Origin of the sequence: Actinomadura chokoriensis, assembly GCF_041463665.1 — a bacterium.
Classification (GTDB): Bacteria; Actinomycetota; Actinomycetes; order Streptosporangiales; family Streptosporangiaceae; genus Spirillospora; species Spirillospora chokoriensis_A.
The window spans coordinates 1-56,852 of the sequence record NZ_JAXCEJ010000038.1; the positions used below are offsets into that span (position 1 = coordinate 1).

Genomic DNA, 56,852 nt, shown 5'->3' on the forward strand with positions numbered 1-56,852 from the left:
GTCGCGCTCGGCCTGGTCGCCGATCTCCTCGACGAGGGCGGCGGCCTGGGCGACGAGAGCCCGGAGCGTGTCCGACGTGTCGGTTACGCTGGTCGCGCTGATACCGGTCCTGGTGGGGGCCGAATCTTGTGGGCGGGTCTCCGTGGGCGGGGGCCCGCTCCGCTGCGTCTGGGGCATCAGGCAGCCTCGCCCCCCGGCTGCAGTTCGCGGCTCGTGAGCCACGCTTCAACAGCGGAACGGCGATAGCGGACGCGTCCCGATCGTCCGTCGCTCAGCTTCCGGTAGGGCGGTCCGTAGCCACGAGAACGCCAGTTCGCAAGCGTCTGCTCCGACACCTTCACGAGGGCTGCGACCTCGGGAGGCTTGAGCTCTTCCTCTTCGATCTTCGACACGAGGTCGAACCTCCTTGACGTGATCACTTCGAACTAAGAAGCGATCCGAACGATGATGGAAGCTTCCCCGCTTCTACTTGCTTCTGTCAAGTCGGCATGGTTCACTGCCAACATGGCAGTGGACGAACAGCGGCATCGGCCCGGAGCGCTTGGCCCCACAGGGCGCTTTGTGGCCGGCAACCTTGCTCGGATGCGAGGGACTCAGGGGCTCTCGACTACCGAGCTTTCCCGACGACTCAAGGCTGCAGGACGGCCCATCAGCCCAACGAGCATTACCAAGATCGAGAAGGGAACGCGCCGCGTCGACGTTGACGACCTGGTCGCCCTGTCAGTCGTTCTAGGCGTGAACCCGAATGCGCTGTTGTTCCCCGATGCCGCTGACGCTTCACCCATTGAGGTCACCGCTGCCGAGAGGCTGAACACGGCATACGAGGTGTGGCAGTGGGCGGACGGGCGTGAGCCGCTGCGCGACGATGACGACCCGGATGAGTTCCATGTGCGGGTTCGTCCGAGGGGGCGCCGGCGACTAGTCCGTCACGGTGAAAGGTCCCCGGAAGAGTTGCAGCACCGGAGGAAGACCGTCGAGACGATGGCAGCCCACCTATTCGCCGAGCGAGGTCCCGCAGAGCGTGAGGCGTTCCTCGCCCGGCAAAAGCGCTGGGACCCGGAGCCGTGGGAGTCCGACAATGAGTCGCGTTAAAGACCTCTGGTTCACAGACAAGGCGAAGACCAAGAAGTCCACCCGGCACCCTGACCGCGGCGGCTCCAAGGACGCTAAGCGATGGCTTGCCGTGTGGATCGGGCCGGATGGCAAGGAATGCACCAAGGCGTTCCGGATCCAAGACGCAGCTAAAAAGTACGCGCGCAAGCAGGAAGAGGACATCGAACGCGGCGAGTACATCGACCCGGCCGCCGGCAAGGAGCTCTTGCAGCCGCTCGGCCGCAAGTGGCTCCGGCTGCAGTCCGTGGGCCTGACCAGCCGCGAGCGGTACGAGGGCGTCCTGCGGCTGCACATCGAACCGACGTTCGGGCACCGCAAGGTGAAGTCGGTCAAGCCGTCCGAGGTTGCCGAGTGGCTTCGCGCCCTGTCCAAGACGCACGGGCACTCGATCCAGTCAATGGCGTTCCACATCCTGAGCGGCATGTTCGCCCTGGCGGTCGCGGACGGAGTCCGCAGGGACAACCCGGCACAGTCGGACATCATCACTAAGCCCGCTCCCACAGATGACGAACCACGTGAGGCATGGACGGGGGATCGCGTCTGGGCAGTGATCAGCGCGCACCCTGCGGAGTACGAGCTCATTCCGGTGCTGCAGGCCGGCTGCGGACTGCGCGAGAGCGAAGCGTTCGCCATAGGTGAAGAAGACCTCGACTTGGACGCCGGGAAGGTCGTCATCCGGCGGCAGGTTGCCCGCGTCCGCACCGGCAAGCGCTATGTGTTCAAGCTGCCCAAGGGCGGAAAGACGCGCGTGGTGCCGCTCTCGCCAGGAGTCGTGCGGGCCGTTAGGGCGTACATCGAGACCTACCCGCCGCGGCCGTACGCGCTGCCGTGGCTTGACGAGCACGGCCAGGTGACGGCAGACGAGCACGTGTGCAAGCTGCTGTTCCGCTGGCACGGCGACGATCCCCGCACCCACGGCCAGCACATCCGGGAATCCTCGTACAACCGGCAGGTCTGGAAACCGGCCCTGGTCAAGGCAGGCGTGATCCCGGAGCCAGAGAAGGGCCCGCGCGGGGGAGCGTCCCGGAAGTACCGTGCTGACCGAGCGGACGGCACGCACGCCCTACGGCACTACTACTCGACCACTCTGCAGGACGCCGGGGTGAGCCTCGCCGGGGTGATGGCGTTCCTTGGGCACAGCCGCAACAAGCGGCACATCCCGATCTCTGTCCGCGTCTACGGGCACGTGACCGAAGAGACCTTTGAGGCTGCCCGAAACGCCATCGACCGGAGCCTATTCCGACTCCGCCCCGTTCAAGATCATCAGGCGGACGGAACAGAGACGGAACAGGCGGTCTCGCAATGATCGCGGTGACGGTTCCGACGCAGGTCAGTGCCCAGCGTGGCCGGTCATTCGGGAGAACGTGTCCTTGTCCAGCAGGGCGGGCACGGGACGCAGCCGCCGCAGCAGCAGGTCGGCCACGGTGCTCTTGCCGCAACCGGGCGGGCCCGCCACCACCCACACCGGCGCGGGCGTCACGTCGTCAGGCGCATGCGGCGGGTCGCCAGCCGCTCGATGCGCTCCTCGTCGATCTCGTGGCCGAGGCCCGGCTGGGTGAGGGGGACGCCGACGACGCCGCCGGACGAGCGGACGGGCGGGGTCACGAACACCGGGCCGCCCGCCGGGTCGGACACGTCGCTCGGCAGCGTGCAGCCCGGCAGCGCGGCGAGCGCGACCGCGGCGGCCTGCCCGATCCCGAACGCGCCGGTCCCGCTGCACCACACGTCCCAGCCCGCCGCGTACGCGAGGTCGTGGGCGCTGCGCGCCGCGGTCAGCCCGCCGAGCCGGTCCAGCCGCAGGTGCAGGGCGCGGCCCGCGTCCAGCGACAGCGCGGCGTCCAGGGTCTCCAGGTCGCCGACGGCGGGGGCGACGGCGGTGCGCACCCGCGCCTGGAGCCGGGCGTGCGCGGCGAGGTCGCCGGCCGGGAACGGGCGCTCGACCGCCGCCAGGCCGTAGGCGTCCAGCGCCTCCAGGGCCGCCAGATGGCCGGCGGACTCGCTGTAGGCGTGCCCCGCGTCGGCGACGAGGGCCAGCGCCGGGTACACCTGCCTGATCGCCCGGACGGGCTCCACGTCCCAGCCGGGGCGGATGTCCAGGGTGACGCGGGTGTGGCCCGCTCCAACGGCCTTGTTGACGCGTCCCGTGATCGTGTCGAGCGCCGGTTCGGGGGTGATCCGCGCGCCCGTCACGATGGACGTGCGGGTGCCGCCGAGCGCGTGCGCGAGCGGCAGGCCCCGCGTCCGGCACCACAGGTCCCAGCAGGCCGTGTCGACGGCCGCGGCGGCCTCGCTGGCGCCGAGGTCGGCGGCGCCGGACACGTCCTCGGGCCGCTCCCAGTCGAGCCCGATGAGGGCGGGGGCCATCCGCGTCTCGAGGTCCGCCCAGGCTGCGCCCGGGCCCGCCGCTCCGCCCGGGACGGCCATCTCGCCCCAGCCGACCGCGTCGCCGCCGGTGAGGCGGACGAGCACGCTCTCCGGCCGCCGGCCGCGCGGCATCGCCACGTGGTAGGCGTCGCAGCCCTGGATCAGAGGCACCCTCACCCGCCCTTTCGCAGAGGTCGTCTCCCTCTATGATCCACCCGCCGGCGCGCGCGCCGGTCACGGACAGCTGGCCTCCAGCGACACCGGCTTGCGGCCGGGCGCGGGCGAGGCGGTCCCGTCGGGCGAGCCGGAGGACGTGCCGTCCTCGGTCGGGGAGGCGCTCGGGGATGCGCTCGATGACCCGCCCGCGCCGCTCGGGGGCGCGCTCACCGCGTGCGGGTCGCTGTTGACGGCCTCGGACGCCAGCTTGCGGATCAGCTTGAAGTCGGGATTCCCGGTGTAGATCAGCGGCGGCACGAACTGCAGGCTGCGGATCTCCGCCCCGTCCTTGACCTTGTTGGACAGCTTCACCAGCGCGGGCAGCAGCTCCTGCGGGATGTCGGTCGCCAGCGTCCGCTTGGCGGCGGCGGCGAGCTTGTCGAAGCTCGTGAGGACGGTCTGCGGGTCGGCCTGCTCGGCGATCGCGCGCATCAGGCACTTCTGCCGGGTCATCCGGACGTAGTCGCTGCTGTTGGTGCGGGACCGCCCGTACCAGAGGGCCTCCTTGCCCTTCAGCGTCCGGTAGCCGGGCTGCAGGACCGCGCCCTCCAGCCCGTACGGGATCGGCTCGGTGATCTTGATCTTGACGCCGCCCATGGCGTCGACGATGTCGGCGAAGCCGAACATGTCGACCAGGATGTAGTAGTCGACGTGCAGCCCGAGGACGCCGGCGATGGTGGCCTTCAGCAGTTCGGGGCCGCGGTGGTTCTTCGGGACGCCGGGCACCACGTCCGGGTGCTGCTCGGCGTACTCGTACACCTCGTTCAGCAGGCCCGGGTTCAGCGGGCCGTCGCCGGTGAAGCCGTAGGGGAACCGGTCGCGGGCCGGGCCGGGCGGCATCGGGAAGCGCTCCAGGTTGCGGGGCAGGCTCAGCAGCACCGTGTCGCCGGTCTCGGTGTCCACGCTGGCGAGCGTCATGCTGTCGGTGCGGACGCCGCTGCGGTTCTCGGCCGCGTCACCGCCGAGGAGCAGGATGTTGACGCGGGCCTGCCCGTTGAACGGGTCCTCGGTGTCGACGTGCCTGCCGTTCTCGCTGCCGGTGCGGAAGATGCTGGTCAGCGCGTCCCGGTAGACGTAGGTGCTGTGCGCCGACCACGCCATCGGAACCCCGACCGCGAAGCACATCACGGCGACGGCGGCGGCGCCCAGCGTCTTCGCGCTGATCGACATCCGCAGCGGCCGCAGGATCTGGTACGAGCGGATCACGACCAGGATCCATACCACTCCGAGCGCGACCAGCGCGGCCGACAGGCGCTGCAGCATGTCCGGCTGGACGGCGAAGTGCAGCAGGTCGGGGCGGTACACGGTGGCCGCAGCCGCCACGGCGGCGGCGACCGCGACGTACAGGGCGAGGAGCAGGGAGCCGGCGATCCGGCGGCCGGTGACGAAGTGGGCGATGCCCCAGACCAGGGCCGACGCGAGCGTCAGCGCCAGGGCGCGGGGAAGGCCCCCCGCCCCGCCGGAGGGACCGTCCCCGTCCCTCTCCCGGGCATGCCGACTCGACGACCGACGCATGTACGCTCCGATTCCCACCCACGGTGATTTAAGCCCCGGCTCACATTATGGACGCGCGGAACCGGGCAAAGGTTGCGTGGGAGTCGACCGCATGCGAGCGGGTGATGCCTCTGGACAGCAGGCCCCCCAGGATAGGGAATCCGGCTCCGTTTGGGGAGCCCGGCATGATCGAAAACTGTCCCGGCGGGCTTTACCAACTCGCGGACAGGGGCATTCCCTCGGCGAAACCGGACGTGTTCTGGACCCCGACCGTCGCCCGCTCGTGGAACTCCTCCAGCGTCCGGGCGCCCGCGTAGGTGCACGAGCTGCGCAGCCCCGCCACGATCTGGTCGACCAGGTCCTCCACGCCGGGACGCCGCGGGTCCAGGAACATGCGGGACGTGGAGATGCCCTCCTCGAACAACGCCTTGCGGGCGCGGTCGAAGGGGGAGTCCTCGGCGGTGCGCAGCCGCACCGCCCGTGCGGAGGCCATCCCGAAGCTCTCCTTGTACAGCCGGCCGTCGGCGGTCCGCTGCAGGTCGCCCGGCGACTCGTAGGTGCCGGCGAACCAGGACCCGACCATCACGTTCGCGGCGCCGGCCGCGAGCGCCAGGGCCACGTCGCGCGGATGGCGGACGCCGCCGTCCGCCCACACGTGCCGGCCGAGGCGGCGCGCCTCGGCGGCGCACTCCAGGACGGCGGAGAACTGCGGGCGCCCGACCCCGGTCATCATCCGGGTCGTGCACATCGCGCCGGGCCCGACGCCGACCTTGACGATGTCGGCGCCCGCCTCGATCAGGTCGCGGGTGCCCTCGGCGGTGACCACGTTCCCGGCCACGACCGGGACGGCCGGGTCCAGGCCGCGGACGGCGGCGAGCGCGCTCAGCATCTTGTCCTGGTGGCCGTGCGCCGTGTCGAGGACGAGCACGTCGGCGCCCGCCTCCAGCAGCGCCTTCGCCTTGCCGGCGACGTCGCCGTTCACGCCGACCGCCGCGGCGATCCGCAGCCGGCCGGCACCGTCCACGGCGGGCTGGTACAGGGTGGCGCGCAGCGCTCCGGTGCGGGTGAGCACGCCCGCGAGCCGGCCCTCGGCGTCGACGACGGGGGCGAGCCGGTGCCCGCGCTCGTGCAGCCGGTCGAACGCCTCCCGCGGGTCCACGCCGTCCGGCAGTGTCACGAGGTCGCGGGACATGACGTCGCGGAGCTGGGCGAACCGGTCGACGCCCTGGCAGTCGGCCTCGGTGACCACGCCCAGCGGACGGTCGTCCTCGACGACGATCACGGCGTTGTGCGCCCGCTTCGGCAGCAGCGCGAGGGCGTCCCCGACCGTGCTCTCCGGGTCCAGCCGGATGGGGGTGTCCACGACCAGGTCGCGTCCCTTGACCCAGCCGATGACCTCGGTGACCACGCCGACCGGGATGTCCTGCGGGAGCACCGCGAGCGCGCCGCGCCGGGCGACGGTCTCGGCCATCCGGCGGCCGGACACGGCCGTCATGTTGGCGACCACGAGCGGGATCGTCGTCCCGCTGCCGTCCGAGGTGGACAGGTCGACGTCCAGGCGCGATCCGACCGAGGAACGGCGGGGGACCATGAAGACGTCGTTGTAGGTGAGGTCGTGAGCGGAACGCTCACCGTTCAGCAGGCGCACGGCTGTACTACACACCAATCGCGGATCCGGAGTGGCTGGGCCACCGTACATTGTCGGCCATACCCGACGATGGTCTGGACAAGTCCCCCCGTAAAGGGCCGCAGCGGTGCCGTACCCAGGGGTGATGGCTGTGTGTCCTCCAGGCGTGACCGGCCGGTTCGCGGTGATGTTCCCGCCCTCTTCCAGGCATAACGAAAGTGAACCGGCGCCCCTGGTCGAAAACGGTGCAACGTGGGGCTTGGCTCTCTGTAAAGTTACCTCTTGACGTAACTGCGCCCACGATGCACTTTTTTTACATGTGTCTCACGCGGACGGCGGACCCGCCGTAAGGGGCGTGACAGCAGAACACCGGGAGCAGCGCATGCAGGTCACGCACTTGAGCCCGGTCAGCCATGCCCGCCCGCGCCGCGTGCCGCCCCGGTGGCGGGTCCCGAGCCCCGCCGCCGCGGGCCCCCGTCCGGGCCTCCGTCCGGGTGCCCGTCGCGGTGATCGGCGTCCCCCCGCGCGCCCGCCGCCCGTGCGGGCCCACGCCGTGGGCGCCGGCCGGGCCGCGGCAGCGTTGCGCTGCCGTAGCGGTTTTCCCGGCGCCGGAAACGTCGCCGCGCCGAACCGGTCGCCGACGCTTCGACGGCCGACGGGCAGGGCGAACACGGGCAAGATCAATATTTGACGTCGTACCGTCCTGAAATGGAATGATCTTGCAGTTGCTGGCAAAACGAATCATCAGATGTCGAGGAGGAGAGCCGTGCTGGATGCGGTCGACGCCGTGCTCGTCCGCGAGCTCCAGCGGGATGGAAGGGCGACGTTCCAGGCGCTCGCCGATCGCGTCGGGCTCTCCCGCACGGCCGTGCGGGCACGGGTGCAGCACCTTCTCGAAACGCAGGTCGTCCGCGTCGTCGGCATCGTGCACGCCGCCGTGGTCGGCGCGGAGGCGATCGGGCACGTCTCGGTCACCGTGGACGGCTCCGCCCGGGAGGTGGCCGCGGCCATCGCCGAGCGGCCCGCCGTCAGCTTCACCGCGCTGACCGCCGGCCCCTGCGACCTGGTCGCGCAGGTGCGCACCCGCGACGACGCCGCGCTCGCGGCCGAGACGGACCAGATCCGGTCCATCCCCGGCGTGCGCGCGGCGGAGGTGTTCCGGTCGGTGTCCACCGTGCGCGACACGCACTCGGTGGTGCGCGAGCTCGGCGAGGTCAGCCTCGACGACATCGACTGGCGGCTCCTGCACGAGCTGCAGCGGGACGGGCGGGCCCCCTACACCCGGCTCGCGCACGTCATCGGCCTGTCGCAGGCGGCCACCCGGGCCCGGGTGGTCCGGCTCATGCGCACCGGCGTCATCCAGGTCACCGGGCTGGCCGACCCGCTCGCCCTCGGCGCCGCCGAACTCGGCGGGTTCGGCCTGGTGGTGACCGGCGGGCTGCGGAAGGTCGCGGAGGCGGTCGCCGCGCAGGACGGCGTCCGCTACCTGGCGACCGGCTTCGGCCGCTACGACATCGTCGGGCAGGCCGAGGCGGCCTCCCGGGCCGAGCTGGTGGCCGTGCTCGACGCCATAAGGTCGGTGCCCGGTGCGACGGTGCGGGAGTCCTGGCACCACCTGGACGTGGTGAAGGAGTCCTACGCCGTCGAGCTGCCCGAGCATCCCCTCAACGGGTCGTCGTCCTGACCGGCCACGGCGCCCCGGCCACGGCGCCCGCCATGGCCGGGGCGCCGCCCCCTCACCGCGGGCGCCGCTAGTCGCGGTCGAGCGCGACCTCCTCCAGGTCCAGCTCGTGCATGACGCGGCTCAGGACCTCGTCGTCGATGCGCCGCTCGTCCCGCATGCGGACGAACACCTGCCGCTCGGCCGCGAGCATCTCCCGCCGCAGCCGCCGGTACGCCGCCGTCGGCACCTCGTCGCCCTCCTGGCCCGTCCCGCCGCCGAGCCGCTCCCAGGCGCGCAGCTGCCGGTGCTCGGCGAGCTGGCGGAGCCGCTCCACCACCGACTCGTCCAGCCGCTCCCCGGCGTTCAGCTCCTCCAGCCGGTCCAGCGCGGCCCGCGCCGCCGCGTGCTGGGCGCCCGCCTCCGCGACGGTGTCGGTGTAGCGCTCCCGCTCACCGCCGAAGCGCAGCGCGCGGATCAGCGCCGGGAACGTCAGCCCCTGCACCAGCAGCGTCCCGAGCACGGTCGTGAACGTCAGGAACAGGATCAGGTCGCGGCCGGGAAACGGGCCGCCGCCCGCGGTGAACGGGATCGCGGACGCCGCGGCGAGCGACACCACCCCGCGCATCCCCGCCCACGACACGACCGTCAGGCCGCGCCAGCCCAGCTTCTCCCTCGCCCGCTCCCGCCGCGACAGGAGCCGGGGGATCCGCGAGACGGGGAACACCCACGCGAAGCGCGCGGCGACGGTGACCGCGAAGACCGCGACGGCCCACCAGGCCAGCTCCCGCCAGCCGTGGCCCGACAGGCCGTGCACGACCGGCGGCAGCTGCAACCCGATCAGCAGGAAGACCACCGACTCCAGCAGGAAGACCATGACCTTCCAGAACGAGTGGCCGATCAGCCGGGTCACCGCCGCCGACTCGGTGGACCGGTGGCCGAGGTACAGGCCGCTGACGACCACGGCGATCACCCCGGAGGCGTGCACGCTCTCGGCGATCAGGTAGGCGGCGAACGGCGCCATGACCGCGATGCCGTTCTCCACGAGCGGGTCGTGGATCCTCGTCCGCAGCCAGTGCAGCGGCGGGCCGAGCAGCAGCCCGACTGCCGCCCCGACGGCCGCGGCGAACAGGAACCGCCCGACGCCCTCCATGAGCGTGAACCCGGCGCCGGTGGCCGCGATCAGCGCCACCCGGAACGCCGTCAGCGCCGTCGCGTCGTTGAACAGGCTCTCGCCGACCAGCACCGTCACCGTCCGGCGCGGCAGGCCGAGGCGCTGCGCGACGCTCACCGCCGCGACCGCGTCCGGCGGCGCCACGATCGCGCCGAGCACGAACGCCGCCGACAGCGGCAGGCCGGGGACGAGCAGGTGCGCCGTGTAGCCCACGGCGAACGTGGTGAACAGCACGAGCCCCACCGACAGCAGCCCGATCGACCAGCCGTTCTCGCGCAGGTTGCCGAAGGAGCTCTGCCAGGCCGCCGCGAACAGCAGCGGCGGCAGGAACACGTACAGCACGAACTCCGGGTCGAGCTCGAACTCGGGAACCCCGGGGACGAACGAGAGGCCCAGCCCGGCGATCACCAGGATCAGCGGCGCCGGAAGCCCGATGCGCCGCGCTCCCGCCGCCACCGCCAGGGCCGCGACCGGAACTGCCAGCAGCCAGAGTGCGTGCGTCGTCTCCACTCGCCAGATCATGACATGACCGGCGTTGTCAGTGAGTCTCCCGCCCCGCCTCCTTGGCGAAGGTCAGGAAGTCGCGGGCGGCGGGCGGCAGCCGGCGGTGCGCGTGGACGAGCCCGATCATGCGGGTGATCGGCGGCATGAAGGAGCGGACCGTCACCCCCTCGGTGTCCTCGATCTGGTTGCGGTACCACAGCAGGGAGCCCATCCCGGCGCGGACCCAGCCGAGCCACGCGCCCCGCTCGTCGGACTCGACCGCGGCGACCGGGGTCGCGCCGACGCGGCGCAGCACCGCGTCGATCTCGGCGCGGCGGGCCGTGCCGCGGGCGGGCAGGACCAGCCGCATGCCGTCCAGCGCGGCCGGCGGCACCGGCTCGCGGACCTGCAGCGCGGGCGGCGAGATCAGCACCACCTCGCGCTGCTCGAAGGGGTGCGCGGACATGTCGCCGGGGACGGGCAGGTCGGTGAGCGCGAGGTCGGCGCGTCCCGCGCGCAGCGCCGCCGCGACCCGGTCGCGGTCGTCGCAGCGGATCACCCGGACCCGGACGGCCGGCTGGTGGCGGGCGAAACGCGGGACGAGCCGGCCGGTCAGCTCCGGCTCCAGCGAGGCGGTGACGGCGATGCGCAGCTCCCCGCCGCGCCCGTTGGCGCGGGCGACCGACAGCCCCTCGATCGCCTCGACGGCGTCCAGCGCGACGCGGGCCTGCCGGACGACCTGCTCGCCGACGGGGGTGAGGACGACGCCGCGGCCGGACCGGGCGAACAGCTCGACGCCGAGTTCGCGTTCCAGTTCGCGGACGGCCCGCGACAGCGCGGGCTGGGCAACGTAGAGAGCCTGGGCCGCCGACGTCATCGTGCCGTGGTCGGCGGTCGCCACGACATAGCGCAGCTGCCGCAGATTCATGTGCTGACCGTATGCCACCGAACCGCTGCGGTCCTGGACATAGCCGGAATCGGCCCGAGGAATCGGCCCCGGAGGTCAGCCGCGCGTGCCGGGTGTCGCGCCCCCGGCGGAGGGGACGGTCTCCGGTTCCGGCTGCAGTTGCGGGGCGCCGACGGCGCAGTGGCGCCTGCACTCGGGTTCCACCGCCTCCCCGGACGCGGTGCGCAGCGTGTCGTCGGCGACGGTGAGGAAGCTCAGCACGGCCCCGGCGGCGAGCAGCACGGCGCACGCCGTCATCGAGATCCCGTACCCGCGGGAGAAGTCGGCCGGGTTGTCGAAGGCGTCGCCGGTCAGCCCGGCCAGCGGCGGGATCGCCGCCACCGCCAGCAGCCCGGCCGCCCGCGCCACCGCGTTGTTGATGCCGCTGGCCACGCCCGCGTGCCGGGCGTCGGCGCTCGCGAGGACGGTGGCGGTGAGCGGCGCGACCACCGCCGACAGCCCGAGCCCGAACACCACCACGGCGGGCAGCACGTCCCGTACGTAGGAGGAGCCCGGCCCGATCCGGCCGACGAGCAGCATCCCCCCGGCGGCCACCAGCAGCCCGGCGGTCATCGGCAGCCGAGGCCCGATCTTCTGCGCGAGCGCGCCCGCCCGCGCGGACAGCAGCAGCATCAGCACGGTCACCGGCAGCAGCGCGGTGCCCGCCGCGATCGGCGAGAACCCGGAGACGACCTGGAGGTTGACGACGACCAGGAAGAACAGCACGCCCATCCCGCCGTACATGAGGAACGTGACGACGTTGACGGCGGAGAACTGCCGCGAGGCGAACACGCCCAGCGGCAGCATCGGCTGGGGCGCGGCGCGTCCCCGCCGCGCCCCCGGCAGCCGCTGGCCCTTGCCGCGCATCCGCTCGACCAGCACGAACGCGGCGGCCGCCGCGAGGCCCAGCACGGCGGCGGTCCCGATCACCGGCGGCGGGGCGCCCCCGCCCGGCGCCTCGGTGAGCGCGTACGTCGTCCCGGCCAGGGCGAGCGCCGCCAGCACGGCGCCGAGCACGTCGAAGCGGCCGCGCGCCTCCGGGTCGACGCTCTCGGGGACGTGCCGCAGCGACACCAGCACCACGACGGCGGCGAGCGGCACGTTCAGCAGGAACACCCACCGCCACCCCGCCGCCTCCACGAGCCAGCCGCCCGCGAACGGCCCGACCGCCGCCGCGACGCCGCCGAAGCCCGACCAGGCGCCGACCGCGCGGGGACGGTCGTCGGGCGCGAACGACGCCTGGATGATCGCCAGCGAGCCCGGGGTGAGCAGCGCGCCGCCGAAGCCCTGCAGCGCCCGCGACACGATCAGCAACCCGATGTTCGGCGCGAGGCCGCACAGCACCGACGCCGTCGCGAACCACACGACCCCGATGAGGAACACCCGGCGCCGCCCGAACCGGTCGCCGAGCGACCCGCCGAGCAGGATGAACCCGGCGAGCGTCAGCGTGTAGGCGTTGACCGTCCACTGCAGCCCGGCCACGTCGGCGTGCAGGTCGCGGCCCAGGGCGGGAAGCGCGACGTTCACGACCGTGGAGTCGAGCAGCGCCACGCCCGACCCGAGCACGGTCGCCAGCAGGATCCAGCGTCCGGGCCCGCTGCGCAGCGGGACCTCCGGCATCAGACGATCAGTTCATCGACGAAGCACCAGCGCCAGTCCTCGCCCGGTTCGAACGACCGGACGATCGGGTGCCCCTCCTTCTGGAAGTGCGCGGTGGCGTGCCGCATGGGGGAGGAGTCGCAGCAGCCCACATGGCCGCAGCCGAGACACAGCCGCAGATGGACCCACCGAGTCCCCTCCTCCAGGCACTCCTGGCATCCCTGCGGGGTGTTCGGGGACGGGTCCACGGCCGGAACCGACTGCACGTGCTCACAAGTGCCCATATATGCATCGTGCCACGCGGTCGGTCAGCGGATCACCAATGGTCGGGGGAGAACGGCTCGTCCTCGGGACGCGCGGAATCCGACAGAAGCCGCAGGTCCGACTCGACCATCATCGTGACCAGGCCCTCGAAGGTCACCTCCGGCTCCCAGCCGAGCTGCTCGCGGGCCTTCTTCGGGTCCGCGCAGAGCAGGTCGACCTCGGCCGGACGGGTGTACTTGGCGTCCAGGACGACGTGGTCCTCCCAGTTCAGGTCCGCCGTGCGGAACGCGAACTCCACCAGCTCCCGCACCGACTGGGTCTGGCCCGTTCCGATGACGTAGTCCTCGGGGGCGTCCTGGGCCAGCATCAGCCGCATCGCGCGGGCGTAGTCGCCCGCGTAGCCCCAGTCGCGCCGGGCGTCCAGGTTGCCGAGGCGCAGCTCCGTGGCGAGGCCCAGCTTGATGCGCGCCGCGCCCAGCGACACCTTCCGCGTGACGAACTCGGCGCCCCGGCGCGGCGACTCGTGGTTGAACAGGATCCCGCTGACCGCGAACATCCCGTAGGACTCGCGGTAGTTCTGCGTGATGTAGTGCCCGTAGCTCTTCGCGACCCCGTACGGGCTGCGCGGGTGGAACGGGGTCTTCTCGTTCTGCGGCGTCTCCCGGACCATGCCGAACATCTCCGACGAGGACGCCTGGTAGAAGCGGATCTGCTCCCGGTCCGGCGTGCGGGACGGGCTGATGCCCGACACCACGCGGATCGCCTCCAGCATCCGCAGGACGCCCATGCCGGTGACCTCGGCCGTGAGCTCGGCCTGCTGCCACGACATCGGCACGTAGGAGATCGCGCCCAGGTTGTAGACCTCGTCGGGCTGCACCCGCTCCACCGCGGAGATCAGGCTGCCCTGATCCAGCAGGTCGCCGGTGGTGATCTGCACGTCGCCGATGTGCTTGCGCAGCCGCGACACATGGGGGTTCGCCTGCCCCCGCACCAGGCCCCAGACCTCGTAACCCAGCTCAAGCAGATGCTCGGCCAGATACGAGCCGTCCTGTCCGGTGATGCCGGTGATGAGTGCTCGCCTGGACAGCGGATCCTCCATGGCTGAAATAGGTCCGATGTGGGCCCACCACGGGTGGAACCCGTAACGAGCGTGATTTATGAGATTACCGACCACGACGGGATGATGACGAGGGAGGGCACCGTTTGAACCGAATTCACTTCTGGTTCGCCCGGCGGGACGTCCCTGTGCCACCGTGGGACCCATCATGAGCTCTCCGGACGCGCCGCCGCTGCGGCTGAACGGGCGGGAGATCGGCCGCCACGCGATCATGGCCGTGGTGAACCGCACGCCCGACTCGTTCTTCGACAGGGGCGCCACCTACGGCTTCGACGAGGCCCTGGACGCCGTCGGCCGCGCCGTCGCCGACGGGGCCGACATCGTCGACATCGGCGGCGTGAAGGCCGGCCCCGGCGAGGACGTCGAGGTCGACGAGGAACTGCGCCGGGTGGTGGACCTCGTCGCCGCCGTCCGCGAGCGGCACCCCCGCGTCGTGATCAGCGTCGACACCTGGCGCGCGGAGGTCGGCGAGGCCGTCGCCCGCGTCGGCGCCGACCTGCTCAACGACACCTGGGGCGGGCCCGACCCGCGGCTGGCCGAGGTCGCCGCCGCGCACGGCATCGGGCTGGTCTGCGCGCACGCGGGCCCCCTCGGCCCCCGCACCCGGCCGCACCGGATCGGCTACGACGACGTGGTCGCGGACGTCATCGGGCACGTGACCGCCGAGGCGGAACGCGCCGTCGCGCTCGGGGTGCGGCGCGACGCGATCCTCATCGACCCCGCCCACGACTTCGGCAAGAACACCCGCCAGTCACTGGAGATCACCCGGCGGCTCGGCGAGATGACCGCCACCGGATGGCCGGTACTGGTCGCGGTGTCCAACAAGGACTTCATCGGGGAGACGCTCGGCCGCCCCGTCGACAGACGCGGCGTCGGCACCATGGCCGTGCTCGGCGTGTCCGCCCTGCTCGGCGCCCGCGTTTTCCGCGTCCACGACGTCCCCGCCGCCCGCCGCGCCCTGGCCGCGGTCACCGCCCTCGGGGCCTAGCGTCCGCGTCCCCTGCTGAGGGGACGACCTCCGGACGTCGGCCTCCGCTCGGCCTCCGCTTCGCCGGCGCCCCGGCGGTCCTCAGTGCGCGGCTTCGCGCTGGCGGGCGCGGTAGGCGGCGACGTGCATGCGGTTGCCGCACGTCCGGCTGTCGCAGTAGCGGCGGCAGCGGTTGCGCGACAGGTCGACCAGGACGCGCGAGCAGTCCGGCGCCTCGCAGGTGCGCAGCCGGTCCAGTTCGCCCGCCGCCACGACGTACGCCAGCGCCATGCCGCAGTCGGCCGCCAGGTGCTCGCCGAGCGGGGCGCCGGGCGCGAAGAAGTGCACGTGCCAGTCGTAGCCGTCGTGGTCGGTCAGGTGCGGGGTCGCGCGGACCTCGCCGACGATCTCGTTGATCCGCCGGACGGCGGAGGGGACCTCACCGGCGCGGAACACCGCGTGGAACCGCTCGCGCAGGTCCATCACCCGGAGCAGGTCGGCGTCGGTCAGCTCGCCCACGTCGCTGAAGTCGTTGCGGTCCACGAACGCGCGCAGCCCGGCCAGCCCGCCGAGCTCCTCGGCGCCGGACGTCGCCGCGCCGGTGTTGATCAGGTCGACGACGACGGCGAGCGCGTGCTCGGTGTCATGAGTGAAGATCACGATGACTCCAGTCTCGGGGGACCGGGGCGGTCGTTCTCCCGGCGCCGTCGCCGGGGCCGGAACGCGGCCCGTGGCCCCCACCATATGACGGTGACAGGGCAGGCCGGGGCCCGCCCCGGCGGTACGCGCCGGCGCGCCCGGCGGCCCGGCGCGGCCGGAACGTTCCACGAAACGCGCCGCCCGGACGCGTACCCGGAGGCGTTCGCGGTGAAGGTGTCCGCCGTCGTCATCGGCGTGCGGGTGCTGTGGCAGCTCGGGATCAGGCCGCTCGCCCGGCTGGTGCCCGGCGGCCCGCGCAGCCAGGAGGGCCTCGGCCGGCGGCAGCGGCTCGTCATCGGCCTCGGCGGCAGGCGCGGCGCGATCTCGCTGGCCATCGCGCTGTCGCTGCCCGCCGCGGCGGGCGCCGAGCGCGGGCTGCTGGTCCTCCTCGCCGCGCTCGTCGTGCTGGTCACGCTCGTCGGGCAGGCGCCAGGCTGCGGACGCTCTACCGCGACGGCCGGATCGGGGCCGAGACGCTTCGCGAGATCAGCCGCGAACTCGACTTCGAGGACCCGTCGGCCATCCGGAGGGCGCGGGGCTAGCCCGGCCGCCCCGGCCGCCGTGCCGCGTCAGCGCTCGTAGTGCGGGTCGGCGACGACCGGGTAGTAGGCGTCGGTATGCTGGATGCGCATCGTGACGGACGTCCCCTCCAGCGTGTAGTCGGCCTTCACCTGGCGGAACATCGAGTCGCTCGCCCACGGGTTGTAGAGCCGGCCCACCGTGGCGCCGTAGCGCAGATGGACGACGTCGTAGCCGCCGGACGGCATCGACTCCAGGGCGAGGCCGTCGGCGAGGGAGACGGCGAACCGGAACTCCGAGGGGGCGTCGGGGCCGTGGATCACCGTGAGCAGCCGAACCCCGCCGGCCGTGGTCTGCGCCACGATGTCGGTGTCGACGTCCACGCCGACGAAGACCCGCAGGCTGGGGCGCAGCACCTGCGCGACCGTGTCGGCGGCGGTGGCGTCGATGCCGAGGTGGATCCGCTGCCCGTCCCTGGTCGGCACCCACACCCCGTCACGCGCCCGCTGGCCCCACGCGACGTCGGGGTTCTCCAGCTCCTGCGGCTCGTTCTTGCCCCGCGCGACCAGAATCCTGGAGGCGGCGCTCATCGCCGCGGCAGCCCCGTCCCGTGCATGCCTCATGACGGGCCCCCTCGCCTTCTTTCACCACTCGCGTGACTTCGCGCTCGTCCTGGATTTACCACGGGCAGGGCGGACCGGGCGTCCAGTGCCCTGCCGCTGGTCGATAAGTGACGTTCGCCCCGTGCGTCGTTGGACTTTACACCACGCTTATCAGCGCCGGTCGGGCTGGGCGGGGAGCTGTGGGCGGCCATTCCCGGCCGGTCCCGCCTGGGGTGACGATGCGCGCCCGGCCCCTCACGCAGCGGACCGCGGGCCGTCCGGCGACCGGACGGCCCGCGGTCTCGAGCGGACCCCGTCAGGCGAGCGCGGGCTCTCCGGCGGTGACGCTCACCGAAAGGTCGCCGAGCACCTCGCTCAGCCGGTCCAGGGCGCTCGCGATCCACGGCAGCGCGGTGGGCGCGGACGACGCCAGGGCCGCGCCGCGCTGCGCGTCGTCCTCCCCGTAGAGCAGGCTCGGCGCCACCCGCATGCGCAGCGCCGCGGGCGCGTCCCCGAACGAGCTGCCGGGCAGGACCCCGACGCCGTACCGCTCCAGCAGCAGGTGCGTGAGGTCGCCGGCCGTGCGGACGCCGTGGTTCTCGCGCAGCACGTCCCGCAGCGGCCCGAAGTCGGGGTAGACGTAGAAGGCCGCTTCGGGACGGCGGACCAGCGCGCTGGCGGCGGCGAACCGGTCGGCGACCGCGCCGGTGACCGCGGCGTGCAGCCGCCGGCTGCGCTCGACGTGCTCGGCCAGCTCGGGCGGCTCGGCGAACGCGTAGGCGGCGGCGTGCTGCATCGGGGCGGGGGCGCTCGACCAGATCTCGCTCGCCACCCCGAGCAGGCTGTCGCGCAGCGCGCGGCCGAACGGCCCGTCCGGCAGCCGCGCGACCCCGATCCGCCAGCCGCCGGCCGCGAGGCTCTTGCTCAGCGCCGTCGTCACCACGGTCCGCTCCGGCGCGTACAGGGCCGGGCTCGGCACCTGCCGCCCCCGCGCGTGCACCAGGTCGCGGTAGATCTCGTCGGAGAGGATCACCAGGTCGTGCTCGCGCGCGACCGCGCAGAGCCGCCGGACGGTCTCCTCGGAGGCGATCGTTCCCGTCGGGTTGTCGGGCAGCGTCAGCACGACCGCCCGGACGTCGCGGCCCCGCGCGCGGGCCCGCACCACGGCGTCGGCCAGCAGCGCCGGGCTCGGCACGCCGCCCTCGCCCGGCGGCGTGGCGACGCGGATCGGCTCCGCCCCGGCCAGCGACGCCTGCGCGGCGTAACTCACCCAGCTCGGCGCCGCCACGACGACGTCGCCGCCGAGCGAGGTCAGCAGGGCGAACAGCAGCGGCTTGCTGCCGGGGCCGGCGACGACGGCGTCCGGGTCGGTGGGCAGCCCGCGCCGGGCCCAGTAGCCGGCAGCGGCGGCGCGCAGGGCGGCCGACCCGGCGACCGGACCGTAGGCGCCCCGGTCCGCGGCCGACTCGAGCTCCCGGGTCAGCGCGGGATGTATGGGGATCCCGGCCTCTCCGAAACCGAGGGGGAGCACGCGCTCGCCCTCCCTGCGCTTGCGGGCGATCGCCTCGTTGACCGCGAGCGTCGCCGAAAGCGGAACCGGGCGCGGGGTGAAGGACAGCGGCCGGACGGGTGCGGACTGGTTCTGGGCAGGCATCAACGCTCCAAAGGGCATGACGAAATAGACGGTGGGTGACCGTGGAATCCCCGTGTGTGCGACCCGGCCGGGCTCGCCTAACTCTTGCCCGCAACAAGCATCATTACAAGCGAGTCTCATCGATGCTGACCGTAAGCTGTGCTGATGCTAGAACTGCGTCGCCTGCGGCTGCTCGCCGAATTCGCCCGCCGCGGCAGCATCGCCGCGACCGCCGCCGCCCTCGGCTACACCCCCTCCGCGGTCTCCCAGCAGCTGGCCGCGCTGGAACGGGAGGCCCGCGTCCCGCTGCTGGACCGGACCGCGCGCAGCGCGGAGCTGACCGACGCCGGGCGCCGCCTCGCCGAGCGCGCCGAGGAGATCCTCGGCCTGGTCGAGACGGCGGAGGCGGAGCTGTCGGCGCAGGCCGACGCGCCCTCGGGGCGGATCGTGGTGACCGCGTTCCCGACCGCCGCCGTCGCCTTCGCGCCCGCGCTGGCGCGCAGCCTAGGCGAGCATCCCGGGCTGACGTTCGTGCTGCGGCAGACCGCGCCCGGCGCCGGGGTCCGCCAGGTGCAGAGCGGCGAGGTCGACATCGCGCTCATCGACGACTGGACGGGCAAGGTCCCCGACCAGGCGCCCGCCGCGCTGGAGTTCTTCCACCTGCGCCGGGACCCCCTCGTCCTGGTGGTGCCGGAGGCGCATCCGATGTCGGATCCGGACCGGCGGGTCGACCTGGAGCGGCTGCGGGAGGAGCCGTGGATGGCCGCGCCGCCCGGCGAGCCGTCCCGGCAGGCCGTGGAGCGGCTGCTGGACACCGTGGGAGGCGCCCGCCCGGTGCCGTGGGAGTTCGAGGGGCTGCACACGATCCTGAGCCTGGTGGCGCGGGGGATCGGGATCACCGCGGTGCCCGCGCTGGCGCTCGCCGCGGGCGACCGGGGCGTGGCGGTGCGGCGCATCCCCGAGTGCACGCTGGCGCGCGAGGTGTACGCCGTCACCCGCACCGCGAGCGTGTGCAGACCGTCGGTGGCGGTGACCCTGCGCGCCATCTACGCCGCCGCGAGGGAGGTCCAGCCGACCCCGCCGGAGGGGTGACGGAAAACCGTGGACGAGTACTGAGGTGAGGGATGCCTAAAGTCGGAAATAAGCCCGGGATGTCGGTTCGACAATGGCCGGATCCGGCCGCGACCCGCACCCGGCCGGCGCGCAGGCCGAACTAAGGAGGGAACAAGCCGTTCGGCCCGGATCGTTCGAAAACGGACGGCTGGCCGCGGATCATCACGTACGTTGGGGCGAATCGTGAGCACATCCGAGTCCATGCACACCGATCGGGGAGCGCAGTACTCGATGGAACCAACGGCGACCGCGCCCGCGGACCCGCCCTTGAAGGCGGAAGCGTCCGCTCCCGAGGCGCAGGGCGGCCTGACCAGGGCCGCCAACGAGCACGACGGCGGGCACCACGCGTTCGAGCTGCCGCGGGTGACCGCGCTGCTCATGCACGCGCTCCCTCGCTTCGTGGAGGGCGTGATCGCCCCGGTGGCGGTGTTCTACGCCGCGCTCATGCTGCTCGGCCTGAACGGCGCCCTGATCGCCGCCGTCGCGTGGGTCTACGGCGGCATCGCCTACCGGTACGCGCGCGGCCACCCGGTGCCGGGGATGCTGCTGCTGGCCGCGGTCGGCGTGACCGTCCGCGCGGGCCTGGCGGCGGCCACGCACAGCGCGGTCGTCTACTTCCTCCAGCCGACCCTCGGCACCCTCTGCGTGAGCATGGCCTTCCTCGCCTCGGTGCCGCTCGGCAGGCCCCTCGCCATGAAGCTCGCCAAGGACATGGCGCCGATTCCCGACGCCTTCTACAAGCACGACAGGGTCCACCGGTTCTTCCTGCGGATCTCGCTGCTGTGGTCGGCGGTCCTGCTGGCGAACGTCGGCGTCAGCCTCTGGATGCTGTTCAACGAGTCGATCAGCATGTACCTGTGGATCCGCACCGGCATCGTCGCCGGGCTGGGCGCGATCGGCGTCGCCGTCTCGGTCTGGGGCTTCAAGCGCCTGCTGCGGCACATCAACCGCGAACCCGCCTCGTCCGGAAGCGCCGTCTGAACAGCGGCGTCCCCGTCGAACGCCCCGAACTTTCCCACGGTTCGGGGCGTCTCCATGTGTAGGTAGATTCACCGGACACGGGGTGAATTTGACGGGTTTGGGGGATTTGTGGCGATCAAGGGTCGTGTGGGGCTCGTGCTGACCGGGGGCGCGGGCGCGGTGGCGATGCTCGCGACCGGCTGCTCGATCGGCGGCGAGGGGAAGCTCGCCTCGGGCGGATCCGACACCGCGGTGACGATCACACCGGCCAACGGGACCGCCCAGGTGAAGCCGGACGGCGCCATCGAGGTGAAGGCCTCGGACGGCAGGCTGCAGGACGTCACCGTCCAGGGGGAGGGCGCCGCCGTCACGGGGGAGTTCGGCGACGGCCGCAAGACGTGGCGCTCCACCCGCACCCTGACGCCCGGAACGTCCTACACCGTCACCGCGCTCACCCGCGACGACGGCAGGACCCGCACGGTGACCAGTTCGTTCACCACGCTGAAGCCGGCCGCGACGCTGAACATCGTGGACGTCACCCCGAACCTGAAGGGGGAGAAGGTCGGCGTCGGCATGCCGATCTTCGTGCGGTTCGACCGTCCGGTCACCGACAAGGCCGCCGTGGAGCGGACGCTGCGGGTGACCCCGGAGAAGCCGGTCGAGGGCGCGTGGCGGTGGCTCGCGCCCGACCAGGTCGTCTACCGGACGAAGACGTACTGGCAGCCGCACCAGACGGTCCGCTTCCAGGCGTCGCTGGCCGGAGTGAACGCGGGCGGCGGCGTGTACGGGGCCAAGGACGCGCAGGCGACGCTCAGCATCGGCGCCGCGCAGATCACCACCGGCGACATCGGCGGCCACCACATGACCGTGACGCGGGACGGCGAGAAGCTGCGGACGATCCCGTTCAGCGCCGGCAACGGCGAGTCCCGCGAGTTCACCACCACCAGCGGCGTCCACCTGCTGATGGAGAAGGGCAACCCCGTCACGATGACGTCCCCCGGCCGGGAGGAGGGAGACCCCGGCTACTACAAGACGGTCGTCGACTACGCGGTCCGCTTCTCCAACAGCGGCGAGTACGTCCACTCGGCGCCCTGGTCGGTCGGGTCGCAGGGGTCGGCGAACGTCAGCCACGGCTGCCTGAACGTCAGCCCGGCCAACGCGAAGTGGTACTACGACACCATGCAGCGCGGCGACGTCATCAAGCTGACCGGCACCGACCGCGAGGTCGAGTGGGACAACGGCTGGAGCTTCTGGCAGATGCCGTTCGACAAGTGGAGCCAGGGCAGCGCCCTCCGCTGATGCAACGCTTTGATCTCGGACGCCCGCCGAAACCCAGGATCATGGCATGATCGGCGAATTTCGTCGCTAATGTCTCTCAAATAGCCGGCGGGGTTTCGGGAGGTCGTGGTGCAGCGGAGGGTTTCCGCAGGAGTCCGGGCAGGCGCGGGGATGGCGGGAGTCCTGCTCCTCCTCACGACCGCCTGCAGCGGGGGCGAGAAGGACGCCGGCGTGACCGTCGGGGAGAAGGGGGACGCGAACGCCCCGCAGGTGACGATCAACCCGGGGAACGGCAACACCAAGGCCAAGCCGGAGGACGGCGTGGTCGTCACGGCCGCGGGCGGCACGCTCGAACAGGTCACCGTCACCCTCAAGGGCAAGCCGGTGGCCGGCGCCATGGCCGACGACAAGACCACCTGGAAGTCGCGCACGTTGCGCCCCGGGGCCAAGTACCAGGTCACCGCGGTCGCCAAGAGCCCCCAGGGCAAGTCGACCACGGTCAACGCGACGTTCGCCACGCTGAAGGCGGCGAACCAGCTGCAGATCGTCGACGTCTCGCCGAGCAGCAACGAGAAGGTCGGCGTCGGCATGCCGATCCAGGTCGTCTTCAACCGCGCGGTCGGCGACAAGAAGGCCGTGGAGAAGGCCCTGGAGGTCAAGTCCGCCAAGCCCGCCACCGGCGCGTGGTACTGGATGAGCGACACGACCGTCGTCTTCCGCACGAAGAACGGCCAGTACTGGCAGCCCAACCAGAAGGTGGCCCTCAAGGCCAAGCTGGCCGGCGTCAAGTCCGGCAAGCGGACCTACGGCATGGCCGACTTCACGCGCACCTTCCGCATCGGCGACTCGCACATCACGCACATCAGCACCAAGAAGAAGAAGGCCGTCGTCAAGCGGAACGGCAAGACGGTCCGGACCTGGCCCATCAGCGCCGGCCGCGGCGGCCGCGTGGTCAACGGCGTCGACACCTTCCTCACCACCAGCGGCACCCACCTGACGATGGGCAAGGAGAATCCGGCGATCATGACGTCGGAGTGGATGGGCGTCGACCCGAAGGACAAGAAGAACGGCGGCTACAAGGAGGTCATCCCGTTCGCGGTGCGGATCTCCAACAGCGGCGAGTACGTCCACTCGATGGCCGCCACCGTGTGGGCGCAGGGACGGCAGAACGTCAGCCACGGCTGCGTCAACTCCCCGCCCAAGGACGCCCGCTGGTTCTACAACTTCTCCTACCGCGGCGACCCGGTCATCATCACCGGCAGCAAGCGGGCGCTCGAGTGGAACAACGGCTGGAGCTACTACGAGATGTCGTGGAACCGGTGGGTCAAGGGCAGCGCCCTCGACCGCACCGTCTCCACCGGGTGACGCCGACCGCCGGGCGCCGTTCTCCGCGGGACGGCGTTCCGGCAGGTCGAGGTTTCCGGCAGGACGAGGTTTCCCGCAGGACGGCATGACCGCGGGGTGACGTTGACCACCGGTTGGCGTTGACCGGGTCCCCGAACGGGAAAAGCAGGCAGGAAACGGCCGTCTGCGATGGGGGACCCGGTGAACGAGCCAGCGCGACCGCTGCGACTGAGCCGCCGCGTCCGGCGCGGGGCGCATCGAGCCCTGCGCCGCGCGGCCATCTGGACGCTGCGCCCCCTGCGGTGTCGGCGGCTGCACCCGCCGGGTGAGCGGCTCCGCGTCCGGATCCTCCTGCAGAACGCGCACGGGACCGGCGGGACGATCCGCACGGTGCTCAACCTGTCCGGGCACCTGGCCCGCGACCACGACGTCGAGGTGGTCAGCGCGGTAAGGCGGAGCAAGAAGCCGTTCTTCCAGGTGCCCCCGGGCATCAAGGTGACCTACGCCGACGACCACTTCGCCCGCAGGAGCCGGACCGCCCGCCTCCTGGCCCGGCTGCCGAGCCTGCTGACCCCGGCCGACGAGGCGTCGTTCCGCCACATGAGCCTCTGGACGGACGTCCGCCTTCTGCGCGCCCTGTACGGTGCGCCGCCGGACGTCCTCATCGCGACCCGGCCGTCCCTCTGCCTGCTGGCCGCCGAGCTCGCCCCCCGCGGCGTCGCCACGATCGGGCAGGACCACATGTCCCTCGACTCCTACCAGCCCGCCCTCCTGCGGCAGGTCGTCCGCGCGTACCGGCGGCTCACCGTCCTCGCCACGCTCACCGAGGCGTCCCGCGCGGGCTACGAGCGGGCGCTCGCCGGCTCCGGCGTCCGCATCGTCCGGATCCCGAACGCGGCGCCGCCGCTGCCCGGTCCGCCGTCCCGGCGCGAGCACAAGGTCGTGCTCGCCGCCGGGCGGCTCGTCCGCACCAAGGGCTTCGACCTGCTCCTGCGCGCCTTCGTGCCGCTCGCCGCCGAGCATCCCGACTGGACCCTGCGCATCTTCGGCGGGGGAGCGCGGCGCGACCGGCTCCGCGCGATGATCGGCGAGCTCGGCCTCGACGGCAGGGCCGAGCTGCGCGGCAAGACCCCGGACCTGCCGGCCGAGATGCGGCGCGCGTCGGTCTACGCCCTGTCCTCGCGCCGCGAGGGCATGCCGATGGTCGTCATCGAGGCCATGGGCATGGGCCTGCCGGTCGTGGCGTTCGACTGCCCGCACGGCCCCGCCGAGCTGATCACCTCGGGGGAGGACGGGCTGCTCGTCCCGGCCGGCGACGTCGAGGCGCTCACCGCCGCGCTCCGCAAGCTGATCGACGACCCGGGCCTGCGCGACCGCCTCGGCGACCGGGCGCTGCGGTCCGTGCGCCGGTACGATCTGGACCGCATCGGCCCTCGCTGGTCCCGCCTCGTCGCGTCGGCCGCCCCGCGGACGCGGTCCGGGCCGCTGCGGCGACCCTGATTCTGACATCGGTGACTTCACGGGAATACTTGACGGTGTGAGTGAGGAGTCTCGCTCCGGCGCGGAACGGGCGCGGCTCGTCCTGCCGGAGCTGAAGCTGGACGATCTGCTGGCCGAGCTGCAGACGCGCCTGGACACGGCCCGCGCCACCCGGGACCGCGTGCACGCGCTGCTGGAGGCCGTGGTCTCGATCGGCGGCGAACTGGAGCTGGAGACGGTGCTGCGGCGCATCACCGAGGCCGCGACGACCCTGGTCGACGCCCGCTACGGAGCGCTCGGAGTCATCGGCGAGGAGAGGGAGCGGCTCGTCCGGTTCGTCACCGTCGGGGTGAGCGACGAGGAGATCGAGGCGATCGGGCACTGGCCGCACGGTCACGGGATCCTGGGGCTGCTGATCCGCGAGCCGCGCCCGCTGCGGCTGCCGGATCTCACGCAGCATCCGGACTCGTTCGGGTTTCCGGTGAACCATCCGCCGATGGGGACGTTCCTGGGCGTGCCGATCCGGGTGCGGGACGAGGTGTTCGGCAACCTCTACCTGACCGAGAAGGCGGGCGGCGGGGAGTTCGAGGAGGAGGACGAGGTCGTGGTGACCGCGCTGGCCACCGCGGCGGGCGTGGCGATCGAGAACGCCCGGCTGTACGAGGAGACGCGGCGCCGGGAGCGGTGGCTGGAGGCGTCGGCGGAGATCTCCACCGCGCTGCTGTCGGGCACCGGCACCGGTGAGGTCCTCGACCTCGTCGCGCGCCGCGCCAGGGAGATCGCCGACGCCCGCGTGAGCAGCGTGACGCTCGCGGACGGGACGGCCCGGGAGGCGGTGCTGGAGGCCGCCGACGGCGAGGGCGCCCACCATCTGCGGGGGAAGCGGTTCCCGCTGGAGCGCTCGGTCGCGGGGAAGGTGTTCGCCGAGGGGGCGGCGCTGCGGCTCGCCGACGGCATGGCGGCGGTGCGGGAGGCCGGTGCGCCGATGGGGCTGCCGGTCGGGCCGCTGCTGGTGGTGCCGCTCGGCACCGGCGCGTCCGCGCGCGGCGCGATCACGGTCATCAACCCGCCGGGCGGGGCGGTGTTCTCCGAGGGGACGCAGCGGCTGCTGGAGACGTTCGCCGGGCAGGCGGCGGTCGCGCTGGAGCTGGCCGACCGGCGCCGCGACACCGAGCGGCTGGCACTGCTGGAGGACCGCGACCGCATCGCCAAGGACCTGCACGACACCGTCATCCAGCGGCTGTTCGCGACGGCGATGACGCTGATGGCCGCCATCAAGATCACCCAGAAGCGGGAGGTCGCCACGCGAGTGCAGCGCGCGGTGGACGACCTCGACGACACCATCCGGCAGATCCGCTCGACCATCTTCGCGCTGCAGGCGCCGCCGGACGAGGAGTCGCTGCGCAGCCGCGTGCACGTCCTGGTCGACGCCGCCGCCGAGCGGCTCGGGTTCGCGCCGTCCGTGCGGCTCGCCGGGCTGCTGGACACCGCGGTCGGCGACGAGGTCGGCGAGCAGCTCCTCGCGGTCGTCCAGGAGGCGCTGTCGAACGTGGCCCGGCACGCCCACGCGAGCGAGGCCGCCGTGGTCATCGACGTCGGCGACGACCTCACGCTGCGGGTCGAGGACGACGGCGTCGGCATCCCCGAGGGCGGCCGCCGCAGCGGCCTGCGCAACATGCGCGAGCGCGCCGAGGACCACGGCGGTTCCTTCAGCACCCGCGCCCGGCACGGCGGCGGCACCGTCCTCGTCTGGCGCGTCCCGCTCAAGGACGCGTAGCCGCCCCGGCGTCTCAGCCGCGTTCGATCAGGCCGCGGACGTAGGCGGCCTGGCCGGCGTGCTGGAGGTCGTCGGACAGGACGCTGACCAGCCGCACGGCGAGCGTGACCGGCGGGTCCCATGCGCGGTCCACGATCCGGGCGAGGTCGTCGTCGGTCAGCGCGGACACGTGCTCCACGGTCCGGTCGTGCACGGAGTCGTGGTATCCCGTCAGCAGGTCCGCCGAGCGCACCTGGACCGCCGCCACCTCGTCGTCGCCGTGCCCGTACCCGGTGTCGGACGGGTCCAGCGGCAGGCCGAACCGGTCGGCCCAGCCGTCCGCGGTCCACACCTGGTCGGTGCCGAAGGCGTCGGCGACGTGGTCGTCCTGAACGCGGGTGAGGTGCCAGACGAGCCACGCGATCGAGTTGGCCCCCTCGGCGGGACGGTGGGCGAGCTGCCGGGAGGACAGCCCGCCGGCCGCCGCGTGGACGACCTCCTGAATCCTGTCGAAGCCGTCGGTGATGAGTTGCGCACTGGTCATTGGACGGAAGCTACCCCGTTTTGGCGAGATCCCTCAGCCCGGGCTCGGGGTGGTCGCCGCCGGGCACGCGGGAGGGCAGGCGGACCGTCACCGTGAGGCCGCCGCCGGGGCGCGGGGTCGCGGTGACCGTTCCGCCGTGGGCGGTCGCGGTCGCCCGGACGATCGACAGGCCGAGCCCGGAGCCGTGGTCCGACCGCACCCGGTCGTTGCCGAGCCGCCGGAACGGCTCGAAGATCGTCTCGACCTCGTAGCCGGGAACGACCGGCCCGGTGTTGGCCACGGCGATCTCGGCCCAGCCGTCCCGGCCGCGCGTGGTGACCGACAGTTCGCCGCCGTCGTGGTTGTGCCGGATCGCGTTCTCGACGAGGTTCTGCACCAGCCGCTCGACGAGCACGGGATCGCCGGACGTGGGCGCCGGGCCGAGCCGCCGGTCGGTGCTCACGCCGTGGGCCCGGGCCTCGGGCGCGGACAGCTCCAGGACGTGGCCGGCCACGTCCGCGAGGTCGAGCGGCGCCGCGTCCACCACGACGTTCTCGGTGCCCGCGAGCGTGAGGAGCCCGTCGATGAGCCGCTCGTGCCGGCCGTTCACCACCAGCAGCGACTCGCCGAGCCGCTTGACGTCGTCGGTGGCGTCGGGGCGGCGCACCGCGACGTCGACGAGCGTCCGGTTGATGGCGAGCGGGGTGCGCAGCTCGTGCGAGGCGTTCGCGACGAACCGCTGCTGCCCGTCGAACGCCCGCGCGAGCCGGCCGAGCATGGTGTCGAAGGTGTCGGCCAGCTCCTTGACGTCGTCGCGCGGCCCCTCGTAGGCGATCCGCTCGGTGAGGTCGTGGCTGCGGGCGACCCGCCGGGCCGTCTCGGTGATCTGGTGGACGGGACGCAGCGCCCGGTCGGCGAGCAGCCAGCCGAACCCGAGCCCGGCCGCGCCCACCAGCCCGAGCGCGATGCCGCCCTGCGTCAGCAGCGCGCTCAGCGTCTCCTGCTGGTACTCCTGCCGGCCCTTGATCAGCACCCGCTGCACGGTGGCCTGCGCGGGGTCGGCCTGCGGGGAGGGTCGCTGCGGGCCCCCCACCGGACCCGCGTCCAGCTGAAACGACTCCGTCTTGAACGCCCGGTTCAGTTCGGTGGGGGCGTCCGATCGCTGGAGGTTGTTCTGCACCAGCAGGTACGTCAGGCTCAGCAGGACGATCCCGGCGCAGAGGAACAGGCCGGTGTACAGCAGTGTGAGACGCATGCGGATCGTCGGCCGCAGCCGCTCGGTGAAGTGCGTCATGAGATCCGGTACCCCACTCCCTGGACGGTCTCGATGACCGGCGGATCGCCGAGCTTTCGGCGCAGCTTCATCAGCGTCACCCGGACGGTGTTGGTGAACGGGTCGGTGTGCTCGTCCCACACCTTCTCCAGCAGGCGTTCGGCGGACACGATCGTCCCCTCCGCGCGCAGCAGCTCGGCGAGCAGCCCGAACTCCTTGCGCGCCAGGTGCACGTACCGGCCGTCCCGGTACACCTCCCGGCGGGAAGGGTCGAGCCGGATCCCGGCCCGCTCCAGCGCCGGCGGCGCGGCCGGGCGGGCCCGCCGGCCGAGTGCCTGGACCCGCGCCACCAGCTCCTCGAACGCGAACGGCTTGGTCAGGTAGTCGTCGGCGCCGAGCCGCAGCCCGTCCACGCGGGCCGGGACGGTGACGGCGGCGGTGAGCATCAGCACCCGGACCAGGGCGCCGGACTCCACGACCGCGCGGCACACGTCGTCGCCGTGCACCACGGGCAGGTCCCGGTCGAGGACGAGCACGTCGTAGTCGTTCACGCCGAGCCGCTCCAGCGCGGCGTCCCCGTCGTAGACCACGTCCACGGCGAGAGCCTCGGCCCTGAGCCCCTCGGCGATCGAATCGGCGAGCATCCGCTCGTCCTCGGCGATCAGTACCCGCACGTCTGCCGTCCCCATGTCCCGCACTGCCGTTCCGGTCGGTCCAGCTTGGGGGAGCGAGCGTAACGCCGGCATAACGCGATCTGGTTACGCCGGGGTTACCCGCCCGGGGGTGGACTTTCGGTCGCCGCCGGCGGACCGTCCGGCGGGGACGACAGGAGAACCACCGATGCGACGGAAGACGCTCGCGATGCTGGCGCTCGTGCCGGCCCTCACCCTCGGGGTGCAGGGCTGCGGGGACGGGGAGAAGGATCCGAAGGCGGGCGGCGCCACCAAGGCCAGCGACCAGAAGAAGATGCGCGAGTTCGCCCAGTGCATGCGCGACAACGGCGTGGACATGGAGGACCCGACGGACGGCAAGATCAACATCCGGGTGTCGGGCAAGCCGGGTGAGGGCGGCCCCGGCATGGGGAACAAGGTGGACGCCGCGCAGAAGAAGTGCGCGCACCTGATGCCGAACGGCGGGAAGCCGGAGAAGCCCGACCCCGAGCAGATCGCCAAGATGCGCGCGCTCTCCAAGTGCATGCGCGACCAGGGCATCACCGAGTTCCCGGACCCCGAGCCCGACGGCCGGATGCTGCTGAGGGCGAAGAAGGGCAGCGGGCTGGATCCGGAGAGCCCGAAGTTCAAGGCCGCGCAGAGGGCGTGCGCCAAGTACGAGCCCAAGCCGCCCGGCTCGACGGGCGGTAAGTGATGCCGGGGGCCCGGGCCGTCGCGCTGGGCGCGGCCGGCGTGGTCGTCGTCTGCGGCGCCGGTCTCGCGACGGTCGGGCTGGGCGGCGGCGACGACAAGGCCGCCGCGCACAGCTCGCTGCCGCCCGCGGTGGCGCCGATCGAGCGGACCACCCTCGTCGAGACCCAGGACGTTGACGGGACGCTCGGCTACGGCGGCGACCGCACCGTGTCCGCCGCCGGCCGCGGCGTCGTCACCTGGCTGCCCGGCGCCGGGACGGTGGTCTCCAGGGGACGGCCGATGTACCGGGTCGACAACAGGCCGGTGCCGCTGCTGTACGGCAAGCTGCCGATCTACCGGACGCTGTCCGGCGGGACGGAGGGCACGGACGTCCTGCAGTTCGAACGGAACCTGAGGGCCCTCGGCTACACCGGGTTCACCGTCGACAAGACCTACAACGCCGCGACCGCCGCGGCCGTCAAGCGCTGGCAGGACGCCCTCGGCGTCGAGGAGACCGGCACGATCAGGCCGGGGGAGGCCGTCATCGCGTCCGGACGGGTCCGGGTGGCCGCGCGCAAGGCGAGCCTCGGCGACCGGCTCGGCGGCCCCGTCCTCACCTACACCGGCACGACCCGGGTCGTGACCGTCGACCTGGACGTGCAGTACCAGCGGCTCGCCAGGAAGGGGGGAGCGGTGGAGATCGAGCTGCCGTCCGGCGACACCGTCAAGGGGAAGATCAGCTCGGTCGGGAAGGTCGCCGCGGAGGGCAGGGACGACGACCAGCCCGCCACCGTCGAGGTCGAGATCGCGCTCGGCTCCCAGAAGTCGCTCGGCTCCTACGACCAGGCGCCCGTCGAGGTGCGCCTCACGGCGAACCGGCACCCCGACGTCCTCGCCGTCCCGGTCGGCGCGTTGCTCGCCCAGGGTGACGGCGGCTACGCCGTCCAGGTCGTCGACGACGGCCGGGTCCGCACCGTTCCGGTGGAGACCGGCGTGTTCACCGAGGGGCAGGTCGAGATCTCCGGGTCCGGCCTGGCCGAGGGCATGAAGGTCGGGGTGCCCTCATGACGCCCGTGGTGGAGTTGCGGGAGGTCACCAAGACCTACCCGGGCGGGGTCACGGCGCTGGACGGGGTGTCGCTGGCGGTCCGGGAGCGGGAGCTGATCGCGATCGTCGGGCCGTCGGGGTCCGGGAAGTCGACGATGCTGCACCTGCTCGGCACGCTCGACGGGCCGAGCGAGGGCACCGTGCTCGTCGAGGGCACGGACGTGTCGCGGCTGACCGACCGGAGGCTGTCGGCGCTGCGCGCCCGGCGGATCGGGTTCGTCTTCCAGCAGTTCCACCTCGCCGCCGGGGTGAGCGCGCTGGACAACGTCGCGGACGGGCTGCTCTACGGGGGCGTGCCGCTCGCGCAGCGGCGCCGCAGGGCCCGGCACGCGCTGGAACGCGTCGGCCTCGGGCACCGGCTCGGGCACCGGCCGCACCAGCTGTCCGGCGGGGAGAAGCAGCGGGTCGCGATCGCCCGCGCGGTCGTCGGGGAGCCGGCGCTGCTGCTGGCGGACGAGCCCACCGGCGCGCTGGACTCCGCGTCGGGCGCGGGCGTCCTGGAACTGCTGCGCGAACTCTCCGGCACCGGCACGACCGTCGTGCTGATCACGCACGATCGGGACATCGCCGCGCTGATGCCACGCCAGGTGCGGATGCGCGACGGCCGGATCGTCCACGACGAGGCACGGGTGGAGGCCGCGACATGACCCGGACGACCGGTGACGCGCCGGCCCGGCTCGGCCCGCGGGACGCGCTGCGCGTCGGCGCCGCCGGGCTGCGGTCCCGGCCGATGCGGGTGTTCCTGTCCGCGCTGGGCATCGCGATCGGCATAGCCGCGATGATCGGCGTGGTCGGCATCTCGACCTCCAGCCGCGCCCAGCTCCAGGCCAGCCTCGATCGGCTCGGCACGAACCTGCTCACCGCCGGGCCCGGCCGGGACATGCTCGGCGACGACGCCAAGCTTCCGGCTGAGGCGGTCGGCATGGTGCGCCGCATGCCGGACGTCGAGTCGGCGGCCGCGACGGCGAAACTGGACGACACCCACGTCTACCGCAACGACCACATCCCGGAGGGGGAGAGCGGCGGGATCAGCGTCCTCGCGGCGGACCTCGCCCTGCCGAGGACCGTCGGCCTCACGACGAGCGCCGGCACCTGGCTCAACGCGGGCACGGCCGGGTACCCGGCCGTGGTCCTCGGCGCGGACACGGCCGAGGCGCTCGGCGTGTCGACGCCGAACGTCCAGGTGTGGCTCGGCTCGCAGTGGTTCACGGTCGTCGGCGTCCTGGAGCCGAACCAGCTCGCCCCCGAGCTGGACTCCGCCGCGCTCGTCGGCTGGGACGCCGCCGCGACCCGGCTCGGTTTCGACGGCCACCCCACCACCGTCTACACCCGCGCCCACAAGGACGCGGTGCCGGAGGTGCGGGACCTGCTCGCCGCCACCGCGAGCCCGCAGGCGCCGAACGAGGTCGAGGTCAGCCGCCCGTCCGACGCGCTGGCCGCGCAGGACGCCACCGACCAGGCGTTCACCGGGCTGCTGCTCGGCCTCGGCGGCGTGGCGCTGCTGGTCGGCGGCGTCGGGGTCGCCAACACGATGGTGATCTCGGTCCTGGAGCGCCGCGCCGAGATCGGGCTGCGCCGCTCCCTCGGCGCGACCCGGGGCCAGATCAGGCTCCAGTTCCTCACCGAGTCGCAGCTGCTGGCCGCGCTCGGCGGCGTCGGCGGCGTGGCCATCGGCATCGTCGTCACCGCCGTGTTCGCGGTGACGCAGGGCTGGCCGACCGTCGTCCCGGTCTGGGCGATGGCCGGCGGAATCCTCGCCACCCTCCTCATCGGCGGACTCGCGGGTCTCTACCCGGCCGTCCGGGCGGCCCGCCTCGCCCCCACCGAGGCTCTCGCCGCACCGTAGCCGGTAAGAAGCCAGGCAGAGGATGCCGCGGCAGGCGTGCCGGGCGGCGCTGCCCCCCTTGCGCGAGCACCTCCGCTCGATTCGCGCAGGGCCGCGGGCACGTCGTCCGGCACGGCGCGCAGGACGGCCGTCCCTCACCCCGAGCCATGGAGCAGCGCCCCTGGACGTCACCGAGTCCCGTAAAGGTGTTCCAGGGCCAGTTGGTCGAGGAGTTCGAAGGCGGTGCGGCGGGCGCCGAGGGTCTCGGCGTCGGCGGTGGCGTCGCGGACCGAGCGCCAGTCCTCTCCGTCGGCGAGGGTGGGCTGGGCGAGTTCCGCGACCTTCGCCTGGCGCAGGGCGTCCTGGACGTCGGGGTCGGCGCGGAACGCGCGGACCTTCTCCCGCAGGATCAGCCAGTTGCGCATGCACGCGGCCGCCGACTCCCACACGCCTTCGTCGTCCTCGGTGCGCGGCGGCTTGAAGTCGAAGTGGATCGGGCCGTCGTAGTCGCTGTTCTCGATGAGGTCGACGACCCAGAACGCGCCGCGCGCGTTGCCGGCGCCGAAGCGGAGGTCCTGGTCGTAGCGGGGGCCGTGCTGCCCGTTCAGGTCGATGTGGAACAGCTTGCCCTGCCACAGGGCCTGGGCGAGGCCGTGCGCGTAGTTGAGCCCGGCCATCTCCTCGTGCCCGACCTCGGGGTTCAGGCCCACGTTGTCGGGGTGCTCCAGGGTCTGGATGAAGGCGAGGGCGTGGCCGATGGTGGGGAGCAGGATGTCGCCGCGCGGCTCGTTCGGCTTCGGCTCGATCGCGAAGCGCAGGTCGTAGCCCTGGTCGGCGACGTAGGCGCCGAGGACGTCGAACGCCTCCTTGTAGCGGTCCAGCGCGGCCCGGACGTCCTTGGCGGCGCCCGACTCGGCGCCCTCCCGCCCGCCCCAGCACACGTAGGTCTTCGCGCCGAGTTCGGCGGCGAGGTCGAGGTTGTCCATGACCTTGCGCAGGGCGAACCGGCGCACGTCGCGGTCGTTGGCGGTGAACGCGCCGTCCTTGAAGATCGGGTGGCCGAACAGGTTCGTGGTGGCGGTCGTGACGACGAGGCCCGTCTCGTCCAGGGCCTCGCGGAACGCGCCGACCCTCTCCCGCCGCTCGGCGGGCGAGGCGTCGAAGTCGAACACGTCGTTGTCGTGGAAGTTCACGCCGTGGGCGCCGATCTCGGCGAGCTTGCGGACGGCGCGGTCGGCGGGCATCGGCGGGCGGGTGCCGGGGCCGAACACGTCGACGCCCTGCCAGCCGACCGTCCAGACGCCGAACGAGAACCGGTCCTCGGGCGTGGGCGTGTAGGCGCTCATGGGAATCCTCCTCGGATCTGCGGGGCGGAGTCGCGCAGCGCGGCATAGCGCGCGCGGACGTCCGGCCCGGCGCGGTCGCTCGCGTGCTCGGCGGCGTGCTCGGTGGCGTGCTCGGTGGCGGGCGGCGCGGGCCACGCGGGCGGCCCGGGCGTTCCGGCGAGCGCCCATGCCGCCTGGCGGGCCGCACCCAGCGCGACGTACTCGGCGGGCTCGGGCACGGTCACCGGCGTCCCGAAGATCGCCGGGGCCAGCGTCCGGACGGCCGCGGAGCGGGCGCCGCCGCCGATCAGCAGGGTGCGGCGCGGCCGGACGCCCTGCGCGGCCAGATGGTCGACGGCGTCGGCGAGCGAGCACAGCAGCGCCTCCACCGCGGCCCGCGCCACGTTCTCCCGGGTCGCGTTCGCGGTGGTCAGGCCCGCGAGGACGCCGGTCGCGCCCGGACGGTCGGGGGTGCGCTCGCCGTCCAGGTAGGGCAGCAGCGTCACGCCGCCCGCGCCCGGCTCGGCGGCGAGAGCGAGCGCGGACAGCTCCGCCAGGGTGGCCCCGGTCATCGCGGCGGCGGCGGACAGGATCCGCGCGGCGTTCAGCGTGCAGACGAGCGGCAGGAACCGGCCGGTCGCGTCGGCGAACCCGGCCACGAGACCGGAGGGGTCGGCCGCGGGCTCGCCGGAGACCGCGAACGCCGTCCCGGACGTGCCGATGGACACCACGACGTCGCCGGGCCGCAGCCCGAGACCGAGCGCGGCGCCCATGTTGTCGCCGGTCCCCGGGCCGAGCGCCGCGCCCCAGGCGGTCTCGCCCACGCGCTCGCCGGGGCCGGCGACGCGCGGCGGCTCGGCGTCGTGGCCGAGCGCGGCGCGCAGCAGGTCGGGCAGGTAGGCGCCGGAGGCGGGGGACCAGTATCCGGTGCCGGACGCGTCGCCCCGGTCGGTGACCGGCTCCGGCGCGCCGAGCCGCAGCGTCAGCCAGTCGTGCGGCAGCATCACCCGTTCGGTGCGCCGCGCGTTGCCGGGTTCGTTCTCGGCCATCCAGCGCAGCTTGGTGACGGTGAACGAGGCGACGGGCACGCTGCCGGTCCGCCCGGCCCACGACTCCGCGCCGCCGAGTTCCGCGACGAGCGCGCGGGCCTGCGGGGCCGAGCGCGTGTCGTTCCACAGCAGCGCGGGCCGGACGGCCTCGCCCGCGCCGTCGAGCGCCACCATGCCGTGCTGCTGGGCGGCGACGGCGACCGCGTCGGCCCGCTCCAGCACCTCCCGGACCTCGCGGAGCGCGTTCCACCAGTGGCCGGGGTGGCATTCGGTGCCGCCGGGGTGCGGCGCCGACGCCTGCGCGACCACGGCGCCGTCCTCGGCGCGGCACAGCACGACCTTCGTCGACTGCGTCGAGGAGTCGACCCCCGCGACCAGGCTCCCGGCCATCCCGCACCCTTTCGCATTTCGTGAAGAGCTTGGACCAATCAACGTAGCCGCTGCCGGCACGTGATCAGCTCCGACAGGCGGGAGCCCCGTCATCCGTTCCTTCTACAAGGGCGACCCCGACTATCAGCGCGTCATCGCCTACGCCAACGGCTCGAGCCCGACCGCCCCGGTGTTCACCTACCACCGGTTCTGGGCACAGGCCGACGTGGCCCTGGCCATGGCCGGCTACGGCCGACTCTTCGACGAGTGACCAGTGCGGGGCCCGCGGTACCGCGGGCCCCGCACTCCTCGACCCGTATGCGAACATATGTTCGTGTCTGGTGTTGCCTCGATCTTGCATGCGGACCTGGACGCGTTCTACGCGTCGGTCGAGCAGCGGGATGATCCCGCGCTGCGCGGACGGCCGGTGATCGTGGGCGGGGGCGTCGTGCTGGCGGCCAGCTACGAGGCCAAGGCCTTCGGGGTGCGGACGGCGATGAGCGGCGGGCAGGCGCGGCGGCTGTGCCCGCGCGCGGTCGTCGTCCCGCCCCGCATGAGCGCCTACAGCGCGGCCAGCAAGGCGGTGTTCGCCGTCTTCCGGGCGACCACTCCGCTCGTGGAGGGGCTCTCGATCGACGAGGCGTTCCTCGACGTGGACGGGCTGCGCCGGGAGCCCGCGGACGTCGCCGTGCGGCTGCGGCGGGAGATCGCCGAGGAGGTCGGGCTGCCGATCACGGTGGGGGTGGCGCGCACGAAGTTCCTCGCCAAGGTCGCCAGCGGCGTCGCCAAGCCCGACGGCCTGCTGGTGGTGCCGCCGGACGGGGAGCTGGAGTTCCTGCGTCCGCTGCCGGTGCGGCGGCTGTGGGGGGTCGGCCCCGCCACCGCCGCCAAACTCGCGGAGTTCGGCGTCACCACGGTCGGGGACGTGGCGGAAATGCCCGAGGCCACCCTGGTGTCGATGCTCGGCCCGGGCGCGGGCCGTCACCTGCACGCGCTGGCGCTCAACCGCGACCCGCGCCCGGTGCGGACGGGGGTGCGCCGGAGGTCGATGGGCGCGCAGCGGGCGCTCGGCCGCCGCCGGCGCTCACTCCAGGAGCTGGACGCCATGCTGGTCGGGCTCGTCGACCGGCTCGGCGGGCGGTTGCGCAAGGCCCGGCGTGTGTGCCGGACGGTCACGCTGCGGCTGCGGTTCGGCGACTACGCCCGCGCCACGCGTTCGCGCACGCTGGCCCAGGCGACCGCCGACACCCCGCGGATTCTCGACGCGGCGAGGAGCCTGCTCGCCGCCGCCGCGCCCGTGATCGAGGACCGGGGGCTGACGCTGCTCGGGGTCTCGCTGGGGAACCTGCACGACGACCGGGCCGTCCAGCTCGCGCTGCCGTTCGACCAGGCCATGGCCGTGGACGACGCGGTCGACGGCGTCCGGGACCGGTTCGGCTCGTCGGCGATCACCCGCGCGGTGCTGCTCGGCCGCGATGCGGGCGTCCCGGTTCCGATGCTGCCGGATTGAGCCGTCCGGGCCGGTGCGGGCGCACCGGAGCGCACCGTCACACGGAGCGCACCGTCACCCCGCCTGGCGCGAGCCGGCGCCGACCGCGCGGGCGCGCAGCCGGCGCGTCAACCCGGGCAGGCCGGTGCGCGCGGTCCAGCGGTGGGCGGGCGCGAGCGAGGCTCCGGCGTCCAGCACCCAGCCCTGGTGTCGGCGGCCGGTGACCTCCAGCCGGACGAGCGGGACGTAGGAGTCGGCGCGGATCCCCTCGTACCCGTGCCGGACGATGGAGTAATAGATGTCCTCGGACACGACCAGCACCAGCGGCGCGAGGGTGCGCCGCAGCGCGCTCTTGGCCTCCGCCGAGTCCAGCAGGCGGAAGGCGACGTCGAGGGCCTCGCCGAAATTGCCGTGGCCGTCGCTCTGCACCTCTCCCGCATGCACGACCACGCGCACGCGAATTCGCCGGTCGCCACCGGAGGCGATCACCTGCGCCGAATTGTATTCGGCGAGGAGGGCGGACAGTATCGGCACCACCGGGTGCAGCAGCAGCGTTTTCGGGACCTCGTCGAAAGGGTGCACGAGCACGAGCGCGCCGTCGCCCCGGTCGACGTACTCCTCCCGGTACGCCCGCCCGATCCCGGCCCGGTTGAACGCCTCCTCGAGCAGCCGGTACAGCGTCCGGCGGAGTTCGGCCTTGACGGGATCGGTGCGCGTCGTGGAGCCCTCGATGTCCACCGCCAGGATCGCCCGGTACCGCGGCCGGACCCGCGCCCGGGCGCCGGCGGCGGGGAGCGGGTCCGGCCGCCGGGGCCCGGACGCGTCGACGAGCACCGGCCGCGGCGTCCCCGGCGGCGGCCCGCCGCGCACGGTCCCGCCGCGCACGGCCGTCTCTTGATTCATTTCCCCCGCGCCCCTTTCTCCGCATGGCCCCCATTGTTCGCAGTAAACGATCCTGGCATTGCACGCCTTGAGCGGCAACCCAGGCGAACCCGGACCTTCCACCGTGTTTTCCCGGTGATTGTGAATTCCTTTCATCTGCCGGTGAAAGGGCCGCTGATCAGCGGTCATGACCGGCGATCGGCCCGAGTCAAGGGGTGCGCGTCCCGAATAATCCCGATGGTGCGGGACTCCGGTCCGCCAAGATCGGGACGGAAACGCCGGAACGGTGTACGCATCGATCGGATAACGCCGCTGCGGGAACCCGGGCCGGGTCGGGGAGACTGCCGGTGCGGCCGCCGGCGGGGAGCCGCGCCCGGCGCCGCGTCCGGGAAAGCACGGACCGGAGCCCGTGGGTTTCCGGTGGCAGGACGTCCCCCGAGGTCCGAGCATGGAGAGGGTGGTCGTGGTGATTTCCGCTCCGCGGCGGCGCAGGTCGCCACCGTGGTTCGGCGCGGAGACGAGGCGCGCCCTCGTCGCCGGACTGGCGGTGGCGGGGCTGGCGCTGGTGGCGGGCTGGCCGTACTGGCGGGACCGTCCGGGCGCCGCGGCGATCACGCTGCTCAGCTGTGCCGCCATCGCCGTGGTGGGCGTGCTGCTCGCGACCGGCGGGCGGACCCGCCGCACCGGGCTGCTGTTCGTGATCGCGTCGGTCTGCTGGGCGCTCAACTGGGCGGCGAGCTGGGACGCGACCTTCGGGCCGATCCTGTCGCCCTACGCGCAGGCCGAGTTCTATCTCGCGCTGTCGGTGGGCGTCCTGCTCTACCCGGCCGGACGGCTGGAGTACCTGGCCGACCGGATCTGGACGGCCCTGGCGTGCGCCGTCCTGCTGATCTGCCCGACCGCGCTGTGGGTCACCTCCGAGCCGGAGTGGGCGGCGTTCCGCGGCGAGTCGGTGTGGTGGCCCGCGCCGTTCCCGGACCTGGAGGTGTTCCGGGTCGTCCTGCGGGTCTCGGCCGCGCTGTACGTCCTCCTCGCCCTGTCGTTCGCCGTCGTGCTGATGCTGCGGCTGCCGCGGATGGGCCGGTTGCGGCGCCTGCTCACCCTCCCGGTGACCGTCGCCATCGGGTTCGTGGGCATCTCGGCCGCGCTGACGCAGAAGCCGATCATGGAGGCCTCGGTCCCCCTGGACGACCTCCTGCACGTGTACGTGGTGCAGGGCGCGGTCGTCGTCCTCGTCCCGCTCACCCTGCTGGCGTCCGGGCTGCGGGTCCGCATCAGCGAGCTGACCGTCGCCGGCCGGATGCTGCGGCTGACCGCGCCGGTGTCGGTCGAACGGGTCCGCGACGCGCTGCGCGACGTCCTGCACGACCCGACGCTGGAGCTGTGGTTCTGGGCGCCGATGGAGCGGGCCTATGTCGACACCGCCGGGCGTCCCGTCGACCTCGGCCCCGACGGCGGCCTGGACGGAGACCCGGACGGCGACCCGGACGACCCGGCGCCCGGGGACGGCGGGCGGTGGCGGCGGCGGGTCCGCAGCGCCGGCGGGGACCCGCTGGCCGTCGTGGAGCTGGGCGGCGCGCTCCGCGACCACGGCTCGCTGGTCGAGGCGGCGCTCGACGCGGGCGGCCGGGCGCTGGAGACCGCGCGGCTGCAGGCCAGCGTGCACGCGGGCCTGGAACAGGTCCGGTCCGCCTACCGCCGGCTCGTCCGCGCGGAGACCGTGGAGCGCGAACGCCTCGCCCGCGACCTGCACGACGGCGCCCAGCAGCGGCTGCTCGCGCTCGGCGCGATGCTCGGCACGCTGGAGGCCGTGACCGACGACCCGGCGGTGAAGGAGCACGCCCGGACCTGCCGCGCCGAGCTGATGGAGGCCCTCGCCGAGCTGCGCGCGCTCGCCCGCGAGGTGCGGCCCGCGCTGCTCGCCCAGGACGGCCTCGGGCCGGCGCTGGAGGTCCTCGCCGAGCGGGTCGGCGTCCGCGTCAAGCTCGACGTCACCCCGCGCCGGTTCTCCCGCGAGATCGAGTCCACGCTTTACTCGGTGCTCTGCGAGTCGCTGTCGTACGCTGTCGAACGCGCGCACGCGACCCTGGTGCACGTCCGGGTCGGCCATGAGGACGGCCGGCTGGCCGCGGAGGTGACCTGTGACGGCACGGGCCCCTGCGACCCCGCCGCCGATCTCGCCGGGCTGACCGGCCGGGCCAGGGCGCTGCACGGCCGGGTGGAAGTCGGCGGCGGCCCCGGCGAGGGCACGACGATAAGGATGGACCTTCCATGCGAGTAGCCGTGGCGGAGGACAGCGGGATCTTCCGGCAGGCACTGGTCACCCTGCTCACCACGGTCGGCATCGAGGTCGTGGCGTCCGCGGGCTCGGGGGCGGAGCTGCTCGCCCGCATCGCCGGCGACCCGCCCGACGTGGCGATCGTCGACCTGCACATGCCGCCGACGTTCACCAACGAGGGCGTCGTCGCCGCCCGGCGGCTGCTGGAGCGCCACCCGGGCCTCGGCGTCCTCGTCCTGTCGGCGTTCAACGAGACGCCGCAGGCGATGGAGCTGTTCCGCGACCAGCCCCGCGGCGTCGGCTACCTGCTGAAGGACCACGTCACGGACGTGGAGAACCTGCGCTCGGCGCTGGAGCGGGTCATGCGCGGCGAGGTCGTCATCGACCCGGACGTGGTGAGCCGGCTCGTCGAGGCGCGGCACCGCGAGCAGGAGCTGTCCCGGCTGTCCGGCCGCGAGCGGGAGGTCCTGGAGCTGATGGCCGAGGGGCACTCGAACGCGGGGATCGGCAAGCGGCTGCACCTGTCCGCCCGGACGGTCGAGGACCACGTGCGGTCCATCTTCACCAAGCTGAAGATCGTCTCGGCGGGCGGGCCGCCCGGACCCCAGGACAGCAACAAGCGGGTGCTCGCCGTCCTCACCTGGCTGCGGGCCGCCGAGACCCGCTGACGCCGCCGGGACCCGCTGACGCCGGGACCGTGACCGGGCCGCCGGATCCGCGCGGGCGGGCATCAATCGGGTAACGGGCCCTCCCGCTTCTCGCCCGGGGTACGGAAAACTGACCGAGGGAGTCGGGTCGCGTCGGTGACCCGGTGGTGGCCCCCGCGCTCCACCGGGACGCGCCGCGGAGCCGTGCCGGGGACGCCGCGTCCGGCACCCTCCCATGCTCCCGGGGCCGCGTGCCGCGCACATCCGGGAAAACCCCATTCCCGGACGGTGGTTTCCCGGGACGACACGGAAGGAACGCCGTGAGGGCCGTCCCCCGGTGGCCGCTGTGGCTGGGCGCGCGGGTCCGCCGCGCCCTGGGCACGGGCGTGACGGTCGCGGCGGCCGCCCTGGTGTGCGGCTGGCCGTACTGGCGCGGGCACCCCGTCGCCGCCGCGATCACGCTGGCGTGCTGCGGCGGGTTCGCCGTCGCGGGCGGGCTGCTCACCGCGGGGCGGGCCGGGCGGCGGACGGGCGCGGCGTTCGTCCTCGCCGCCGCGGCGTGGGCCGTCACCTGGTCGGCGGCCTGGAACGCCGGCTTGGCGCCGCTCGTGTCGGTGTTCGCCCAGTCGGTGTTCTTCGTCGCGATCGGCGTCGGCGTCGTGCTGTACCCGGGCGGCCGGCTGGACGGCGCCGCCGCCCGGCTGTGGACGGCCGCCGCCGTGGTGATCATGGTCGGCGGGCAGGCGCTGCTGTGCGCGGTGTCGCGGCCGCGCTGGAACGGCTTCGCCGACTCGGTGACCTGGCCGTCCGTCCATCCCGACCAGGAGGTGTTCGGCTGCGCGCAGCGCGCCGTGACGGCGGCGATGGTCGTGCTCGCCGGCGCGCTGGTGATCATTCTGCTGGCGCGGCTGCCCCGGACCGGGCGGCTGGACCGCGCGTTCACCGTCCCCGTCGCCGCCGCCGTGACGATCGGCGTCAGCGCCGCGCTCGCCGTGCAGGGCGCGCTCCTCGGCACCGCCGTCACACACGACGACGTTCTGGGCGTCTACTTCGTCCAGGGCTTCTGCGCCACGACGCTGCCGATCGCCTTCCTGTTCACCGCGCTGCGCGCCCGCCTGTCCGAGCTGACCGTGGTCGAGCGCATGCACCGCCTCACCGCACCCGTCTCCCTGGAGAAGGTGCGCGACGCCCTGCGCAGCGTCCTCGGCGACGACACCCTCGACCTGTGGCTCTGGGCCGACGGCGGCTACGTCGGCGTGGACGGACGCGACATGGGCGCGCCGCTGGAGTTACGGCCGGGGCGCTGGCGGCACGAGGTCCGCACGTCCGTGGGGGAGCCGCTCGCCACGGTCGACGTCGCCGCGGCGCTCCGCGACCACGAACCGCTCGTCGAGGCGGCGCTGACCGCGGGCGGCCGGGCGCTGGAGACCGTCCGGCTGCAGGCCGCCGCGCAGGCCAACCTCGAACGCGCCCGCGACGCGCAGGAGCGCCTCGTCCGCCTCCAGGCCGCCGAACGCGAGCGGCTGGCGGCTGATCTGAAGCGCAGCGCCAGGGCCCGCCTGCGCGCGCTGGAGCGGACCCTCGGCCGCCTGGAGGCCGCCGCCGCGGACCCGGCGGCCCGCGAGCAGGCCCGGACCTGCCGCCGCGAGCTGGCCGAGGCCGTCGCCGAGCTGGACGACCTGGCCCGCGGCGTGCATCCGGCGATCCTCGCCGAGGCCGGCCTCGCCGCGGCCATGGAACTGGTCGCGGCCCGCGCCCCCGTGCCCGTCCGGCTCGACCTGCCGGGCGGCCGCTTCCCGCCCGAGATCGAGTCGACCCTCTACTTCGCCCTCTGCGAGGCGCTCACCAACGCCGTGAAACACGCCGGGGCGAACTCCATCGACCTGAGCGTCCGCTCCGGCGCCGGCACGATCGTGGCCGAGATCCGCGACGACGGGGTGGGCGGCGCGACCCCGGCCCCCCGCGGCGGCCTCGCGGGGCTGACCGACCGGGTCCGGGCCCTCCGCGGCCACGTGACCGTCCAGAGCCCGCCCGGAAAGGGCACCACCCTGACCATCACGCTCCCCGCCCCGCCCTAGCCGGGGCCGCCGCGGTCCGGGGAGGTGCGGACGATGGGAAGGAGGTAGTGGCGGGCGAAGGCGCGGGCGCCCTCGTCGTCGAGCGGGATGTGGCCCTCCGGGGTGAGGACGAGGGAGTGGGTGAGGCGGACGAGGATCTCGGCGACGACCTCGGGGTCGACGCCGGCGGGGGCGGCGCCGAGGCGCTGGGCCGTGCGCAGGCGGCCGGCGAGGTAGCCGCGGGCGGCGGCCAGCAGCGGCCCCGCCTTGATCGTGGAGTGCGGGAGGAACAGCTCCGGCTCGACGACCATGAGCCGGGACAGAAGCCGCTGCTCGCGGCTGATCCGCAGGGTGACGGCGAAGCCCTCGACGAGCCGCTCCTCCAAGGTGGGGAGCGTGGCGACGGCCTCGTCCAGCTCCGCGAAGAAGCGCCGCGCCTCGCGCAGCAGGACGCCCGTGACCAGGTCGCCCTTGGTCGGGAAGCGCCGGTAGATCGTGGCGCGGCCGAGCCCGGACTCGCGGGCGACGTCGTCCATCGTGGTGCGGCGCGGCCCGTAGGTCTCGAAGGAGCGCAGGGCCGCGTCCAGGATGCGGTCGGTCTGGGGTTCGCTCTCGGGGCCGCCGGTGAGCAGGCTGCGCAGGATTTCCTCGTCGCTCGTCATCGTGCGGCCGACTCTAGCCGCCGCGCGACCGCCGGGCCCTGCGCATGGCGCGGGCCGCGACGGGGGAGTGGCGCAGCGGTTCGGGCGTCAGCGCGCCGGCGAGCCGCACGCCGCGCGCGAGGACGTCGAAGCGGCGCTGGTCGAAGGGCGTCCAGCGGAGGCCGAACCGCTCCCGCAGGACGGGCGGGAGCGTGGCGATGCCCGTCGTGCGCAGCAGCCGGCCCGGGGGGAGGGCGAGGCCGGTCCAGGCGGCCCTCGGCAGCGGCCAGTTCGGGGGCGGCGGCAGCGGCTCGCGGTCGAGCCTGATGAGCAGGTCGACGGTCTCGTTGCGTTCCAGCCGGTTCTCGACCATGCCGTCGAAGTAGGCGCGGAACGCGGCCGGTCCGTCCGGGAGGTGGCGTTCGGTGATGCCGAGGGCCAGCGCGAGGTCGCGCCATTCGCCGAAGAGCGCCGCCTCCTTGACGGGGCCGAGGGCGCGGCCGAAGACCCGCTGGGTCTCGACCATGCCGTGGTAGAGGGTCGCGTGGACCCACAGGTACGCCTCGGGGTTCAGCGCGTGGTAGCGGCGCCCCTCGGCGTCCACGCCCTTGATGTCCTTGTGGATCTCGCGGAGCCGGGCCGCCTCGGTGCGGCCGCGTTCCTCGCCGCGGTAGCCGAGGAAGTCGAACGTCGACTCCAGGGTGCGGACCAGCCGTCCCCAGCGGTCCCGGAGGAAGTCGGAGTGGTCGGCGACGCCCGCGCCGACGACGGGGTGCGCGACCTGCAGGAGCAGCGTGGACCGGCTGGAGAACACGCCGCGCCAGTCGCCCGCGTACCGCCAGGTGAGCGAGGACGGTCCGGGGATGGCGCCCGCCGGGCGGGCCGGCGCGGCGGCGTCGAGGTCTGGCATGGGCCCTCGCCCTCGTGAGACGACAATACAAATCTCGTATCATCGTATGCAGTGGGCGGCGGCGGCGCTAGTGCGCGGACAGCGAGGCGAGGGCCTCCTCGGCGGTCGGGTGGGAGACGAGGTGGCGGTCCAGGCCGCTGCGCTCGATGATCGTGCGGAACCGCCGGTCCAGTCCGGCCAGGACGAACTCGCCGCCGGCCCGGTGCGCGGCCTTCCAGAGGACGATGAGCGCGTTGAGGCCGGAGGAGTCGCAGAAGCCGACCCCGGCGACGTCCAGGACGACCAGCGGCGGCCGCGCCGCGCCGCGCATGTCGGCGAGGACCCGCTCGCGCAGCAGGCCGGCCGTGAGGATGGTGAACTCCCCGTCCGCCTCCACGAGCAGGCAGGGGCCGCGGACCTGGCTGCTGAGGCGCAACGCGCCGGCGGAGGGGTCCGCCGGGCCGCCGGCTGCGAGGGACATGCTGATCACCTTCCGTTGGTCGCCGGGCGCCCGCCGTTCCCGGCCTTTCCGCCGTCTCCGCCGCCGCTGGTCCCGCTCTCCAGGATGGAGACGATGGAGAACAGCGAGAAGCAGATGCAGCCGAGACCGACCAGGACACGGGCCGAGACGAGCACCGCGGGATCGGCCGACTCGAAGAGGAACGCCGAGAGGAACAGGCAGAGCAGGGCCGTGCCGACCGGAATCAGCGGCACCCGGTTCGCCAGGGGGGCCTGCCGCCGCCAGACGAGCGCGAGCAGCAGGACCTTGCTGAGGATGCTCCAGCAGATGAGCCCCAGGCCGATCAGTACGTATTCGGCGGCCAGTTGGGAGGGCCGGGTGTGCACGGAGATGACGATCAGAGCCAGCACGATGCCGGCGGCCCCGAGGACGGCGGCCGATCCGGGCCAGAGGACGCGCTCCCGCGGGGTGTAGGTGTTCTGGATCTGCCGCAGGATGCCGGCCACCAGCCCGATGAGGCAGGTGCAGACGAGCGCCAGGCCGATCATCACGTGCGCGGCGGTGAAACGCCCCGCCGCGACTCCGCCGCCCCCGCCCGCCAGCAGGGTGAAGGCCCACGCCCAGGTGGCCAGGGCCGCGAGGACCGGAAGCGTCGTCAGGATTCCCGCGGCGAGCGGGCCGAACGGCGCCGGCGAACGCGGTGGCGACCTCTCGGGCAGGGCCGAGTTCTCGTTGATCAGAAGGAACCGGGTGGAGACCGTGGCCACGCACGAGACGCACACGCAGACCATGCCGACACCGAAGATCACATGCCCGGCGATGAAGTCGGGCGGCGACGGCGGAGTCCCGGAGAGCAGCCAGAGCCCGTACCCCGTGGCGACGCCGGCGACCGCGAAACCGAATACCGGATAGAGCAGCCGGTCCAGCGCGGTGTAGCGGCCGATGAGCTGCCTGATGATCGTCGCCGCTGTGGCGAACAGGCAGAGGCAGATGGCCGCCAGGAATACGAGCACCAGGCCCGCGACGCGCGCGCTCGGCCCGGACGCATGTGCGAGCACGTATCCGCCCAGTGCGGCTGATACGGCGCCCATGAGCACTGGTATGGCTCGGAACAGGACGCTGATCTTGTAGTTCATCGAGCCCCCTGGGGATGGCGTCAGAAACCATCAACGCGCCGGTCCCGTCAGCTGCCCCAGGAAGGCGGCCGGGGCAGACCGGCCACCATCGGCGAGGGTGAACACCTCTTTGACCTGGACCTGTCCCCGCGTAGACCGGCACGGCTCGTACTGCGATCGCACCCATACCCAGGATGCGCTACCAGTACCAACGCCGTGCGGGGAGAGCCCCGCCTCGGACGGGCACGGACGCATTCTCGACGAGCGGCTTCACCGGGGTAGTTAGCTTAGGCTAGCCTCAGATCGTGCTGTCTCCCGCGCGACGACCCCCGGTGCGGCCCCCGGCGAAGCGGGCGGCGGGACGCGGCTCCCGCCTCCTGTGGCTCGTCGCGATCATGGCGGCGCTGCTGCTGACGGTCGTGGCGAGCCTCGCGATCGGCGCCGGGGACGTCCCGTTCGGGCGGGTGCTGCCCGGCGTGTTCTCCCCGGACGGCGATTCAAGGGCGGAGCTGATCGTCCACGAGCTGCGGCTGCCGCGCACCCTCCTCGGCATCGTCGTCGGCATGGCGCTCGGGCTCGCCGGCGCGGTGATGCAGGCCCTCACCCGCAACCCGCTCGCCGAACCGGGGCTGCTCGGCGTGAACGGCGGCGCGGCGCTCGCGGTCGTCCTCGTGCTCGCCGCGGTCCGCTTGGACGACGTGCTCGTCTACGTCTGGGCGGCGTTCGCCGGCGCGGCGGGCGCGGCGGCCCTCGTCTACATGATCGGCGCGCGGGGACGGGGCGGCGCGTCACCGGCGCGGCTGGTGCTCGCCGGCGCGGCACTCAACGCCGTGTTCAGCTCGATGACGGCCGGCGTCATGCTGCTCAGCCCCGCCACCTTCAACGGCTTCCGGTTCTGGCAGGTCGGCTCGCTCGGCGGCCGGGAGATGGCGGTCTTCTACCGCGTCCTCCCGTTCGTCCTGGCGGGGACGGTCCTGGCGCTGCTGCTCGCCCGTCCGCTGAACGCCCTCGGCATGGGCGACGACGCGGGCCGCGCCCTCGGCTCCAGCCCCGGCCGGACGCGGGCGCTCGGCGCGCTCGCGGTGGTGCTGCTGTGCGGGTCCGCGACGGCGGCGGCCGGGCCGATCTGGTTCCTCGGGCTGGCCGTCCCGTACATCGTCCGGACGGTCGCGGGCCCAGACCAGCGGCTCGTCCTGCCCTGCTCGCTGCTCCTCGCGCCCATCCTGCTGCTCGGCGCGGACGTCATCGGCCGCGTCATCACGCCCGGCGAGCTGGAGACCGGCATCGTCACCGCGTTCCTCGGGGCGCCGCTGTTCGCCGTGATGGTCCGGCGGGGAAGGACGCGCGACCTATGAGGGTGCTGCGCGCGGGCGGGGTCTCGCTGCGATGGGAGCCGCGGGCCGCCGCGGTGTGCGCGGTGCTGGCGGTCGTCGCGGCCTCCGCGGCCGTCCTCGTCGTCGGCTCGGGGGAGTTCCCCATCTCGCCGCCGGACGTGGTGCGCGCCGTCGTCGGGCAGGGCGACCGGGCCACCGAGTTCATCGTCACGACCCTGCGGCTGCCGCGCGCCGTCACCGGGCTGCTCGCCGGCCTCGCGCTCGGGCTCAGCGGCGCGATCTTCCAGAGCATCTCCCGCAACCCGCTCGGCAGCCCCGACCTGATCGGCTTCACGACGGGCTCGGCGTCCGGCGCGCTGCTGCAGATCCTCGTGTTCGGCGGCGGCGCCGTCGCGATCACGGTCAGCTCGGTGGCGGGCGCGGTGCTCACCGCCCTCGCCGTCTACCTGGTCGCCTACCGGCGGGGCGGCGGCGTGCACGGCGTCCGGCTGGTGCTGATCGGCGTCGCGGCGGCGGCGATGCTGGAGGCGCTGAACTCCTACCTCATCACCCGCGCGGAGCTGCGGGAGGGCTACGAGGCCGCGTTCTGGCTGACCGGCAGCCTCAACGGGCGCGACTGGGACCAGGCCGTCCCGCTCGCGATCGCGCTGGCCGTGCTCGTCCCGGCGGCGCTGGCGCTCGCCCGTCCGCTCGGCATGGGGGAGCTCGGCGACGACGCCGCGCAGGCGCTCGGCGTGCCCGTCCAGCGGACCCGGGCGCTGCTCACCGTCGCCGGGGTGGGGCTCGTCGCGGCGGCGACCGCGGCGGCCGGGCCCGTCCCGTTCGTCGCGCTCGCCGCGCCGCAGCTCGCCCGCCGGCTGACCCGCCGCCCCGGGGCGCAGCTGCTGCCCGCCGCGCTGACCGGCGCCGCGCTGCTCGCCTGCGGCGACCTCGTCTCGCTCCACCTGCCGGTCGCGGTGCCGGTGGGCGTCGTCACCGGCGTCCTCGGTGGCGTGTACCTGGCCTGGCTGCTGTCCACCACGGGACGGAAGGGGACGACGTGACCCGGTTGCGCGCGGAGAACCTCACACTCGCCTACGAGAGGCGCGTCGTCGCCGAGGGGCTCGGCGTCGAGATACCGGACGGGTCGTTCACCGTCATCGTCGGGCCGAACGCGTGCGGGAAGTCGACGCTGCTGCGCGCCCTCGCCCGGCTGCTGCGTCCCCGCGAGGGGACCGTCTACCTGGACGGCGAGCCGATCGCGGAGCTCGCGCCGAAACGGCTCGCGCGGCGGCTCGGGCTGCTGCCGCAGTCGCCGCTCACCCCGGAGGGCATCACGGCCGGCGACCTCGTGGCGCGCGGCCGCTACCCGCACCAGAGCCTGCTGCGCCAGTGGTCGCGGGAGGACGAGGCGGTGGTCGCGGAGGCGATGGCCGCCGTCGGCGTCACCGACCTCGCGGACCGGGTGGTGGACGAGCTGTCCGGCGGGCAGCGGCAGCGGGTGTGGCTCGCGCTCGTCCTGGCCCAGCGGACGGGGATCCTGCTGCTGGACGAGCCCACGACGTACCTGGACATCGCCCACCAGATCGAGGTGCTCGACCTGTGCGCGCGGCTCCACGAGGAGGGCCGCACGCTCGTCGCCGTCCTGCACGACCTCAACCACGCCTGCCGGTACGCCACGCACCTGATCGCGATGCGCGGCGGCGAGGTGCTCGCCGAGGGGCCGCCCGCCGAGATCGTGACCGCCGAGCTGGTGGAGCGCGTGTTCGGGCTGCCGTGCCGCGTCATCCCGGATCCGGAGACCGACACGCCGCTGATCGTCCCGGCCGGGCGCCGGACGTTGACGGCGAAAACCCCCTGAATTAGGTTAGCCTTACCTAATTTGAGAGGGGTTCCGTGCTGACCTGGGATGAGCTGCACACCGCGCTGGCCGACGTGCTGGGCGAGCGCGCGGAGGCCGACGACAACCTCATCGAGCTTGGGATGGACTCGATCCGGCTCATGCAGCTGACCGGCCGGCTGCGCCGCCGCGGCATCGAGATCCGCTTCGCCGAGCTGGCCGAACGCCCCACGCTCGCCGAGTGGTGGGAGCTGCTCGCCGCGAAGGGCCAGGTGGAGGTGACCGGCGACCCGCCCGGCCTCGCACCGGCCGACACGGACCCGCCCGCCCTCGAACCGGACGACATCGAGCCGGACGACATCGAGCCGGACGGCCCGTTCCCTCTCGCGCTGATGCAGCACGCGTACTGGATCGGCCGCGACTCCGGCCAGTCGCTCGGCTCGGTCGCCGCGCACCTGTACGTCGAACTGGACGGCCGAGCGATCGACCCGGCCCGGTTCGAGGACGCCGTCCGCGGCCTCGTCCGGCGGCATCCGATGCTGCGCGTCGCCGTGTCGGACGAGGGCACGCAGCGGATCCTGCCCGAACGTCCCGAGCCCGTGGTGACCGTCCACGACCTGCGCTCGTCCGGGGAGCCCGAGGCGGTGCTGTCGCGGATCCGGACCGAGATGTCGGAGCAGCGGCTCCCGATCGAGGACGGCCGCGTCTTCGACGCCCGCCTCAGCCTGCTGCCCGGCGGCACCGCCCGCCTCCACCTGGACGTCGACATGGTCGCGGCCGACGCGATGAGCTACCGCGTCATGCTCGCCGACCTCGCCGCGCTCTACGAGGGCGAGGCGCTCGCTCCGATCCGCTACGGCTACGCCCGCTACCTCGCCGACGACCCGCGCGCCGCGGCGCGGGAGCGGGACCGGCAATGGTGGGCCGAGCGCCTCGCCGGCCTGCCCGGCCCGCCGGAACTGCCCGTCGTCCCCGAGCCGGGCGACCGCGTCGAGCGCAGGCACCACTGGCTCGCGCCCGACGACAAGGACCGCTTCATCGCCCGCGCCCACGCCGAGGGCGTCACCCCGGCCATGGCGCTCGCGGCGGTGTTCGCCGAGGTCGTCGGCGCCTGGTCGGCGACGCCGCGCTTCCTGCTGAACCTGCCGCTGTTCCACCGCGAGCCCGTCCACCCGGACGTGGACTCGGTCGTCGGCGACTTCACCGGCTCGATCATGCTGGAGGCCGACCTCACGGCGGAGCTCCCGTTCGTCGAGCGGGCGCGGGCGGTGCAGGCGAACCTGCACACCGCGGGCGCGCATAGCGACTACTCCGGCCTCGAGGTGCTGCGCGACCTGTCCCGGCGGCGCGGCGAGCAGGTGCTGGCCCCGATCGTCTACACCAGCGCCCTCAACCTGGGCGAGCTGTTCGGCGAGCGCGTGCGCGAGCACTTCGGCGAGCCGGAGTGGATCATCTCGCAGGGGCCGCAGGTGCTGCTGGACGCGCAGGTGACCGAGGTGTCCGGCGGCCTGCTGCTGAACTGGGACGTGCGCGTCCCCGCGTTCCCGGACGGCGTCGCCGAGGCGATGTTCGACGCCTACACGCGCGCGATCACCCGGCTGGGCGCGGCCGGCGCCGACTGGTCCGCGCCCCTCGGGATAGCGGCTCCCGCGTCCCAGCTCCGCGTCCGCGACGGGCTGAACGCGACCCCGGCGCCGGCGGCGAGCACGCTGACCGAGGGGTTCTTCGAGCACGCCCGCCGCCGCCCCGACGCCCCGGCCCTGCACTGGGGCGACGACGGCACGCTGACGTACGGCGAGCTGGCGTCCCGCGCCCTGGGCGTCGCCTCGGCGCTCGCGGCCGGAGGCGTCCGACCCGGCGACCGTGTCGCCGTCGAACTTCCGAAAGGGCCCGCGCAGGTCACCGCCGTCCTCGGTGCGCTCGCGGCCGGTGCCGCCTATGTCCCGATAGGCCCGGAACAGCCCGAGGCCCGCCGCGCCCGGATCCGCGCGAGCGCGGCCGTCGCCGCGTCCCTGGTCCAGGCAGGCGACGAGGAAGGGCGCCGCGTTCCGGTGCGGGGCCCGGCCGCCGACGAGATCGCGGTCGTGCGGTCGTCCGGCGGGCTCTCGGACGGCGCTGGCGCGTCCGGGGCCGCCGAGGGCGAGCCGATGGCGCGGCCCGTCGCCGTCCGTCCGGACCAGGTGGCGTACGTCCTGTTCACGTCCGGGTCGACCGGCGACCCCAAGGGCGTCGAGGTGTCGCACGGCGCGGCGATGAACACCATCGGCGACCTGGTCGAGCGGTTCGCGATCGGGGAGGACGACGTCACGTTCGGGGTGTCGGCGCTCGACTTCGACCTGTCGGTGTTCGACCTGTTCGCGCCCTGGTCGGCGGGCGGCGCGGTCGTCCTTCCGGACGAGGGAGAGCGGCGCGACGCCGCGCGCTGGGCCGAGCTGGTGCGCCACTGGTCGGTGACCGTCCTGAACTGCGTCCCCTCCGTGCTGGAGATGCTGCTGCACGCGGGACGTCCGGAGAGCCTGCGGCTCGTCCTGCTGGGCGGCGACTGGGTGGGCACGCACCTGCCCGCGCTGCTGGAGGAGCGCGCGCCCGGATGCCGGTTCGTCGCCCTCGGCGGCACGACGGAGACGGCGATCCACTCCACCGTGCAGGAGGTCGCGGGCGAGGTGCCGTCCGACTGGCACGCCGTCCCGTACGGGGTTCCGCTGCGCGGCGTCGCGTGCCGGGTCGTGGACGAGCTGGGCCGCGACCGCCCCGACTGGGTGGCCGGCGAACTGTGGATCGGCGGCGCCGGAGTCGCGGACGGCTACGTCGGCGACCCGGAGCGCACCGCCGACCGGTTCGTCGTCCACGAGGGCGTCCGCTGGTACCGGACGGGCGACCTGGCCCGCCACCGCCCGGACGGGAGCATCGAGTTCCTCGGCCGCCGCGACCACCAGGTCAAGGTGCGCGGCTTCCGGATCGAGCTCGGCGAGGTCGAGGCCGCGCTGCAGGATCACCCCGCCGTGGGGCGGGCCGTCGCGCTGCTGGCCGGCGGCCGGCTGGCCGCCGCCGTCGTGGCGTCCGGCGACCTCGACGCGGTGCTGGCCCGCGCGCGCGAACTCCTGCCGCCGCACATGGTCCCGGAACTGCTCGTCCGCGTGGACGAGCTCCCGCTCACCGCGAACGGCAAGGTCGACCGCAGGGCGCTCACCGCCCTGGCCGCGGCCGAGAAGGGCGAGGCCTCCTACGTCGAGCCGGCGACGTCCCTGGAGAAGGTGCTGGCCCGGATCGTCGCCGGGGTGCTGGGGGAGGAGCGCATCGGCGCGGACGCCGACTTCTTCGCCCTCGGCGGCGACTCCGTCCTCGCGACCACGGTGATCGCGCGGCTGCGCGAGGCGCTCGACACGACCGCGCTGCCGGTCCGGGTGCTGTTCGCCGAGCGGACCGTCGCGCGCGTCTGCCGCCGCTTCGCCGAGCTCCAGGAGACGCCGGGACGGCTGGAGGCGGTCGCCGCCATCTGGCTGGAGGTCGAGGCGATGACGGAGGAGGAGATCACCGCCCGCCTCGGGTGATCAGCCGGGCTCGGGCTCTGGATCGGGCTCCGGACGCATCGTCGCCGTCCGGAGCCCGGTCAGCGTCAGCGCCAGGGCCAGCGCGAGGACGGCGCTGACCGTCCCGTAGACGACGATGGCGGCGCCCGGCGCGAGATAGCGGCCGAGAGCCCCCGAACCCAGTGACCCTATGGCCCCGCCGCCCGTCTCTTGCGCGGCCCAGAGCGCGTTGACACGGCCCAGATGCGAGTCGGGCGTGTGCGACTGGATCAGCCCGTACCGGAGGATCTCCTCGACCGACTCGACGAACCCGTACACGAACAGGATCGCCACGGCGAGCGCCGGATGGCGGGCCAGGCCCAGGCAGGCGAGCGCCGCGAACCCGGTGACGGACGCGATGAGCAGCGCCAGCCCGGGCGCCCTCGCCGACCCGGCCCAGCCGCTGGTGACGGACGCGAGCACCGCCCCGCACGCCGGCGCCGCGAACAGGAGCCCGACCGTGGTGGCTCCGCCGTCCAGGCTGTCGGTCGCGAACGCGGGCATCAGCACGGGAATGCCTCCCGCGACCATGAAGAGCAGCCCGAGGAGCATCAGCGAGCCGACGACCCGGTGGGACGCGACGAACCGGAAGCCGTCCCCGATGGCCTTCAGAGGGTTGTCCTGCACGTCGCCCGCGGTGCCGGGCTTGAGCGCCGGGAGCGCGGTGAGCAGCGCGATCGTGCCGATGGTGCCCGCCGCGGCCGCCGCGTAGTTCCAGCCGACGCCGAACGCCGACACGACGAGCCCGCCGAGCGCCGGCGACGCCATCGATCCGAGCCGGACGGTCAGCGCGTTCAGCGCCCCCGCCGCGACGAGCTTGTCCGGGGCCACCAGCGCGGGCGTCGCGGCCAGCAGCGCGGTGACGCTGACACCGGTCGCCAGCCCGTCCCACGCCGCGAGCACGTACAGCGCGGTGAGGGACGGGGACGGCAGGAACGCGTTCAGCGCCAGCAGCGCGAACCCGATGCCCGCGACCGTCCGGGCGCGCAGCATGAGCCGCCGCCGGTCGTACCGGTCGGCGAGCACGCCGCCCCACAGGAACCCGGCGAGCAGCGCGAACCCCTCCGCCGCCGACACCCCGCCGACGTGCACGGTGGAGTCCGTCATGTCGTACACCTGCACGGGCAACGCGACCGCCAGCATCCCGATGCCGAAGACCGACACGGTGCGGGCGATGAACACGTTGCGGAACGGCCTGCTGTCGCGCAGGGGACTGATGTCCATGGCCAGTCGCCGGAGCATCCTCGGGGTTCTCCTCTGCCGGGGAAGTAGCTAAGGTAAGCCTAGCCTTAGTTGATCGTGGAGAAGAGGACGAACCGGTGCAGCGGACGCTGATGAACGGAAAGATCCACCGCGCGACCGTCACGCAGGCGGATCTGCACTACGTGGGCTCCCTGACGATCGACGCGGACCTCATGGCCGCGGCCGACATCGTCGAGGGCGAGCAGGTCCACGTCGTCGACATCACCAACGGCTCCCGTCTCGTCACCTACGCCATCACCGGCGAGGCGGGCAGCGGCGTCATCGGCGTCAACGGCGCCGCCGCGCGCCTGGTCCAGCCCGGCGACATGGTCATCATCATCACCTACACGTCCGTGGACGAGTCCGCCCGGGACCGGCATTCACCGCATGTCGTCCACGTGGACGCGGGCAACCGCATCGTGGCCCTCGGCTCCGACCCGTCCGAGCCCGTCCCCGGCGCCCCCGCCCAGATGGCCGGGCGGTGACCATGGAGGGCTTCACCCCCTGGCCGGACGACCTCGCGGCCCGCTACGAGGCGGAGGGCTACTGGACCGGCCGCCTTCTCGGCGACGTCCTGCGCGGCGACCCGTCCCGGACCGCCCTGGTAGCCGGCGACGACCGCCTCACCTACGCCGAGCTGGACGCCCGCGCCTCCCGGGCGGCCGCGGGCTTCCTGGGCCTCGGCCTCCGCCGCGGCGACCGGGTGGTCGTCCAGCTCCCCAACACGACGGCGTTCGTCGTCACCTTCCTCGCCCTCGTCCGCATCGGCGCCGCACCTGTCCTGGCTCTCCCCGCACACCGCGAGAGCGAGATCCGCTACCTGTGCGAGCTGTCCGAAGCCCGTGCCTACATCTGCGCCGACCGCGACGGCGACTTCGACTACCGTCCGATGGCCCGCACCCTCCCTGTAGACCACGTGATAGTCGATGGTGACGCGCAGGAGCTCACCGCCCTCGCCTCCGTCGACGCCGACCCGGTACCGGTCGACGGCCCCGCCCCGTCCGACGTGGGCGTCTTCCTGCTCTCCGGCGGCACCACGGGCCTGCCGAAACTGATCCCCCGGACGCACCGTGACTACGTCTACAACCTGGAGGCCAGCGCCGAGGTCTGCGGCTTCACCTCCGCCACGGTCTACCTGGTCGTCCTGCCCGCCGCGCACAACTTCGCCCTCGCCTGCCCGGGCGTCCTCGGCGTCTTCGCCACCGGCGGGACGGTCGTCCTGTCACCCTCCGGCTCCCCGGACGAGGCGTTCCCCCTCATCGAACGCGAACGCGCCACGGTCTGCGCGGTCGTCCCCCCGATCGCGCTCCTCTGGCTGGACGCGGTGACCTGGCAGGAGGAGGACATCTCGTCCCTCCGGCTCCTCCAGGTGGGCGGGGCCAAGTTCGCCGCGGAACGCGCCGCCGAGGTCCCCGACGTCCTCGGCTGCCAGGTCCAGCAGGTCTTCGGCATGGCCGAGGGCCTCCTCAACTACACCCGCCTGGACGACCCCCGCGACCTCATAGAGCGAACCCAGGGCCGCCCCCTCTCCCCGGCCGACGAGATACGCGTGGTCGACGAGGACGGCAAGCAGGTAGCCCCGGGCGAGGTGGGCGAGCTCCTGACCCGAGGCCCCTACACCCTGCGCGGCTACTACCGCGCCCCCGAGCACAACGCCCGCTCCTTCACCCCGGACGGCTTCTACCGCACCGGCGACCTCGTGCGGGAGCTGCCCTCGGGCAACCTGATCGTCGAAGGGCGCGAGAAGGACCAGATCAACCGGGGCGGCGACAAGATCTCCGCCGAAGAACTGGAGAACCACCTGCTGGCCCATCCCGCCGTCCACGACGCCGCCGTCGTGGGCATCCCCGACCCCATGATGGGCGAGCGCACCTGCGCCTTCCTCGTCATCCGAGAAGGGCAGAAGGCCCCCGACCTCCGCGAGATCAAAGACTTCCTGCGCACCCGGGGCGTGGCCGCCTACAAGTTCCCCGACCGCCTGGAGGAGAGTGACGCCCTCCCCCGCACCCCCGTCGGCAAGATCAGCAAGAAGGCCCTCGCCGCCCGCGTCCAGTGAGTCGGAGGCGTCACGGCACGACCCCCGCCGTCAGCGGGTCACCGCACGTCGACGTAGTCGGTGGCCCGCGCGGGGAAGTCGGTCTTGCCGGTTTCAGGTGAAGCGTACGGATTGAGGTAGTAGGCCATCCAGGTGGCGTCGGCCGGGGTCTGGCACTTCAGCCGGAACCATCCGGCCGAGTCGGTCGCGGCGCCGCCGTTGCCGCAGGCCGGGATCCGCCAGTTCGTCTGGCCCTTCAGCCGGTACTGCGCACTGATCCACTTGCTCTTGATCGGCTGCCAGCCGCCCGAGGACGTTTAGCGCATCAACCGGCCCTTGATGGTCAGGTACTGCCCCTTGCGCGCGGGTTCGGGGGAGGCGTTGAAGCCGGCGATCCCGGTCTTGTAGAACGCGCGGAAGGCATAGCCCGAGGCGACGCCGGTGTAGGTGGTGTCACCTGCGTAGCCGGTGCGCAGCCATCCGTCCGTCCACGCGGTCACCCCGATCTTCACCCGCCCCGCGGCGTCGGTGTAGCCCGAGCCGACCTGCTTCCAGCCCGTCTTGGGGTAGCCGGAGGTTCCCCTGGGCGCCCACCACAGCGTCACCTTCCGCCCGGGAAGCGTCTCCCCGCGCACCGCCTTCAAGGTCCGCCGGACCTCGAAGGTCTTGCCCCGCACCGGATAGACCGGGTTGCTGTCCCGATCGCCCAGCGCGTAGTCGATGTACAGCTGGCTGACCCAGCCGATCACCCGCGCCGACGTCTCGGCGACCTGCCCGTAGCCCGCCACCCGCGCGATGATGTTGCCCGGCCCCGGATAGAACGACGCACGGAAGCGGCCACCGTCCTGCACCGTCGCCGTCGCCTGCAGTTCCCCGTCCGGGCTGTCGAAGTGCACGACCAGGCCCGCCGGGGCCGCCACCCATCCGGCACCGCAGTCCTGCTGCACCTACCCGGTCACCGTGACGTCGGCGTTCCAGTTCTCCACCGCCATCGGATCGACCACGATTAGCTGCGGAATCGTCGTCTCCGCCGCCTGCACCGGAGAAGCCGCCACCGTCAAGGTCAGCATTCCACCGCACGCGACGACGGACACAGCCTTTTTCATCTCAGAAACCAGCCCCATCAAATGGTGTCACTCGCGGCCTTCATTCGCCCGGCTCGGACGCGCACGAC

The 56,852-nt window shown here is 73.4% G+C and carries 51 protein-coding genes and 1 pseudogene; 26 read left to right on the forward strand and 26 right to left on the reverse strand.

Annotated features, from left to right (window positions below):
• Positions 1-176: 176 nt before the first annotated feature.
• On the reverse strand, positions 177-392 hold the full coding sequence (locus SM418_RS35780) for a helix-turn-helix transcriptional regulator (protein ID WP_371946085.1): 216 nt from the start codon (positions 390-392) through the stop codon (positions 177-179).
• A 112-nt stretch (positions 393-504) separates the two neighbouring features.
• On the opposite strand from SM418_RS35780, the gene SM418_RS35785 reads away from it, so the two are divergent.
• Positions 505-1,092 (forward strand): helix-turn-helix domain-containing protein, encoded by a 588-nt coding sequence (locus SM418_RS35785; RefSeq protein ID WP_371946084.1) that lies wholly within the window; start codon positions 505-507, stop codon positions 1,090-1,092.
• A gap of 91 nt (positions 1,093-1,183) precedes the next feature.
• The gene (locus tag SM418_RS35790) at positions 1,184-2,419 is read left to right on the forward strand and encodes a tyrosine-type recombinase/integrase (protein ID WP_371946083.1); all 1,236 of its coding nucleotides are present in this window, start codon (positions 1,184-1,186) and stop codon (positions 2,417-2,419) included.
• A gap of 57 nt (positions 2,420-2,476) precedes the next feature.
• Here SM418_RS35790 and SM418_RS35795 read toward each other — a convergent pair.
• The 4 genes and pseudogenes from SM418_RS35795 to SM418_RS35810 form a co-directional block, all read right to left on the reverse strand.
• Positions 2,477-2,593, reverse strand: a pseudogene (locus SM418_RS35795) (AAA family ATPase); the annotation flags it as partial.
• Positions 2,590-3,648 (reverse strand): enolase C-terminal domain-like protein, encoded by a 1,059-nt coding sequence (locus SM418_RS35800; RefSeq protein WP_371946082.1) that lies wholly within the window; start codon positions 3,646-3,648, stop codon positions 2,590-2,592. The gene SM418_RS35800 and the pseudogene SM418_RS35795, both read right to left, overlap by 4 nt.
• Before the next feature lie 63 nt (positions 3,649-3,711).
• Positions 3,712-5,208 (reverse strand): LCP family protein, encoded by a 1,497-nt coding sequence (locus SM418_RS35805; RefSeq protein ID WP_371946081.1) that lies wholly within the window; start codon positions 5,206-5,208, stop codon positions 3,712-3,714.
• Between the two features lie 190 nt (positions 5,209-5,398).
• The gene (locus SM418_RS35810) at positions 5,399-6,835 is read right to left on the reverse strand and encodes a GuaB1 family IMP dehydrogenase-related protein (RefSeq protein ID WP_371946080.1); all 1,437 of its coding nucleotides are present in this window, start codon (positions 6,833-6,835) and stop codon (positions 5,399-5,401) included.
• A gap of 745 nt (positions 6,836-7,580) precedes the next feature.
• Between SM418_RS35810 and SM418_RS35815 the strand changes: the two genes are divergently transcribed.
• Positions 7,581-8,498, forward strand: coding sequence for an Lrp/AsnC family transcriptional regulator (locus SM418_RS35815; RefSeq protein WP_371946079.1), 918 nt, complete (start codon positions 7,581-7,583; stop codon positions 8,496-8,498).
• 67 nt (positions 8,499-8,565) lie between these two features.
• Here SM418_RS35815 and SM418_RS35820 read toward each other — a convergent pair whose 3' ends face one another.
• The 5 genes from SM418_RS35820 to SM418_RS35840 all read right to left on the reverse strand — a co-directional run bounded on the left by SM418_RS35820 (position 8,566) and on the right by SM418_RS35840 (position 14,027).
• A complete protein-coding gene (locus tag SM418_RS35820) occupies positions 8,566-10,158 on the reverse strand; it encodes a Na+/H+ antiporter (protein ID WP_371946078.1) in 1,593 nt (530 codons plus the stop codon).
• A 28-nt stretch (positions 10,159-10,186) separates the two neighbouring features.
• Positions 10,187-11,059 carry a LysR family transcriptional regulator gene (locus tag SM418_RS35825; protein ID WP_371946077.1) on the reverse strand — a complete coding sequence of 291 codons (873 nt, stop codon included), beginning with the start codon at positions 11,057-11,059 and terminating at the stop codon, positions 10,187-10,189.
• Positions 11,060-11,134: 75 nt separating this feature from the next.
• The gene (locus tag SM418_RS35830; RefSeq protein ID WP_371946076.1) at positions 11,135-12,697 is read right to left on the reverse strand and encodes an MFS transporter; all 1,563 of its coding nucleotides are present in this window, start codon (positions 12,695-12,697) and stop codon (positions 11,135-11,137) included.
• On the reverse strand, positions 12,697-12,960 hold the full coding sequence (locus SM418_RS35835) for a ubiquitin carboxyl-terminal hydrolase 14 (protein WP_371946075.1): 264 nt from the start codon (positions 12,958-12,960) through the stop codon (positions 12,697-12,699). Before SM418_RS35835 ends, SM418_RS35830 begins: the two co-directional genes overlap by 1 nt.
• 32 nt (positions 12,961-12,992) lie before the next feature.
• Positions 12,993-14,027: a GDP-mannose 4,6-dehydratase gene (locus SM418_RS35840; protein ID WP_371946088.1), complete on the reverse strand. Its 1,035-nt coding sequence runs from the start codon at positions 14,025-14,027 to the stop codon at positions 12,993-12,995.
• Positions 14,028-14,205: 178 nt separating this feature from the next.
• Between SM418_RS35840 and folP the strand changes: the two genes are divergently transcribed.
• The gene (folP, locus tag SM418_RS35845; protein WP_371946074.1) at positions 14,206-15,045 is read left to right on the forward strand and encodes a dihydropteroate synthase; all 840 of its coding nucleotides are present in this window, start codon (positions 14,206-14,208) and stop codon (positions 15,043-15,045) included.
• An 81-nt stretch (positions 15,046-15,126) separates the two neighbouring features.
• Here folP and SM418_RS35850 read toward each other — a convergent pair whose 3' ends face one another.
• Positions 15,127-15,684, reverse strand: coding sequence for a CGNR zinc finger domain-containing protein (locus tag SM418_RS35850; RefSeq protein ID WP_371946073.1), 558 nt, complete (start codon positions 15,682-15,684; stop codon positions 15,127-15,129).
• Between the two features lie 90 nt (positions 15,685-15,774).
• Between SM418_RS35850 and SM418_RS35855 the strand changes: the two genes are divergently transcribed.
• Positions 15,775-16,305 (forward strand): cation:proton antiporter domain-containing protein, encoded by a 531-nt coding sequence (locus tag SM418_RS35855; RefSeq protein ID WP_371946072.1) that lies wholly within the window; start codon positions 15,775-15,777, stop codon positions 16,303-16,305.
• On the opposite strand, the gene SM418_RS35860 is transcribed toward SM418_RS35855, so the two are convergent.
• Together SM418_RS35860 and SM418_RS35865 are read right to left on the reverse strand one after the other, a co-directional pair.
• Positions 16,293-16,865, reverse strand: coding sequence for a hypothetical protein (locus SM418_RS35860; RefSeq protein WP_371946071.1), 573 nt, complete (start codon positions 16,863-16,865; stop codon positions 16,293-16,295). The genes SM418_RS35855 and SM418_RS35860 overlap by 13 nt on opposite strands.
• A 295-nt stretch (positions 16,866-17,160) precedes the next feature.
• On the reverse strand, positions 17,161-18,498 hold the full coding sequence (locus SM418_RS35865) for a pyridoxal phosphate-dependent aminotransferase (RefSeq protein ID WP_371946070.1): 1,338 nt from the start codon (positions 18,496-18,498) through the stop codon (positions 17,161-17,163).
• 144 nt (positions 18,499-18,642) lie between these two features.
• Between SM418_RS35865 and SM418_RS35870 the strand changes: the two genes are divergently transcribed.
• The 6 genes from SM418_RS35870 (at position 18,643) to SM418_RS35895 (ending at position 26,428) form a co-directional block, all read left to right on the forward strand.
• A complete protein-coding gene (locus SM418_RS35870; RefSeq protein ID WP_371946069.1) occupies positions 18,643-19,569 on the forward strand; it encodes a LysR family transcriptional regulator in 927 nt (308 codons plus the stop codon).
• Positions 19,570-19,773: 204 nt separating this feature from the next.
• Positions 19,774-20,571, forward strand: coding sequence for a VC0807 family protein (locus tag SM418_RS35875; protein ID WP_371946068.1), 798 nt, complete (start codon positions 19,774-19,776; stop codon positions 20,569-20,571).
• 108 nt (positions 20,572-20,679) lie between these two features.
• A complete protein-coding gene (locus SM418_RS35880; RefSeq protein WP_371946067.1) occupies positions 20,680-21,849 on the forward strand; it encodes a L,D-transpeptidase in 1,170 nt (389 codons plus the stop codon).
• A 150-nt stretch (positions 21,850-21,999) separates the two neighbouring features.
• Positions 22,000-23,193 carry a L,D-transpeptidase gene (locus tag SM418_RS35885; protein WP_371946066.1) on the forward strand — a complete coding sequence of 398 codons (1,194 nt, stop codon included), beginning with the start codon at positions 22,000-22,002 and terminating at the stop codon, positions 23,191-23,193.
• Positions 23,194-23,373: 180 nt separating this feature from the next.
• On the forward strand, positions 23,374-24,672 hold the full coding sequence (locus SM418_RS35890) for a glycosyltransferase family 4 protein (RefSeq protein ID WP_371946065.1): 1,299 nt from the start codon (positions 23,374-23,376) through the stop codon (positions 24,670-24,672).
• A gap of 37 nt (positions 24,673-24,709) precedes the next feature.
• Entirely contained in the window at positions 24,710-26,428 is a 1,719-nt protein-coding gene (locus SM418_RS35895; RefSeq protein ID WP_371946064.1) for a sensor histidine kinase, read from the forward strand.
• Positions 26,429-26,441: 13 nt separating this feature from the next.
• Here the strand turns inward: SM418_RS35895 and SM418_RS35900 are convergent, their stop codons facing one another.
• From SM418_RS35900 to SM418_RS35910, 3 genes are read right to left on the reverse strand one after another with little or no spacing between them, the layout of a single operon-like run.
• Positions 26,442-26,951: a mycothiol transferase gene (locus tag SM418_RS35900; RefSeq protein ID WP_371946063.1), complete on the reverse strand. Its 510-nt coding sequence runs from the start codon at positions 26,949-26,951 to the stop codon at positions 26,442-26,444.
• Between the two features lie 10 nt (positions 26,952-26,961).
• Positions 26,962-28,224 (reverse strand): sensor histidine kinase, encoded by a 1,263-nt coding sequence (locus SM418_RS35905; protein ID WP_371946062.1) that lies wholly within the window; start codon positions 28,222-28,224, stop codon positions 26,962-26,964.
• Positions 28,221-28,877, reverse strand: a complete 657-nt coding sequence (locus SM418_RS35910) for a response regulator transcription factor (protein WP_371946061.1) — start codon at positions 28,875-28,877, stop codon at positions 28,221-28,223. Before SM418_RS35910 ends, SM418_RS35905 begins: the two co-directional genes overlap by 4 nt.
• Before the next feature lie 166 nt (positions 28,878-29,043).
• Between SM418_RS35910 and SM418_RS35915 the strand changes: the two genes are divergently transcribed.
• From SM418_RS35915 to SM418_RS35930, 4 genes are read left to right on the forward strand one after another with little or no spacing between them, the layout of a single operon-like run.
• Positions 29,044-29,568 carry a hypothetical protein gene (locus SM418_RS35915; protein ID WP_371946060.1) on the forward strand — a complete coding sequence of 175 codons (525 nt, stop codon included), beginning with the start codon at positions 29,044-29,046 and terminating at the stop codon, positions 29,566-29,568.
• Positions 29,568-30,614, forward strand: coding sequence for an efflux RND transporter periplasmic adaptor subunit (locus SM418_RS35920; RefSeq protein WP_371946059.1), 1,047 nt, complete (start codon positions 29,568-29,570; stop codon positions 30,612-30,614). The genes SM418_RS35915 and SM418_RS35920 overlap by 1 nt, the downstream gene beginning before the upstream one ends.
• Positions 30,611-31,300, forward strand: a complete 690-nt coding sequence (locus SM418_RS35925; RefSeq protein WP_371946058.1) for an ABC transporter ATP-binding protein — start codon at positions 30,611-30,613, stop codon at positions 31,298-31,300. The genes SM418_RS35920 and SM418_RS35925 overlap by 4 nt, the downstream gene beginning before the upstream one ends.
• Entirely contained in the window at positions 31,297-32,499 is a 1,203-nt protein-coding gene (locus tag SM418_RS35930; RefSeq protein ID WP_371946057.1) for an ABC transporter permease, read from the forward strand. Before SM418_RS35925 ends, SM418_RS35930 begins: the two co-directional genes overlap by 4 nt.
• 167 nt (positions 32,500-32,666) lie before the next feature.
• Here SM418_RS35930 and xylA read toward each other — a convergent pair whose 3' ends face one another.
• Together xylA and xylB are read right to left on the reverse strand one after the other, a co-directional pair.
• Positions 32,667-33,824, reverse strand: a complete 1,158-nt coding sequence (xylA, locus tag SM418_RS35935; protein ID WP_371946056.1) for a xylose isomerase — start codon at positions 33,822-33,824, stop codon at positions 32,667-32,669.
• Entirely contained in the window at positions 33,821-35,242 is a 1,422-nt protein-coding gene (gene xylB, locus SM418_RS35940; RefSeq protein ID WP_371946055.1) for a xylulokinase, read from the reverse strand. The genes xylA and xylB overlap by 4 nt, the downstream gene beginning before the upstream one ends.
• A 91-nt stretch (positions 35,243-35,333) precedes the next feature.
• Between xylB and SM418_RS35945 the strand changes: the two genes are divergently transcribed.
• A complete protein-coding gene (locus SM418_RS35945) occupies positions 35,334-35,492 on the forward strand; it encodes a glycoside hydrolase family 48 protein (RefSeq protein ID WP_371946087.1) in 159 nt (52 codons plus the stop codon).
• A gap of 63 nt (positions 35,493-35,555) precedes the next feature.
• Entirely contained in the window at positions 35,556-36,731 is a 1,176-nt protein-coding gene (dinB, locus tag SM418_RS35950; protein WP_371946054.1) for a DNA polymerase IV, read from the forward strand.
• A gap of 54 nt (positions 36,732-36,785) precedes the next feature.
• Here the strand turns inward: dinB and SM418_RS35955 are convergent, their stop codons facing one another.
• Positions 36,786-37,613, reverse strand: a complete 828-nt coding sequence (locus tag SM418_RS35955) for a hypothetical protein (protein ID WP_371946053.1) — start codon at positions 37,611-37,613, stop codon at positions 36,786-36,788.
• Between the two features lie 427 nt (positions 37,614-38,040).
• Between SM418_RS35955 and SM418_RS35960 the strand changes: the two genes are divergently transcribed.
• The 3 genes from SM418_RS35960 (at position 38,041) to SM418_RS35970 (ending at position 42,595) form a co-directional block, all read left to right on the forward strand.
• Positions 38,041-39,873: a sensor histidine kinase gene (locus SM418_RS35960; RefSeq protein ID WP_371946052.1), complete on the forward strand. Its 1,833-nt coding sequence runs from the start codon at positions 38,041-38,043 to the stop codon at positions 39,871-39,873.
• Positions 39,864-40,538: a response regulator transcription factor gene (locus tag SM418_RS35965; protein WP_371946051.1), complete on the forward strand. Its 675-nt coding sequence runs from the start codon at positions 39,864-39,866 to the stop codon at positions 40,536-40,538. Before SM418_RS35960 ends, SM418_RS35965 begins: the two co-directional genes overlap by 10 nt.
• Positions 40,539-40,837: 299 nt before the next feature.
• On the forward strand, positions 40,838-42,595 hold the full coding sequence (locus SM418_RS35970; protein ID WP_371946050.1) for an ATP-binding protein: 1,758 nt from the start codon (positions 40,838-40,840) through the stop codon (positions 42,593-42,595).
• Here SM418_RS35970 and SM418_RS35975 read toward each other — a convergent pair.
• From SM418_RS35975 to SM418_RS35990, 4 genes are all read right to left on the reverse strand, one after another.
• Complete coding sequence (locus SM418_RS35975) at positions 42,592-43,236, reverse strand: TetR/AcrR family transcriptional regulator (protein ID WP_371946049.1); 645 nt, start codon at positions 43,234-43,236, stop codon at positions 42,592-42,594. The genes SM418_RS35970 and SM418_RS35975 overlap by 4 nt on opposite strands.
• Before the next feature lie 13 nt (positions 43,237-43,249).
• Positions 43,250-44,125, reverse strand: a complete 876-nt coding sequence (locus SM418_RS35980) for an oxygenase MpaB family protein (protein ID WP_371946048.1) — start codon at positions 44,123-44,125, stop codon at positions 43,250-43,252.
• Between the two features lie 67 nt (positions 44,126-44,192).
• Positions 44,193-44,585, reverse strand: coding sequence for an STAS domain-containing protein (locus SM418_RS35985; protein ID WP_371946047.1), 393 nt, complete (start codon positions 44,583-44,585; stop codon positions 44,193-44,195).
• Positions 44,586-44,590: 5 nt separating this feature from the next.
• Entirely contained in the window at positions 44,591-45,700 is a 1,110-nt protein-coding gene (locus SM418_RS35990; protein ID WP_371946046.1) for a DUF2776 family protein, read from the reverse strand.
• 284 nt (positions 45,701-45,984) lie between these two features.
• Between SM418_RS35990 and SM418_RS35995 the strand changes: the two genes are divergently transcribed.
• From SM418_RS35995 to SM418_RS36010, 4 genes are read left to right on the forward strand one after another with little or no spacing between them, the layout of a single operon-like run.
• Positions 45,985-47,034, forward strand: a complete 1,050-nt coding sequence (locus SM418_RS35995; protein WP_371946045.1) for a FecCD family ABC transporter permease — start codon at positions 45,985-45,987, stop codon at positions 47,032-47,034.
• A complete protein-coding gene (locus SM418_RS36000) occupies positions 47,031-48,056 on the forward strand; it encodes a FecCD family ABC transporter permease (RefSeq protein ID WP_371946044.1) in 1,026 nt (341 codons plus the stop codon). Before SM418_RS35995 ends, SM418_RS36000 begins: the two co-directional genes overlap by 4 nt.
• Positions 48,053-48,853 (forward strand): ABC transporter ATP-binding protein, encoded by an 801-nt coding sequence (locus SM418_RS36005; RefSeq protein WP_371946043.1) that lies wholly within the window; start codon positions 48,053-48,055, stop codon positions 48,851-48,853. The genes SM418_RS36000 and SM418_RS36005 overlap by 4 nt, the downstream gene beginning before the upstream one ends.
• A gap of 35 nt (positions 48,854-48,888) precedes the next feature.
• On the forward strand, positions 48,889-52,383 hold the full coding sequence (locus tag SM418_RS36010) for a non-ribosomal peptide synthetase (RefSeq protein ID WP_371946042.1): 3,495 nt from the start codon (positions 48,889-48,891) through the stop codon (positions 52,381-52,383).
• Here the strand turns inward: SM418_RS36010 and entS are convergent, their stop codons facing one another.
• Positions 52,384-53,625, reverse strand: a complete 1,242-nt coding sequence (entS, locus tag SM418_RS36015) for an enterobactin transporter EntS (RefSeq protein ID WP_371966158.1) — start codon at positions 53,623-53,625, stop codon at positions 52,384-52,386.
• Between the two features lie 95 nt (positions 53,626-53,720).
• Here entS and panD point away from each other — a divergent pair, with 95 nt between their 5' ends.
• Both panD and SM418_RS36025 read left to right on the forward strand, forming a co-directional pair.
• Positions 53,721-54,128 carry an aspartate 1-decarboxylase gene (panD, locus tag SM418_RS36020; protein WP_371946040.1) on the forward strand — a complete coding sequence of 136 codons (408 nt, stop codon included), beginning with the start codon at positions 53,721-53,723 and terminating at the stop codon, positions 54,126-54,128.
• A 2-nt stretch (positions 54,129-54,130) separates the two neighbouring features.
• Positions 54,131-55,699, forward strand: a complete 1,569-nt coding sequence (locus tag SM418_RS36025; RefSeq protein WP_371946086.1) for a (2,3-dihydroxybenzoyl)adenylate synthase — start codon at positions 54,131-54,133, stop codon at positions 55,697-55,699.
• A gap of 296 nt (positions 55,700-55,995) precedes the next feature.
• On the opposite strand, the gene SM418_RS36030 is transcribed toward SM418_RS36025, so the two are convergent.
• Positions 55,996-56,625: a hypothetical protein gene (locus SM418_RS36030; protein WP_371946039.1), complete on the reverse strand. Its 630-nt coding sequence runs from the start codon at positions 56,623-56,625 to the stop codon at positions 55,996-55,998.
• Positions 56,626-56,802, reverse strand: a complete 177-nt coding sequence (locus SM418_RS36035) for a hypothetical protein (protein WP_371946038.1) — start codon at positions 56,800-56,802, stop codon at positions 56,626-56,628.
• Positions 56,803-56,852 lie beyond the last annotated feature (50 nt).

Excerpts from the sequence above, each read along its gene's own strand:
- SM418_RS35785 (WP_371946084.1), top strand. The coding sequence starts at position 505 with ATGGCAGTGGACGAACAGCGGCATCGGCCCGGAGCGCTTGGCCCCACA.
- SM418_RS35805 (WP_371946081.1), bottom strand. The coding sequence starts at position 5,208 with ATGCGTCGGTCGTCGAGTCGGCATGCCCGGGAGAGGGACGGGGACGGT.
- SM418_RS35825 (WP_371946077.1), bottom strand. The coding sequence starts at position 11,059 with ATGAATCTGCGGCAGCTGCGCTATGTCGTGGCGACCGCCGACCACGGC.
- SM418_RS35830 (WP_371946076.1), bottom strand. The coding sequence starts at position 12,697 with ATGCCGGAGGTCCCGCTGCGCAGCGGGCCCGGACGCTGGATCCTGCTG.
- SM418_RS35835 (WP_371946075.1), bottom strand. The coding sequence starts at position 12,960 with ATGGGCACTTGTGAGCACGTGCAGTCGGTTCCGGCCGTGGACCCGTCC.
- folP (WP_371946074.1), top strand. The coding sequence starts at position 14,206 with ATGAGCTCTCCGGACGCGCCGCCGCTGCGGCTGAACGGGCGGGAGATC.
- SM418_RS35860 (WP_371946071.1), bottom strand. The coding sequence starts at position 16,865 with ATGAGGCATGCACGGGACGGGGCTGCCGCGGCGATGAGCGCCGCCTCC.
- SM418_RS35865 (WP_371946070.1), bottom strand. The coding sequence starts at position 18,498 with ATGCCTGCCCAGAACCAGTCCGCACCCGTCCGGCCGCTGTCCTTCACC.
- SM418_RS35870 (WP_371946069.1), top strand. The coding sequence starts at position 18,643 with ATGCTAGAACTGCGTCGCCTGCGGCTGCTCGCCGAATTCGCCCGCCGC.
- SM418_RS35885 (WP_371946066.1), top strand. The coding sequence starts at position 22,000 with ATGGCGGGAGTCCTGCTCCTCCTCACGACCGCCTGCAGCGGGGGCGAG.
- SM418_RS35900 (WP_371946063.1), bottom strand. The coding sequence starts at position 26,951 with ATGACCAGTGCGCAACTCATCACCGACGGCTTCGACAGGATTCAGGAG.
- SM418_RS35905 (WP_371946062.1), bottom strand. The coding sequence starts at position 28,224 with ATGACGCACTTCACCGAGCGGCTGCGGCCGACGATCCGCATGCGTCTC.
- SM418_RS35915 (WP_371946060.1), top strand. The coding sequence starts at position 29,044 with ATGCGACGGAAGACGCTCGCGATGCTGGCGCTCGTGCCGGCCCTCACC.
- SM418_RS35920 (WP_371946059.1), top strand. The coding sequence starts at position 29,568 with ATGCCGGGGGCCCGGGCCGTCGCGCTGGGCGCGGCCGGCGTGGTCGTC.
- SM418_RS35925 (WP_371946058.1), top strand. The coding sequence starts at position 30,611 with ATGACGCCCGTGGTGGAGTTGCGGGAGGTCACCAAGACCTACCCGGGC.
- SM418_RS35930 (WP_371946057.1), top strand. The coding sequence starts at position 31,297 with ATGACCCGGACGACCGGTGACGCGCCGGCCCGGCTCGGCCCGCGGGAC.
- xylA (WP_371946056.1), bottom strand. The coding sequence starts at position 33,824 with ATGAGCGCCTACACGCCCACGCCCGAGGACCGGTTCTCGTTCGGCGTC.
- xylB (WP_371946055.1), bottom strand. The coding sequence starts at position 35,242 with ATGGCCGGGAGCCTGGTCGCGGGGGTCGACTCCTCGACGCAGTCGACG.
- SM418_RS35955 (WP_371946053.1), bottom strand. The coding sequence starts at position 37,613 with ATGAATCAAGAGACGGCCGTGCGCGGCGGGACCGTGCGCGGCGGGCCG.
- SM418_RS35960 (WP_371946052.1), top strand. The coding sequence starts at position 38,041 with ATGGAGAGGGTGGTCGTGGTGATTTCCGCTCCGCGGCGGCGCAGGTCG.
- SM418_RS35965 (WP_371946051.1), top strand. The coding sequence starts at position 39,864 with ATGCGAGTAGCCGTGGCGGAGGACAGCGGGATCTTCCGGCAGGCACTG.
- SM418_RS35975 (WP_371946049.1), bottom strand. The coding sequence starts at position 43,236 with ATGACGAGCGACGAGGAAATCCTGCGCAGCCTGCTCACCGGCGGCCCC.
- SM418_RS35980 (WP_371946048.1), bottom strand. The coding sequence starts at position 44,125 with ATGCCAGACCTCGACGCCGCCGCGCCGGCCCGCCCGGCGGGCGCCATC.
- SM418_RS35985 (WP_371946047.1), bottom strand. The coding sequence starts at position 44,585 with ATGTCCCTCGCAGCCGGCGGCCCGGCGGACCCCTCCGCCGGCGCGTTG.
- SM418_RS35990 (WP_371946046.1), bottom strand. The coding sequence starts at position 45,700 with ATGAACTACAAGATCAGCGTCCTGTTCCGAGCCATACCAGTGCTCATG.
- SM418_RS36000 (WP_371946044.1), top strand. The coding sequence starts at position 47,031 with ATGAGGGTGCTGCGCGCGGGCGGGGTCTCGCTGCGATGGGAGCCGCGG.
- entS (WP_371966158.1), bottom strand. The coding sequence starts at position 53,625 with ATGGACATCAGTCCCCTGCGCGACAGCAGGCCGTTCCGCAACGTGTTC.
- SM418_RS36025 (WP_371946086.1), top strand. The coding sequence starts at position 54,131 with ATGGAGGGCTTCACCCCCTGGCCGGACGACCTCGCGGCCCGCTACGAG.
- SM418_RS36035 (WP_371946038.1), bottom strand. The coding sequence starts at position 56,802 with ATGGGGCTGGTTTCTGAGATGAAAAAGGCTGTGTCCGTCGTCGCGTGC.